Source organism: Anabaena sp. CA = ATCC 33047 (assembly GCF_963870205.1).
Classification (GTDB): Bacteria; Cyanobacteriota; Cyanobacteriia; order Cyanobacteriales; family Nostocaceae; genus Trichormus.
Genome location: NZ_CAWMSA010000001.1, coordinates 1 through 57671, shown reverse-complemented (window position 1 = coordinate 57671; position 57671 = coordinate 1). Strand labels below are relative to the sequence as shown.

Annotated in this window: 41 protein-coding genes, 1 tRNA gene and 1 pseudogene; 18 read left to right on the top strand and 25 right to left on the bottom strand. The window is 40.4% G+C overall.

Going from position 1 to position 57671, the window contains the following annotated elements; translation table 11 throughout:
- The first annotated feature begins 330 nt into the window (after window positions 1–330).
- Window positions 331–1302: a class I SAM-dependent methyltransferase gene (locus AACS98_RS00215; protein ID WP_066374820.1), complete on the top strand. Its 972-nt coding sequence runs from the start codon at window positions 331–333 to the stop codon at window positions 1300–1302.
- Here the strand turns inward: AACS98_RS00215 and AACS98_RS00210 are convergent.
- Window positions 1283–1540, bottom strand: coding sequence for a hypothetical protein (locus tag AACS98_RS00210; RefSeq protein ID WP_156481653.1), 258 nt, complete (start codon window positions 1538–1540; stop codon window positions 1283–1285). The genes AACS98_RS00215 and AACS98_RS00210 overlap by 20 nt on opposite strands.
- A gap of 217 nt (window positions 1541–1757) precedes the next feature.
- Here AACS98_RS00210 and AACS98_RS00205 point away from each other — a divergent pair, with 217 nt between their 5' ends.
- Window positions 1758–11009 (top strand): phytase, encoded by a 9252-nt coding sequence (locus tag AACS98_RS00205; RefSeq protein ID WP_084386860.1) that lies wholly within the window; start codon window positions 1758–1760, stop codon window positions 11007–11009.
- Window positions 11010–11076: 67 nt separating this feature from the next.
- On the opposite strand, the gene AACS98_RS00200 is transcribed toward AACS98_RS00205, so the two are convergent.
- Both AACS98_RS00200 and AACS98_RS00195 read right to left on the bottom strand, forming a co-directional pair.
- Entirely contained in the window at window positions 11077–11208 is a 132-nt protein-coding gene (locus AACS98_RS00200; RefSeq protein ID WP_255362680.1) for a hypothetical protein, read from the bottom strand.
- Window positions 11209–11696: 488 nt separating this feature from the next.
- Complete coding sequence (locus AACS98_RS00195) at window positions 11697–12551, bottom strand: HIT family protein (protein ID WP_066374818.1); 855 nt, start codon at window positions 12549–12551, stop codon at window positions 11697–11699.
- A 351-nt stretch (window positions 12552–12902) separates the two neighbouring features.
- Between AACS98_RS00195 and AACS98_RS00190 the strand changes: the two genes are divergently transcribed.
- Window positions 12903–16118, top strand: coding sequence for a glycoside hydrolase family 15 protein (locus tag AACS98_RS00190; RefSeq protein WP_066374878.1), 3216 nt, complete (start codon window positions 12903–12905; stop codon window positions 16116–16118).
- A gap of 106 nt (window positions 16119–16224) precedes the next feature.
- On the opposite strand, the gene AACS98_RS00185 is transcribed toward AACS98_RS00190, so the two are convergent.
- Entirely contained in the window at window positions 16225–16869 is a 645-nt protein-coding gene (locus AACS98_RS00185) for an acetoacetate decarboxylase family protein (protein ID WP_066374817.1), read from the bottom strand.
- A 343-nt stretch (window positions 16870–17212) separates the two neighbouring features.
- On the opposite strand from AACS98_RS00185, the gene AACS98_RS00180 reads away from it, so the two are divergent.
- The gene (locus tag AACS98_RS00180) at window positions 17213–17476 is read left to right on the top strand and encodes a hypothetical protein (protein WP_157087472.1); all 264 of its coding nucleotides are present in this window, start codon (window positions 17213–17215) and stop codon (window positions 17474–17476) included.
- A 7-nt stretch (window positions 17477–17483) separates the two neighbouring features.
- Here the strand turns inward: AACS98_RS00180 and AACS98_RS00175 are convergent, their stop codons facing one another.
- Both AACS98_RS00175 and AACS98_RS00170 read right to left on the bottom strand, forming a co-directional pair.
- Window positions 17484–18950: a pentapeptide repeat-containing protein gene (locus AACS98_RS00175; protein ID WP_066374815.1), complete on the bottom strand. Its 1467-nt coding sequence runs from the start codon at window positions 18948–18950 to the stop codon at window positions 17484–17486.
- 176 nt (window positions 18951–19126) lie between these two features.
- Window positions 19127–19840 (bottom strand): pentapeptide repeat-containing protein, encoded by a 714-nt coding sequence (locus AACS98_RS00170; protein ID WP_232317094.1) that lies wholly within the window; start codon window positions 19838–19840, stop codon window positions 19127–19129.
- 285 nt (window positions 19841–20125) lie between these two features.
- On the opposite strand from AACS98_RS00170, the gene AACS98_RS00165 reads away from it, so the two are divergent.
- Window positions 20126–21301 carry an FAD-dependent oxidoreductase gene (locus tag AACS98_RS00165; protein WP_066374808.1) on the top strand — a complete coding sequence of 392 codons (1176 nt, stop codon included), beginning with the start codon at window positions 20126–20128 and terminating at the stop codon, window positions 21299–21301.
- 253 nt (window positions 21302–21554) lie between these two features.
- Here the strand turns inward: AACS98_RS00165 and AACS98_RS00160 are convergent, their stop codons facing one another.
- The 4 genes from AACS98_RS00160 to AACS98_RS00145 all read right to left on the bottom strand — a co-directional run bounded on the left by AACS98_RS00160 (window position 21555) and on the right by AACS98_RS00145 (window position 26096).
- The gene (locus tag AACS98_RS00160; protein WP_066374803.1) at window positions 21555–22628 is read right to left on the bottom strand and encodes an AI-2E family transporter; all 1074 of its coding nucleotides are present in this window, start codon (window positions 22626–22628) and stop codon (window positions 21555–21557) included.
- 117 nt (window positions 22629–22745) lie between these two features.
- Window positions 22746–24179, bottom strand: coding sequence for a bifunctional orotidine-5'-phosphate decarboxylase/orotate phosphoribosyltransferase (locus tag AACS98_RS00155; RefSeq protein ID WP_066374801.1), 1434 nt, complete (start codon window positions 24177–24179; stop codon window positions 22746–22748).
- A gap of 333 nt (window positions 24180–24512) precedes the next feature.
- Window positions 24513–25235, bottom strand: a complete 723-nt coding sequence (locus AACS98_RS00150; protein ID WP_066374799.1) for a molybdopterin-dependent oxidoreductase — start codon at window positions 25233–25235, stop codon at window positions 24513–24515.
- Between the two features lie 261 nt (window positions 25236–25496).
- Complete coding sequence (locus tag AACS98_RS00145) at window positions 25497–26096, bottom strand: cytochrome b/b6 domain-containing protein (protein ID WP_066374788.1); 600 nt, start codon at window positions 26094–26096, stop codon at window positions 25497–25499.
- 134 nt (window positions 26097–26230) lie between these two features.
- On the opposite strand from AACS98_RS00145, the pseudogene AACS98_RS00140 reads away from it, so the two are divergent.
- The 4 genes and pseudogenes from AACS98_RS00140 to AACS98_RS00125 all read left to right on the top strand — a co-directional run.
- Window positions 26231–26332 (top strand): annotated as a pseudogene (locus AACS98_RS00140) (IS1/IS1595 family N-terminal zinc-binding domain-containing protein); the annotation flags it as partial.
- Between the two features lie 192 nt (window positions 26333–26524).
- Window positions 26525–27481, top strand: coding sequence for an NYN domain-containing protein (locus tag AACS98_RS00135; RefSeq protein ID WP_232317095.1), 957 nt, complete (start codon window positions 26525–26527; stop codon window positions 27479–27481).
- Window positions 27482–27709: 228 nt separating this feature from the next.
- On the top strand, window positions 27710–28753 hold the full coding sequence (gene hppD, locus AACS98_RS00130; RefSeq protein ID WP_066374783.1) for a 4-hydroxyphenylpyruvate dioxygenase: 1044 nt from the start codon (window positions 27710–27712) through the stop codon (window positions 28751–28753).
- A 38-nt stretch (window positions 28754–28791) separates the two neighbouring features.
- The gene (locus tag AACS98_RS00125) at window positions 28792–29499 is read left to right on the top strand and encodes an HAD family hydrolase (RefSeq protein WP_066374781.1); all 708 of its coding nucleotides are present in this window, start codon (window positions 28792–28794) and stop codon (window positions 29497–29499) included.
- A 126-nt stretch (window positions 29500–29625) separates the two neighbouring features.
- Here AACS98_RS00125 and AACS98_RS00120 read toward each other — a convergent pair whose 3' ends face one another.
- Window positions 29626–30252 carry a CPP1-like family protein gene (locus tag AACS98_RS00120; protein WP_066374778.1) on the bottom strand — a complete coding sequence of 209 codons (627 nt, stop codon included), beginning with the start codon at window positions 30250–30252 and terminating at the stop codon, window positions 29626–29628.
- A 409-nt stretch (window positions 30253–30661) separates the two neighbouring features.
- Entirely contained in the window at window positions 30662–30796 is a 135-nt protein-coding gene (locus AACS98_RS00115) for a hypothetical protein (protein ID WP_255362679.1), read from the bottom strand.
- 137 nt (window positions 30797–30933) lie between these two features.
- On the opposite strand from AACS98_RS00115, the gene AACS98_RS00110 reads away from it, so the two are divergent.
- The gene (locus AACS98_RS00110) at window positions 30934–31650 is read left to right on the top strand and encodes a response regulator transcription factor (protein WP_066374877.1); all 717 of its coding nucleotides are present in this window, start codon (window positions 30934–30936) and stop codon (window positions 31648–31650) included.
- A 1060-nt stretch (window positions 31651–32710) separates the two neighbouring features.
- On the opposite strand, the gene AACS98_RS00105 is transcribed toward AACS98_RS00110, so the two are convergent.
- The 4 genes from AACS98_RS00105 to AACS98_RS00090 form a co-directional block, all read right to left on the bottom strand.
- Window positions 32711–32884, bottom strand: a complete 174-nt coding sequence (locus AACS98_RS00105) for a hypothetical protein (protein WP_156481652.1) — start codon at window positions 32882–32884, stop codon at window positions 32711–32713.
- 32 nt (window positions 32885–32916) lie between these two features.
- On the bottom strand, window positions 32917–33114 hold the full coding sequence (locus tag AACS98_RS00100) for a DUF2811 domain-containing protein (RefSeq protein WP_066374876.1): 198 nt from the start codon (window positions 33112–33114) through the stop codon (window positions 32917–32919).
- A 513-nt stretch (window positions 33115–33627) separates the two neighbouring features.
- Complete coding sequence (gene hisIE, locus AACS98_RS00095) at window positions 33628–34278, bottom strand: bifunctional phosphoribosyl-AMP cyclohydrolase/phosphoribosyl-ATP diphosphatase HisIE (protein WP_066374777.1); 651 nt, start codon at window positions 34276–34278, stop codon at window positions 33628–33630.
- Between the two features lie 94 nt (window positions 34279–34372).
- Window positions 34373–34567, bottom strand: a complete 195-nt coding sequence (locus AACS98_RS00090; RefSeq protein WP_066374875.1) for a ChaB family protein — start codon at window positions 34565–34567, stop codon at window positions 34373–34375.
- Window positions 34568–34674: 107 nt separating this feature from the next.
- On the opposite strand from AACS98_RS00090, the gene hemL reads away from it, so the two are divergent.
- A complete protein-coding gene (gene hemL, locus AACS98_RS00085; protein WP_066374775.1) occupies window positions 34675–35973 on the top strand; it encodes a glutamate-1-semialdehyde 2,1-aminomutase in 1299 nt (432 codons plus the stop codon).
- A gap of 68 nt (window positions 35974–36041) precedes the next feature.
- On the opposite strand, the gene AACS98_RS00080 is transcribed toward hemL, so the two are convergent.
- Entirely contained in the window at window positions 36042–36185 is a 144-nt protein-coding gene (locus AACS98_RS00080; RefSeq protein ID WP_445206778.1) for a metallothionein, read from the bottom strand.
- A 534-nt stretch (window positions 36186–36719) separates the two neighbouring features.
- Here AACS98_RS00080 and AACS98_RS00075 point away from each other — a divergent pair.
- Complete coding sequence (locus AACS98_RS00075; RefSeq protein ID WP_066374773.1) at window positions 36720–38339, top strand: serine/threonine-protein kinase; 1620 nt, start codon at window positions 36720–36722, stop codon at window positions 38337–38339.
- A 737-nt stretch (window positions 38340–39076) separates the two neighbouring features.
- Window positions 39077–39805, top strand: a complete 729-nt coding sequence (locus tag AACS98_RS00070; protein WP_066374771.1) for an FHA domain-containing protein — start codon at window positions 39077–39079, stop codon at window positions 39803–39805.
- 101 nt (window positions 39806–39906) lie between these two features.
- Here the strand turns inward: AACS98_RS00070 and dndC are convergent, their stop codons facing one another.
- Entirely contained in the window at window positions 39907–41514 is a 1608-nt protein-coding gene (dndC, locus tag AACS98_RS00065) for a DNA phosphorothioation system sulfurtransferase DndC (RefSeq protein ID WP_066374768.1), read from the bottom strand.
- 184 nt (window positions 41515–41698) lie between these two features.
- Here dndC and AACS98_RS00060 point away from each other — a divergent pair, with 184 nt between their 5' ends.
- Both AACS98_RS00060 and AACS98_RS00055 read left to right on the top strand, forming a co-directional pair.
- A complete protein-coding gene (locus tag AACS98_RS00060) occupies window positions 41699–43297 on the top strand; it encodes a DGQHR domain-containing protein (RefSeq protein WP_066374765.1) in 1599 nt (532 codons plus the stop codon).
- A gap of 105 nt (window positions 43298–43402) precedes the next feature.
- A complete protein-coding gene (locus tag AACS98_RS00055) occupies window positions 43403–44593 on the top strand; it encodes a DNA sulfur modification protein DndB (protein ID WP_084386859.1) in 1191 nt (396 codons plus the stop codon).
- Between the two features lie 37 nt (window positions 44594–44630).
- On the opposite strand, the gene AACS98_RS00050 is transcribed toward AACS98_RS00055, so the two are convergent.
- Window positions 44631–45104: a DNA phosphorothioation-associated protein 4 gene (locus AACS98_RS00050; protein ID WP_066374762.1), complete on the bottom strand. Its 474-nt coding sequence runs from the start codon at window positions 45102–45104 to the stop codon at window positions 44631–44633.
- 584 nt (window positions 45105–45688) lie between these two features.
- Between AACS98_RS00050 and AACS98_RS00045 the strand changes: the two genes are divergently transcribed.
- A complete protein-coding gene (locus tag AACS98_RS00045; RefSeq protein WP_082803766.1) occupies window positions 45689–45838 on the top strand; it encodes a PsaJ protein in 150 nt (49 codons plus the stop codon).
- Between the two features lie 260 nt (window positions 45839–46098).
- Here the strand turns inward: AACS98_RS00045 and AACS98_RS00040 are convergent, their stop codons facing one another.
- The 6 genes from AACS98_RS00040 to argF all read right to left on the bottom strand — a co-directional run bounded on the left by AACS98_RS00040 (window position 46099) and on the right by argF (window position 55795).
- A complete protein-coding gene (locus AACS98_RS00040; RefSeq protein ID WP_066374760.1) occupies window positions 46099–48171 on the bottom strand; it encodes an AAA family ATPase in 2073 nt (690 codons plus the stop codon).
- Window positions 48168–48341, bottom strand: a complete 174-nt coding sequence (locus AACS98_RS00035; protein WP_197480173.1) for a hypothetical protein — start codon at window positions 48339–48341, stop codon at window positions 48168–48170. Before AACS98_RS00035 ends, AACS98_RS00040 begins: the two co-directional genes overlap by 4 nt.
- Window positions 48342–48692: 351 nt before the next feature.
- On the bottom strand, window positions 48693–51992 hold the full coding sequence (locus AACS98_RS00030; protein ID WP_066374759.1) for a PAS domain S-box protein: 3300 nt from the start codon (window positions 51990–51992) through the stop codon (window positions 48693–48695).
- Window positions 51993–52492: 500 nt separating this feature from the next.
- Window positions 52493–53971 carry a DNA phosphorothioation system restriction enzyme gene (locus tag AACS98_RS00025; RefSeq protein ID WP_066374757.1) on the bottom strand — a complete coding sequence of 493 codons (1479 nt, stop codon included), beginning with the start codon at window positions 53969–53971 and terminating at the stop codon, window positions 52493–52495.
- A 152-nt stretch (window positions 53972–54123) separates the two neighbouring features.
- Window positions 54124–54729 (bottom strand): transcriptional repressor LexA, encoded by a 606-nt coding sequence (gene lexA / locus AACS98_RS00020; RefSeq protein ID WP_066374756.1) that lies wholly within the window; start codon window positions 54727–54729, stop codon window positions 54124–54126.
- 145 nt (window positions 54730–54874) lie between these two features.
- Window positions 54875–55795, bottom strand: coding sequence for an ornithine carbamoyltransferase (argF, locus tag AACS98_RS00015; RefSeq protein ID WP_066374755.1), 921 nt, complete (start codon window positions 55793–55795; stop codon window positions 54875–54877).
- 331 nt (window positions 55796–56126) lie between these two features.
- Here argF and AACS98_RS00010 point away from each other — a divergent pair.
- Window positions 56127–56198: transfer RNA gene (locus tag AACS98_RS00010), tRNA-Thr, on the top strand.
- A 616-nt stretch (window positions 56199–56814) separates the two neighbouring features.
- A partial coding sequence (locus tag AACS98_RS00005) for a hypothetical protein (RefSeq protein ID WP_197480170.1) occupies window positions 56815–57671 on the top strand: 857 nt, incomplete at its 3' end.

Here is a 57671-nt window from a genome sequence, read left to right as displayed (position 1 = left end):
GAATAGTTTCTTGGTATAGCTAGGGTTACTCGTACTGACACACCCTACATTTTGGATGTTTTTTTATCTGTAATTCTCTTAGTCTCTACTTATGCACACATGCCAGCTAACAAAAATTTTTCCTGACTTTTATTATATTTTCTGCGTTTAATAATAAAAAATTAATTTTTCATATCTGAGAAGATTTTAAATTAAATTAGCCAAAAAAATGTATGTGTTCTTACAATTGGCCAAAAATCATAATTTGTATATGAATTTTAATTTATATTTCTTAATTTAGCATTTTTTCATTTAACCTATACTAGAGAAAATTTTAGTTCTGCAAATTAAATGATTAAAAATCTGATTGGTGATTATTCCAATCTTTCTCTGCTAAATCCACGTAATGACTCTTCATTAGATACAAACAACAATCAGCAGAAACGAATTAAATGCTCAATTTGTGATTATTGTGTAGATGAAACAGATGAGTCAGCATTTACAACTTTTTTCTGCAATGTTAGAGCTTTTCACCATGAAAAATTCCCAGTTTGGCGGTGTCCGCAGTGTCAGTCTATTCATTGTTTAGATGTAGTCGAGCTTAGTCATTACTATGCAAAATATCCTTTTACTCAAGCCGTAATGACATGGACTTTAAAAATTTTATATAAAAACCTACGCCAACAGCTATCTCAGCATGGTTTTTCTCAACACCATTCATTTCTTGATTATGGCTGTGGTACTGGTTTGTTTGTCAGGTATCTACAACAACAGAATTTTACCAATTGTTATGGTTACGATCCTTATGCGCCAAAGGAAAATTTTGGCGATGCTAAAATTCTGGAAAAAGGCCCATTTGATTACATATTGCTTCAAGACGTTATTGAACACGTTGAAGAACCAAGTGCTTTATTATCTGAATTAGATTCCTTACTCGCGCCTGGTGGTTATATTTTGATTGGCACACCAAATGCAGCTAATATAGACCTTTCTCAGCCTCACATATCTGATTTTTATAACTCAGTTCATGTTCCTTATCACCTGCATATTTATACTCGCAGTGTACTAGAATCTCTGGGAATGAATCAGGGATGGAAACCTGTAGATTTTTTTGACCGAGCTTTTCATGATACACCTTGGTTTGGGTTAAATACTCGTGCTTGGAATGAGTATCAACGCCTTTTGGATGGTACTATCAATGTAGTGTTTCAACCAATCCAATTAAAAAAAGCTTTGTCCTCCCGTAAATTTATTTACTACGCTATTTTTGGCTATTGGTTAAGTTTGCACACAGAGATGGCAATTATGTTCCGCAAAACTTAATTTTTAGACTGGGTAAAAAGTAGTAAGTTTGATTAATTTCATAGCTCTTTAGAGATGTTGCAGGCGCAATATCTCTAAAGGCTTGATTAATATCCATAAGCGGGACGCTACGCCAATGAAATGTACAGCCTTTCATTCGCGTTAGCAGGAAAGTCAGCGTCCCGTAGGTCAGGATAAGAGAAGCGTTGACTTGTCTGACGCGACGTTGCGCGAACAGGTATGCTCTCGCATCTGGCATACTTAAGTATTCTTATACTAACAAAATAACCTTACGTAGACTCTTTGACTTTTTAGACATCCTCTTAAAGTAACCGTTAAAAAATGATTAATCAATGTTCAACATTAGACAATAAAATCTTAACTTTTGACTGATATTTTGAGGCCATTATCTACCAATTCCCATCACCGGGTTATCTTTAGCCAAGCAAAATCTGCATTTACCCTGGTAAGAAAAAATGGCAACAAACACAATTCGTTTTGCCCAATTCAATGCTTCCCTTAACCGGAACGCAGCCGGGCAATTAGTATCTGATTTAACTAACTTTGATAATCCTAATAATGATGCAGCAACACAGGCTAGAGTCAACCAAGCTAAAACAGTTGCAGAAATTATACAGCGCAATAATCCAGATGTATTGCTGATTAATGAGTTTGACTATTCTCCCGAAGCTGTCAATCTTTGGAGAGAAAATTTCCTACAAGTTAGTCAGAATGGTGCAACACCTGTCACTTACCCCTACTTTTATATAGCTCCCTCTAACACAGGTATAGCTTCTGGGTTTGACTTAAACAATAACGGTGCAACGGTGACAACACCCGGTACAACCGGATACGGTGATGATGCTTTTGGCTTCGGTAATTTCCCCGGACAATTTGGGATGTTGCTACTGTCAAAATATCCCATTGATACTGCTAAGGTTCGCACCTTCCAAAACTTTTTGTGGCAGGATATGCCAGGAAACCTGTTGACTAATGACCCAACAGTAGATGATCCTAATACTGCGGTGAATGAAAATCTCAATGGCTTTTATTCACCTGAAGAAATTAATATTCTGCGTCTTTCTTCTAAGAGTCATTGGGATGTCCCCATTCTCGTCAACGGTGAGACAGTTCATGTTTTAGTTAGTCATCCCACACCACCTGTATTTGATGGTGCAGAAGACCGCAATGGTAAGCGCAACCATGACGAAATTCGTTTTTGGGCTGATTATGTGACTCCCGGTCAAGGTGATTATATATATGATGATGGGGGTCAAACTGGCGGGTTAGCGGCTGGCTCTAGCTTTGTAATTATGGGGGATCAAAATGCAGACCCCAATGATGGTGATAGTTACAATCAAGCTATTCTGCAACTTTTGCAAAATCCCAACATTAATACTAACGTAATTCCTAGCAGTCCCGGTGCTGTTCAACAGGCAACTTTACAGGGTGGTGCAAATAATAATCATCAGAGTAATCCGGCTTTTGACACCGCAGACTTTGCTGATACAAGCCCAGGAAATTTGCGGGCTGATTATGTGTTACCTTCATCGGACTTACAAATTAGTAATTCTGGAGTCTTTTGGCCTAGCAATACTGTTCCCACATTTCCCTTAGTGGGTACTTTTACCTCTAGTCTCCCCGGTGGTTTTCCCAGTTCAGATCATCGCTTGGTGTATGCAGATGTGCAAGTGGGTGCAACTGAAGCCGGAAAAACAGTTGTTAGTGCAGAATTTAACGAGCAAACTATATTTAACACAGGATTTATTCCTACTGGGGATGCTCAATCAATCAATGGTGTTGATTTAGCTGTAGGTGGGTTGTCTGGTGTTACTTATGATGCGGCTAATAATCAATATTATGCCATTGCTGACGATCGCTCATCTAATGCCCGGTTTTATACTTTCACTCTCGACCCTGTTACCAATGCAGTCACCTTTACCAAGGTTATACAACTCAAGGATAGCAATGGTAATCCTTTTGCAACTAATAGCCTTGATCCAGAAGGGATTGCCTTCACAAATAATGGTACAGTATTGATTTCTTCAGAAGGAGAAATCAGTGCTAGTCGGATTGTTGAACCCTTCATTAAAGAATTTAACCTGACAACAGGGGAAGAAATTAGATCATTTGCTGTTCCTGCTAAATTTCAACTACTATCTAATGACCTGAACCAAGATGGTGTTTTAGGTGGTGGTGAAACCCAAACTTCAGGAGTAAGGAACAATTTAGCTTTTGAAAGTTTAACAATTTCACCTGATCAAAACACCTTATATACAGCGACAGAAAACGCCTTAATTCAAGATGGCGATCGCACTACCTTAAATGCTGGGAGTAATTCTCGGATTATCCAATACAACTTAGTCACAGGACAACCAGAAAAAGAATATCTTTACATAGTTGATCCTATTCCCAAAGCACCTAACCCTAGTAATGGTTTTTCTGATAATGGTTTAGTAGATTTATTAGCCATAGATAACCGGGGTAGTTTATTAGCTTTAGAACGCTCTTTTGCTGTTGGACAAGGTAACACCATCAAAATCTACGAAATCAGCTTACAAGGTGCTACTGATATCAGCACCATTGACTCTCTCAATAGTTTAAGCACGGAAGAATTAGCAGCTATTCAACCTGCTCAAAAACGCCTCGTATTAAATCTAGACTCCCTCAACTTGCCGAATAGTGACGGCAATCATCCTACAGGTGTAGATAATATTGAAGGTTTGGCTTTTGGGCCGAAATTGGCAGATGGTAGACAGTCTATTGTCTTAGTGAGTGACAATAACTTTAATGCAACTCAATTTACCCAAATTTTGGCTTTGAGTGCAGATGTAGTACCAACAGTGACACCCATAGTAGAAACTCGTCCTGACTTGTTGGATGATCCTAATTTACCTTTTAGTCAGAGGGCGGATGCTGATGACCCGGCCATTTATGTTCATCCCACCGACACTAACCAAAGTTTAGTATTAACTGCGGTCAAAAATGGCGGTTTACGGGTTTATGATTTGTCTGGTAATTTGTTACAAACCATTAATCCTGATAACACTCGCTACAACAACATTGATTTGCAATATGGGTTTACATTAGGTGGTGCAGAAATTGACATTGCAGTAGCGAGCGATCGCAATAATGATCAACTAGCAATCTTCCAAATAAACCCCAATGCCACTAACGGCAATTATTTAGAAAATATCACCGACAACAACATCGGCACAATTTTCCAAAATACCCCTTTCCTACCACCTTATTCTCCATCTAGCCGCAGTGCTTACGGACTCACAATATATCGCAGTCCCTTCACCAATGATTATTATGTCTTCACTGGACGCAGACAAACAGGAGACATCGCCCAGTTTAAATTAATCGACATGGGCAACGGTAGAATTGGTGCAGAACGAGTCAGACAATTTACCGTACCTACAATTAATGATATCGACCCTCAAACCGAGGGCATGGTTGCAGACCAAGAAACCGGTTTTCTCTACATCGGTCAAGAAAATGTCGGTATTTGGAAATTTGATGCAGAACCCAACGGTAGTAATATCGGTAAACTAATTGATACAGTCAAAGATTTGGGTGGTCAAAATCTTGTCGATGACGTAGAAGGTTTAACTATTTACTACGGTGCAAACGGTACAGGTTATCTACTCGCATCTAGTCAAGGAGACAACACCTTTGCAGTTTACACCCGTGAAGGTAACAACGAATTTTTAGGACGTTTTGCTGTTGGTAACAATGGGTCAATTGACAGCGTACAAGAATCAGATGGTGCAGATGTCATTAACGTTCCCCTTGGTGCTAATTTCCCATTCGGTTTATTTGTCACCCAAGATGGTAATAACGACCCAGCTACATTAGTCGAAGATGATGGCGAACTAGAAAACATCAATAGCAACTTTAAGTTTGTACCTTGGGAAAATATCGCTAATGCTTTTCCCAAAACATTAAACATTGACACTAGCAGTTACGACCCCCGCAACCCTGTAATGCAACCCAGATTAACTAATTACGAATTTACCAACTTACCCAAATTAGGCACAACCAGCACAGGTCAAGATATCTTTTTAGGTGGCTTCTCTGGCTTGTATTTTCAAGGTACTGCACCTAATGGTAATTTACAATTTGTCACCCACACAGACCGGGGGCCAAATGGAGAACCCACAGGTCAAAATCGACCATTTTTATTACCCAACTTTCAACCAGAAATAGTCAGTTTTGAACTCAACCGCCAAACAGGTGAGATTACTATCACCAAGCACACAAAATTATTCCGTGAAGATGGCACAACACCATTAACAGGACTACCAAATTTGCAAGCTGTAGCAGGTGGTTTAGCTTATACTGATGAAGTTGGTGTTGATTTGAATGGTAATGTTTTAACTAATGACACATTAGGGGCTGATTTAGAGGGAATTGTCATTGCACCAAACGGTGATTATTGGATGGTTGACGAATATCGACCAGCAATTTATCACTTTGACAGTAACGGTAAATTAATTAATCGTTATATTCCCCAAGGAACAGCCACAGCACTCAACCCAGACGCAGCAGCAGGTACTTTCGGCACAGAAGTATTACCAGCAGTTTACGCCCAAAGACGCAATAACAGAGGTTTTGAAGCAGTAGCACTGGAAGGTAACAAGCTTTATGCTTTTATTCAGAGTGCCATTGATAACCCAGATGTTGATAATGATGCAACTTCTCGAAATTCCCGTAATTTGAGAATTTTGGAATTTGACATTATTTCCAAACAAGTTACTGGGGAATATCTCTACCTACTTGATGATATTTCTGGTAGTGGTAATGCTAGAACCGACAAAATTGGTGATGCTGTTGCATTAGGTAATGGTAAATTTGCCGTTGTCGAAAGAGATGATAGAAGTGATAACACTTCCAATAAACTCATCTACCAAATTAATTTAGCAGGGGCAACTAATATTAATAATCCTGCTAACTTTACCTTGCCAAATGGTAAAACTATTGAACAATTAACCACAGCAGAATTAGCGGCTGTTAATATTCAAACAGTTAGCAAAAGTTTGATTGCTAATGCTGCCCAATTAGGTTACACAGGAGTTGAAAAATTAGAAGGTTTAGCATTAGTTTCAGACAACACTCTGGCGTTAATTAATGATAACGATTTTAACGTTAGTGGTAATACGCCTGTTGAAAAATTGGGGATTTTAGAACTACCGAACAGCATAGCTAGTGTTGATTTAGAGTTGAGTCAAAATGTAGATGTTACTAACCCAGTGATAGGGGGAGAAGTAACCTTCACTTTGAGCCTCTTTAATAACAGCCCACTTGTTGCTAACGGTATTAAAGTTACAGACTTATTACCACAGCAATTTACTTTCATCTCTGCAACACCAGAACAGGGAACTTACAACAATCAAACTGGTGTTTGGGATGTGGGAGAAATTGCAGGTAATACCACCCGCACCCTCACAATAACCGCCAAGGTTAACCAAAGTGGCGCATTGACTAATCGAGCAGAAATTACTGCTCAAAATCAACCTGACTTGGATTCTCAGGCAGGTAATAACAATCCACTAGAAGACGACCAAACTTCAACGACTGTAAATATAGCTTCTCCTATGGTGACACTCAAAGGTTTTGCATCTCTTCCTGCTGACACTTTCGCTGCTGGCCCTGTATCCGGTGCAGCTGTAAATAACCCAACAAATGGCCGTCCTACACCCTTCCCTGGTCAACCAGTGCAAGGTTTTAGCGGTGTACAGTTTGCGCCTAATGGTGGTGGTGATGTATTTTGGTTTTTAGCAGATAACGGTTTTGGAGCTAAAAACAACAGTGCTGATTTTCTGTTGCGGATTTACCAAGTTAACCCCAATTTTGCGGGTTCAGAAAATGGTAATGGCACTGTTGCGGTTGAAAGCTTTATTCAACTGTCTGACCCCAACAACTTAATCCCCTTTGATATTGTCAATCATGACACCGCAACACGGCAACTGACTGGGGCTGACTTTGATATAGAGTCCTTTGTCATTGATGCCAATGGGGATATCTGGATAGGTGATGAGTTTGGGCCATACTTACTACATTTCAATAGTGAAGGTGTTTTATTAGAAGCACCCATCCCCACACCTAACCCGGTTCAACTCAACACTCTCAACGGTGAAGCACCGATTGTTATCGGACATCGTGGTGCTAGTGGAGAACTGCCAGAACATACCATAGAAGCCTACCGACTGGCAATTTTGCGCGGTGCAGATTTCATCGAACCCGATTTAGTATCTACTCAAGATGGGGTATTAATTGCCCGTCACGAACCCAACCTGATTAATACTACTGATGTCGCCAGTCGTCCCGAATTTGCCGACCGTAGAAAGACGATGATGGTAGATGGGGTAGAAGAAGAAGGTTTCTTTGCTTCTGATTTTACCTTGGCAGAAATTAAAACCCTGCGTGCTGTCATGCCCCAAGGTTATCGCGATCAGGTGTTTAATGGTGTGCTGGAAATTCCCACCCTGGGCGAAATCATTGATTTACTCAAAGAGGTGGAAGCACAAACGGGTAAGAAAATCGGTATTTATCCCGAAACTAAACACCCCACCTATCACGACAATTTGGGCTTGTCTCTGGAAGAAAAACTGATTGACACCCTCAAAGACAAAGAATTTACTGACCCCACCCGCGTATTTATTCAATCCTTTGAAGTTAGCAACCTCAAGGATTTGAATAACAACATCATGCCCGCCGAAGGTGTAGATATTCCCTTGGTGCAGTTGTTGGACGCTTACGATGTGGCAAATGATGGCACACTTTTATACGAAAGTGTGAATGCTCGACCCTATGATTTCACAGTGGCAGGTGATACCCGCACTTATGCAGATTTGCAAACTCCTGAAGGGTTACAGGAAATTGCTACCTATGCTGACGGGATTGGCCCTTGGAAACGGATGATTGTCTCAGTTAGGACTGTAGACAATAATAATGATGGTCAGCCTGACGACCTAAATAATGATGGTGTAATTAACGATGCGGATAAAGTTACCCTACCACCTAGCAGCTTAGTTAGTGATGCTCATGAGGAAGGGTTGCTGGTTCATCCTTACACCTTCCGCAATGAAGGACGCTTCTTAGCTTCAAACTACAATAACAATCCTGAATTAGAGTATCGTCAATTCATTAGCTTGGGTGTAGATGGTTACTTTACCGATTTCCCCGGTACAGGTGATTTGGTGCGTGATCAAATTACGGCTGATGAAGTGCGATCGCCCCAAAATCCCACTGTTTTATCTCAACCCGAATTTGATACCCTCAATGGTCAAGCTCCGATAGTGATCGGACATCGTGGCTCAAGTGGTGAACGTCCAGAACATACCCTAGAAGCATACAAGTTAGCCATCATTCAAGGTGCAGATTTCATTGAACCTGATTTAGCCGTCACCCAAGATGGTGTATTAATTGCTCGTCATGAGCCGATGTTAGCAGTCGCGGTTCTCAATACCGATGGCACAATTCAACGTGATGCTAACGGCAACCCTGTTATTAATACCACCAACACCAGCACCGATGTTTATCTCCGTGCAGAATTTGCCGATCGCCTGACAATCAAAAATTTAGATGGTCGCAATGTGGCTGGTTGGTTTGCGGAAGACTTCACCCTGGCAGAAGTTAAACAACTGAATGCGATTGAACGTCTCCCGGCTTTACGTAGCACTGCTTTTGATGATGACGGGTTAAAAGTTCCTACCCTGAAAGAAGTCATTGATTTGGTGAAAGAAGTCGAATTAGAAACCGGTCGTCAAATCGGTATCTATCCCGAAACCAAACACCCCACCTACTTCCAACAGCAAGGTTTCAACACCAGCCAAATCTTAATAGATACTCTCAAAGCTGAGAACTTTACCGATCCTACTCGCATCTTCATTCAGTCCTTTGAAGTCAGCAACCTCAAAGAACTCAATAACACCATCATGCCCGCCGCCGGGGTTGATATTCCTCTGGTGCAATTGTTCGGTGGTTCAGGTAGACCTTATGATTTTGTAGTCAGTGGTGATACTCGTACCTATACTGACCTCTCCACACCCGCAGGGTTGGCGGAAATTGCTACCTATGCGGAAGGTATTGGGCCTAACAAACAGCGCATCGTTCCCCAGTTGACGGTGGATAACAACAACGATGGTCAGCCTGATGATTTGAATGGGGATGGTGTAATTAGTGATGGCGATCGCGTTTTAGGCACACCTACAACTTTAATCCAAGATGCCCATGCAGCAGGTTTGCTCGTCCATCTCTACACCTTAAGAAATGACGAGTTCTTCCTTCCTGATACTTACAACAACGACCCTGGTGCAGAGTTCCGTAAGTTCATTGATTTGGGTGTAGATGGTTTCTTTACCGACTTCCCCAAAACAGGACGGCAGGTATTAGTAAATGATTACCTCGCTGGTACTGGTTACACTAACCCTAGCAATGACCCCAACAACCCCTACTATGGCGAACTGGTAACGGCAAACTTGAGCAGTTCACGGGGCTTTGAAGGTATGGCATTTAGCCCTGATCGCCAAACTCTCTATCCCATGCTGGAAGGTACTGTTGTCGGTGATCCTGCTGGTTCTGTCAGAATTTACAAATTCGATGTCGCCAGCAAAACCTACCAAGGTCTATTAGGATACTATCAATTAGCAAATCCCAGTCATGCGATCGGTGATTTTACTCCTATCAATAACAACGAGTTCTTAGTTATTGAACGGGATGGTGGACAAGGTAGTGCTGCCGCCTTCAAGAAGATATTCAAGGTAGACTTCAGTCAGATTGATGCTAACGGGTTTGTCTCGAAACAGGAAGTAGCAAACCTGCTCAACATCCAAGACCCCAATGATCTCAATGGTGATGGCAACAATACTTATGATATGCCTTTCGTGACCATTGAAGATGTATTAGTGATTGACAACAAAACCATTCTAGTCGCCAACGATAACAACTATCCCTTCTCTATCGGTCGTCCCCCAGCGATAGACAACAATGAGATGGTGGTGTTGGAACTGGAACAACCCCTAGCCCTTGATTCCCGCTTGGGTGTGACTGCTGCTATTGCTGAAGCACCGAGTGTCAAATCGGGAACTGCGGGTAATGATACAGCGATCGCTAACGACCCCACCAGCAATGTCAAAATTGATGGCATCAACGATACGATTTTCACCGGTGCAGGTCAAGATGAAATTGATACTGTATTTGGTGTAATTTCACCTTTTGGCGGTAACAACCGGGTGAATGCTGGTAGCGGTGATGATATTATCACTGTCAACAAAGGCGATCGCGTTTTTGGTAGCGATGGTGATGACATCTTTGAAGCTACTGATGGTAAAGGTAGCAACCGGATGTCTGGTGGTGCTGGTAATGATATCTTCTACCTGGGTAGCAATGACCGCGCTTTAGGTGGTGATGGTAACGACCAATTCTGGGTACAATCTGGTGGTGGTAACTTGCTGTCTGGTGGTGCTGGTGCTGATCAATTCTGGATTGTTAATACAGAACTACCCACAGCAGCCAATACTATTCTTGACTTCCAAGTAGGTACTGATGTGATTGGTATTCTTGGTGCTGTCAGCTTAGGAATTACAACCTCAACACTCCAGTTAAATCAAGTTGGTGCTGATACTCAAATTAGCTTTAACAATCAAACTCTCGCTGTTCTGACTGGTATTCAAGCCAGTGGTTTGAATGTGACTAACTCCAACCAGTTTGTCTTAATTTAACTTGATTTTTCCCCCTTCCCTACTAGGGAAGGGGGTTAATCAACAGACTCTTGCGATGCGTTCAAGTTCACACAGCCCGCTTGAGTGAACCATCGGCGTATAGTTCTAGAGGTACTAACTCAATTTTGCCGTTTACTTTCACTTGAGAATAAACTACTTTTACTAAAGGAGCATGATTTTGGTTGTAACGCAAAGACATAATGTCTCTCCTTTTATCTGTTGTGTAGACTAAAAGGCCGCCATCTCTAAATTTACCTAATTAGTTGGTAGTGCTTGTTTAGTCTTGGGGATGATTGTTAAATCATTCTTTAGTTTTAACACCATTCTATGAAAATTGGTTATAAAAGGTTAAGGGTATTTATAAAGTTTTTGTCAAGTCTGATACTCAATTAGATTAAAAAAAAGAAGATTTTCATCAAAAATATTCCTCAACTCTAGTGGCTGTAGGGTTTTGCAATGCTCAAACCCTACTATCTGTGATTGCAACTTGGTATAATATCAAGCCCACTTAATTACTGATAATTAACTGAAGATGCAGACATTTCTCTGACTCTGTTGCCTGTTGCCTGTTGCCTGTTGCCTGTTGCCTGTTCCCTAGCCCTCACAAATATGATAACTATTCTAACGGACATGATATAAGTTCTTGCTTGTGCTTACTTATTGGCATTACAACATTCATAAATAAACCTATGTCTTTTTAGGGATGACGTTTCTGATACCACTTTTAGTCCCGATAGAGTCACCTTGATAACGCGGGATGATGTGAATACTGGCGTGCATCACATTCTGCCCGGCGGCACGATTAACGTTCATCCCCACATTAAAGCCATCAGGAGCAAATTCGGCGGTGAGCATTTCTTGGACTTTATTTACCATCAACCAACAAGCAGATTGCTCTTTGAAAGGTAGCTCAAAATAATTACTCAGATGACGTTTAGGAATTACTAAAACGTGTCCTTTGCTGAGAGGATAACCGTCAAACATAGCATAAGCCGTTGCCGATTCGGTTAATAATCTCAGATTTCTCCGAGGATTGCAAAATATACAATTATTAGATGAGTGACGCTGATAATTATAAGGAATATACTCATATAATTCTCGACTTTCATCTACATAAATTGACTGAAAAGGCAGTTTGACAATACATTGATAAGTCGGCTTTTTGTGGACGTAATGTTCTCGAAAGCCTTCTCTTTTGATATCCCTTCTTACCGCATAATAAGCTTTTCCACCGGGTTTTAATAGATGAGATATTGCCATCAACACCTGAGATTGTTCTTCAGGGAACAAAACATTTAAAACATAAAAGCAAATGATGGTGTCATATTTCTCAGCAGGATATTGGGGAAAATAATAAGGATCATAGCCTGTAATATCCCAGCCTTTTTGCTGTAATAATTTCACATCATTACCAAAGCCACAACCAAAATCTAGTATTTTACCTTGCAGCAGGTTTTGACTGAGTAAAAACTGTGCAGGAAATGACAGGTAATTTCTTTCAATAGCCGTAAGATGGCTGAATTGATTTTTTTGCTGTTTCATGGCAGTTAAATATTTGTATTCCACCTGTCTTAACACAGCTAACGGTGATTTTGGGGACTGGGTAAGCGTGAGCTTGGGTAGGATGCGTCAGTACGAATATTTTCTTGGGATTGCCTGCGTTTTCTCTGACTGACGCACCCTACATATTGGAGACTGTTTAATTTGGCAATCCCTGAACATTACGTAATTTTGAATTTTTTGGGATTCCTTCACAATTTTGTGACCAAATGCTCACGAACAAGAGATAATAGAAAATCCCCATCGACCTCAGCTTTAATCCCATCGTCCATTACAGAACTTGTTTTGGCTTGGCTGACGGGTCGAATTCAGCAAGCTGCACTCAATGAGATGATGAAAACAGCCACCGAACTACAAGCTAGACTAGAGTTTTACTATCAGCAAATCAAAACTGTGATTCTGACGCGTCAGAATCCTATTACTGGTTTGCTACCTGCAAGTACGGCGATAACTGCTCACGGTGATTATACCGATGCTTGGGTGAGAGACAATGTTTACAGCATTTTGGCAGTTTGGGGTTTAGCACTGGCATATCGCAAGGTGGATGACGACAAGGGACACACCTATGAGTTAGAACATAGTGTGATTAAGCTGATGCGTGGGTTGTTGTTTGCGATGATGCGACAATCTCCCAAAGTAGAGCTATTTAAGCATACTCAGTCACTTTTAGATGGGTTACACGCTAAATACAACACGGCTACGGGGGACATTGTTGTAGGTGATGATGAATGGGGACATTTACAATTAGATGCGACATCGATATTTTTATTGATGTTGGCAGAAATGACAACTTCAGGGTTGCAAATCATTTATACAATTGATGAGGTAAATTTTGTCCAAAACTTGGTTTATTACATTGGACGAGCTTACCGCACTCCTGATTATGGCATTTGGGAACGGGGAAATAAAATCAATCATGGGAATGCGGAGTTAAACGCCAGTTCTGTAGGAATGGCGAAAGCTGCTTTAGAAGCGATGAATGGACTGGATTTGTTTGGGGTAAAGGGAAGCCAAGCTTCAGTCATTCATGTGTTACCAGATGAAATTGCTCGCGCTCGCACTACTTTAGAATCTTTATTACCGAGGGAATCTGCTTCTAAAGAAATTGATGCAGCTTTGTTGAGTATTATCGGCTATCCGGCTTTTGCTGTGGAAGATGTGCAACTCAGAGAACGCACTCTGAATGATATTATTAATAAACTCCAAGGTAAATACGGCTGTAAACGCTTTTTGCGTGATGGACATCAAACGGTTTTAGAAGACACTAACCGTTTACATTATGAACCTTGGGAACTTAAACAATTTGAGCATATTGAGTGTGAATGGCCGTTATTTTTTACCTATTTAGCTTTAGATGGGTTATTTCGTGGAGACAAAAAGCAAGTTAAATATTACCAAGAACGTTTAGAAGATTTACTGGTTGAACGTGATGGTTTGCGTTTATTACCAGAGTTATATTATGTTGCCGCCGAAAATGTGGAAGCGGAAAAGTTAGCTCCTCAAAGTCAGCCACGTTTACCGAATGAAAATATCCCGTTGGTGTGGGCGCAAAGTTTATATTTTCTCGGTAATATGTTGAGTGAGGGGTTGTTGGCGTTGGGTGATGTTGACCCTTTGGGTAGACATTTGTGTGTGGGGAAAAAGCGGGAAGCTGTAGTCCAAATTGCGTTGTTAGCAGAAGATGAGGATTTACAAGCGGAACTAGAAGTATATGGGATTGAAACGCAAACACCCAAGCAAGTAGAACCAATTCAAGTGAGAAAAGCGAAGGAACTTTCTCATATTTACACCCAAATTGGTCGTAATGATAAACTGGGTTTGACTGGGCGGCCTGTGCGCCGTTTGCGGAGTTTGACTACATCAAGAATTTTCCGCATTCAGGGGGAGACGGTGGTATTTTTACCATCATTTTTAGATTCGCAACAGTTTTATTTAACTCTGGATTACCATTTTTTGGTAGATCAACTCAGAAGTGAATTGGCTTATATTCAAAAATATTGGAGTGATTTAGGTCGTCCTACTCTAACTTTAATGTTGACGCACACGATTCTGGAAACTGGTTCTCAGGCGTTACTAGAACTGATGCAGGAGTTAAAAGCGGGTGTATGTAATGGGGTGCAAGTTAAATTAGGGCGGCTAAATCAATTGATGCTGACGGCGGGAATTCAAAGAATTGATTTTATACCGGCTGGGGAGTTGGCTCAGTCAGCAATGCAAAATGCTGCGCCGCATTGTTATTATTTGGCTTATCATCCTGGTAAAAGTCGGCGTTTAGGAAATACTCAAGAATTCCAGATGGAATGTGAAACTAACTTGAGTTTTTTATTGTCATCTCTGCGTTCTTCTGAAAATCTCTACGAGCAAATTGAGTTATTGCAGACTTTGACTCGTTTGCAAGGATGGGAATTTGATACTGGGTTTGGGGGGCCGGATCATCCGGTGATGGTAGCTGATTTACTGCATGAAGTCTACACGAAAGCGGGGGATTCTGGTCACTGGGCGGTAGTGCGACGGGCGGCTGGTTTGCTTCAGATGGTGGATATTGGTTTGTCGGATGCGGTGACGAGTATTTTGGTACGGGGTAAACAAATTGCTGTAGGTAGGGCTTACAGTGAAGCGTCTTTGATTACTGTGCCGATGCCGCATAATGAAATTTACGAGAAGATTAATAATTTCTGTCGTGAGGATATCCGCGATCGCGTGTTAACCCAAGAAATTCTGATTTATCTGGCTACCTTAATTAAATCAGAACCGGACTTATTTAAAGGGTTACTGACTCTCAGAGTCGGCTATCTCATCTTATTAATTACTAGCGAACTGGCACGAGAGTTACAGGTAACTCAGGATGAAGCCTACGAGCGTTTAATGGAGCTTGCACCTTTTGAAGTTAACACCCGTTTAAATAAAGTCTTGACTGCCTATACAGGCATGAGTCAACTACTGCGACAACAGGAATCTCTGCACGTTAAGCAAAAAGAAAGCGACATTGATTGGGTGGTATCACCGACAATTGCAGAAGTAGAGGCAGAAGTTACCCCTGGTGGTTGGCGACGTTTTCGCCAAGCGGAGGGAGCTTTAAACCGTGTACCGAAAAATTTCTTTCAGCAGGTGTGGTTATTAATGCAACACTGCAAGGGGTTAGTGATTGGGGATAAGTTAGAGCGTCGCAATCGCTTAGATAGTGGTGTGATATCGGAGATGACAGCCGGGGAGAAGAATTTTGCTCTGTTGGTTGAGCATCTGTTAAATAAAATTGAAGCTCCAGAGTATCGCCAAGTGAATATTGAAGCACTGATGGAGTTAGGGGCGATCGCATCTAAAAACCCCAGTCTACAAATTGAAGAATATATTGTTTTAGATGTGTTAATTGGTCATGCGGTGCGGTTAACTTGGTTAGATCAACACCCAGAAGGAGGCGATCGCTATGATGAAGATAAAGCTTTAGCATGGCCACATTTTTACAACACTTCCCCTAGAGAATGCGCTAGTTATATTCTCAAGGCGTTTAGATTCCTAACAGAGTTTGAGCAAGAAGTCAATAGTTATTAGTCATTAGTCATTAGTCATTAGTCAATGGGTATTGGGCATGAGATTTTTCTCCTCTGCTCCCCCTGCTCCCCCTGCTCCCCCTGCTCCCCCTGCTTCTTCCTATCCCTCAAGGAGAGGTAGTTTTATTACTGCTGACAAACTTTGGTGCTGCAACTTGTAAATTCATTTGCTGATAATTTAAAGTTAAAAAAGGTTGACCTAAGCCTATCTGAGCAAATGCACTGTCAGCAGGGACTTCTAGATGAGAAGCAACCATACCCAACAAAGATTCACATTCAGCCGGAAATATTACTAAATCTTTCCCCAAGGTGCTGAAAGTAGAGATGCTTAACTTCTGCCGCCAGGCAAAACCGGGTAGTTTATAGTGGAGAGTAGACAGTGTTTGGTTTGCCTGACGCACGGTGATATATCCAGCCTGTTCCCGATGAAATTCGGCTAATTTCTTTGGTAGTCCCCAAATTTCTCGACCACCAGCCATAGAATCAGAATTATCTACATAAATGTGGGAAATCCAAGCACCGATTTTACCCCCATAAGCGACTACAGCCGGAACCACAATCAACTCATTATACTCCAGCACTGAGCCAGAACAGTAGGAGGCGAAATATACACTAGCAATTGTTTTGCTAGGCCATAGGGAGATAATGTTTAACTCTGGAGGAATCAAGGAACGTACTCGCTCAATATTGATTATATGCAGAGTTTGAATAGCATAGCCTGTCAGTGTCCAAGGTGCTAGCGGATAGGGCATATAACAATTTGTGATTGGTGGTAGTTCTTTCTGAGCAAAGCATTAAATCACAAGCCTCCTGCCTCCAGCATAGCTGCTTTCTTTAATCCAAAATTCCACCGGATTCCTATATTGTGGGTAATTTACCGGATAAAATATCAAGTTTTAGCATAATTTTCCGGAAAAATTAGCTTTTTTTTGATAGAAAAAATAAAAATACTCAACAGTGAAAATACTAAACTCTATCTATTGAGAAAGCAAGTTTGAGAGTTTATACTGTTTAATTGTTTTGATTCAGTAAATATAATTGTTTTTTAACTGGTTTTATGACTGTGAACTACTACTGTAAAAATTTGAAAAATCTATGAGCGATCGCCTACATAATCGCAAAGCTAAAATGAATCCAGAACTCGTTAACAAATTAGTAATATATAGTAGCAGTACCGCAGTTTTATTTACTGTGAGTTTGGTGATAGTGAAAGCTCTATTCTTCTACTTTAGTTCTCTTGATAAAGCACCCTTTCCTGCGTCAATTCCCTGGATACAGAATCAATTTGAATGTGAAAAAACTGGGAGAAATTGGAATAATAACCAGTGTTGGGATGAGGAACATAGTCCTTGGTTTTGAGAATAACTCAACTGGATTGTTCCCAATGTATTGGCACTTCCATATTATCAGGTAGTCGAGTGGTGCGATCGCCTACTGCCAGACAAATTTGTTGAGATTCTAAATTTTTCGCTCCGGTGAGAATTGCTCCTTCTAGTTTCACATCACAGAAATTAGTATCAGACAAGTTAGCCCCGACTAAATTAGCCTGAGTCAAATTAGCTTCATAGAGAGTGACTCGTTGTAAATTTGCACCCATGAGGTTGGCTTGATATAAGTTTGCTTCTGTTAAACTTGCCCCAGTCAAATCAGCAAATAATATTTCTGTTTGTTGCAGTTTAGCTGCATTCAGGTTAGCCCCAAACAAATTAGCACCATTCAGGTTTGCTCGTTGTAAATCGGCTCCAATTAAACCACAAAGATACAAGTTAGCTTTGCCCAACTTTGCCCCTTGCAAGTTCGCCAAAAATAACTTTGCACCTGAAAGATTAGCTAATTTCAAACTCGCTTGTTGTAAGTTGGCTTTATATAAATTTGCTCCTTGTAAATTAGCTGCGCGCAAGCTGGCACCCACCAAGGTAGCACCCCGGAGATTTGCACCCGACATCTCAGCACGATTCAAGTTTGTACCATTGAGATTTGCGCCTTGTAGATTAGCTTTCAACAAGTTAGCTTCATAAAGAATCGAACCTGTCAGTTTAGCACTCTCAAGATTAGCACCTCCCAGATTACAGTCACGTAAATTAGCCAAGCGCAAGTCAGCACCGCGCAAATCTGCTTGTTGTAAATTGGCTCCTAACAAGTCTACTCGTCTTAAATCGGTATATCTTAAATCTAGTTTTTTACTTGCCTCATCTTGCTGAAAATTGCGTCTACCAATCACAGTTAAAGCCGCTTGAATATCCCGGCGAATTCTGATTGATTCTTCATGAAGATTTATGCCTAAATGTTGTCCTCGACGCTCCCCATTTTTATACTTACTAAAGTAAGGTGAAAAGTCTTCTTCTCTGGCTTCTGCTGCTTCAGTGATAATCGCATTTTCTCGGACAAAAGCTGTGAGGATTTCCATAATTGTCCAATGTTCTTGAGGACAATCCTGTGCCAGTCTTTCTAATATATAAATTGCACTTGTCCGAGTTTCAATTTTATCATGTCCCAGTTGAGAAATTGCAGCCATCAACCGTTCTGATACGAATCTATCTTGAGAGAGTTTGGCATTTTGAAGATTAATTTCTAGGTTTTTTTCCGCAACCACTGCACTTTTATATGTTGCATCTACACTTTTAGCTGCATAATAAGCGTTAATTATCACTCCCATACCTAAAAAAACAATGGCAGTGGTGGTTAATGCTTGATTTTTGTACTGCAATTGTTGCTGAATTGATAATTTATCAAGATGTGGTGAGGTAAATACAATCAGAGTAATAAAACAAGAGAAAATAACTGTTATGGCGATTAACCAGTACCACAACCTGTCTGTTTTATTAGCAGACATAAACGCATTATTACCTAGGGGTTTGTGAGCAATAATATAGCATTTACTTGTAAAATAGAATATCTTACTACAAAAATTTAGGTGTGTCTTTTCCAGCTTCCAGAAAAAACACAGCGAAATTATAAATATTGAATGATTTTGAGGGTAAAGAAGATATTTACTGAATTTTGCAGCTTTTATTTCCCAGCCATCTCAGAATCTCGCAGATTTGCGCCATCAAGTCTAGTATTATCCAGAATTGCCCCATGTAGATGAGCTAAATAAAGGTTGGCTCTACTTAAATCAGCACCAGCCAGATTTGCTTGGCTCAAATTGGCTGCACTGAGAATTGCACCTGAAAGGTTTGCACCTGAAAGGTTTGCACCTGAAAGGTTGGCGGCTGTGAGGATGGCTCCTGATAAATTTGCTTGGCTCAGATTCGCTCCTGCCAGATTAACATGATAGAGGTTTGCTCTTTCTAGGTTTGCGCCTGGGAGATTTGCGCCTCTGATGTCTGTGTAACTTAAATCTAGTTGTTGATTTTCTAAGGATTTTTGCCGGGATATTTTGGCAATTATCGTGCAAACAGTTGGAATTTCTGGGCGAAGTGCTAAGGTTGAGCTATTTTCAGCTTTGGCTGAGGAATTGTAGGGTGCGTTATGACGTACAAACTCACTCAGAAACTCAATGATGATTCCTTGAGATTGGGGATAATCTTCAGCTAATTTACCTAACTGATGAATTGTTTCTCGCCATTGTGCGATTTGTTGATTGTGCCAATATTTTTTGGCTAATGTTACTTGCTGCTTGACTAGATGATGCGAAAAATTGTTTAACCGGAGATATGAAAAATATTTCTGCGGGAATATATCTAAAAAAGGTTTTTGATTATTTTGAAGGTTTTTTGTCAATGATTTAGAATAATTAATAGTTTGGCTCAACATATAAAAATAGATTATTAAAATTGGTTTTGCGTCGTTTTTGCGGATGTTTAGAGTTGATACTCGTTAAATCAATTACTACTACACTACATGATTACTATGAGTAATTACTGATGATTCAAGAAAAATTTATGTTAACTTCAACTTGATCGGAGGAATCATATAAGTTGATATTAGCGTCACACTTACGTATACTCTGCTTTCTTCCAACTGATTAAGAGGAAACCTAGCCTCAGTATGTGCCTAAGTTTACAGATGCAGCCGCCTTTACAGTTGAGCGGACAAAATTTAGTATTAGTTGGTGGTGGTCACAGTCATGCTATTGTACTGAGAATGTTTGGCATGAAGCCTCTACCTGGAGTGCGTTTAACTTTAATTACTCCGGCTATAGATACACCCTATTCGGGAATGCTACCAGGACATATTGCTGGTGTTTACAGTCGTGAGGAATGCCATATCGATTTGCAAAAATTAGCTAATTTTGCTCAAGCGCAATTATATATTGACAAGGTAGTTGGCCTGGATTTAAAAAACCATCAAGTGATTTGTGCTAACTGTCCTGCTGTGGATTTTGACTTACTATCTATTGATATTGGCAGCACTCCCGCCACAATATCTGTATCAGGTGCAGCAAAATATGCGATCGCAGCTAAACCAGTAGAGCAATTGTTAGAGCATTGGTATGAACTCGTAGCCACTGTAGCACAAAATCCCCAAAATCCCATCACAATCAGCATTGTCGGTGGTGGTGCTGGTGGTGTGGAATTGGCTTTATCAATGCAATCTCATCTCCACCGCATCTTACAACAAGCGCAACAACCATTACAAAATTTGCAAATTCATTTATTTCAGCGTCATAGTCAACTGATGGCTAATCATCATCCATCGGTACAGCATCTTGTGCAACAGGTGTTAATTCAGCGTGGCGTGAAGTTACATCTGGGTGAAACTGTGACTGAGATTGCACCATCTGCCGGCAGAGAATTATTGCAGGTAAAATGTGAATCTGGGTTAACCATAGATTCCCATAGAGTTTTTTGGGTAACGCAAGCCTCAGCACCCCAATGGTTAAAAACTACAGGATTAGCTACAGATGAGCAAGGCTTTATTTTAGTCAAAGATACATTGCAATCTCTCAGCCACCCAGAAGTATTTGCGGCTGGTGACATTGCGACAATGGAAAACCATCCCCTACCAAAAGCGGGTGTATTTGCTGTGCGTCAAGGAAAACCTTTATTTACTAACCTGCGGCGAATGTTATGGGGTAAATCACTCCTACCCTACAAACCACAGCCACAGTATTTAAGTTTAATTGGTACAGGAGAACAACGGGCGATCGCTAATAAAGGCTGTTTCACTTTACCACCTCACCCACTCCTCTGGCAGTGGAAAGACTGGATTGATCGCCGCTTCATGGCACAATTTCCCTAGATTATCCAGATTTTTCTCCTAATAAAAAGCCCCCAGCTATAACCACCGGGGTACTTATTTATGTATGCCATCAACTCTATTCCTACCAATAGAGGATGCCATTTATTGGACTTGAGCGCATCCGAGAAAATGCAAAAATTGCATAAAAGATATGCGATTTTTACAACATGGTAGAATTGCGTAAGTAGAGAAATGCTGATAAACAACAGTTAAGAAGCGATCGCCTAATTTTTTCCCCAGACAAAAAATTAACTCATGGTGAGGAAGTAGATTCTGGCGTTAACTGTTCCGGTGTGGCTGCCGACTCCCAGCCATCGACTATATCTTTAATTAAACCCGCCACAGGTACGGCGATAATCAATCCTATCAACCCACCGATATAAGTACCTAGTAGCAAAGAAATCAACACCCATACGGGCCTAACTCCTGTGAGAGTACCAAACAGTCGGGGTGCGATCGCTTGGTCAATCAACTGGTCTATAATCACAGCTACAGCTAAAATTTTCACCGCTAACCAAAAATCATGGGAAGCGATGATTAAACTGATCACAATTAAACTCACCACATCCCCAAACGGAATTAAACTAAAAATTCCAATTCCCAAACCAAACAGCAACCCAAACTCAACTCGAAACCCCAAAAACATCAAAGTTTGGGAAGTTCCCACCAAAAAAGCTAAACTTACTTGACCAATCAAATATTTTTGAAAATTATCCTGAATAGACTGGCTTAACTTTTGAGCAAAAGACCAAGGTAACTTCTTAAATAGACCTTCCCAAATTCTCTGACCATCTAATAAGAAATAAAAAGTCAAAACTATAGTTACCAATGCTTCCGAAAGACTATCAATTGTATCGATAGCTATACTTAACAATTTATCAGATATTTGCTCTAATTCATCTGGTATCTTATCAATTAACCTGGTAATTATTTGACTGACATTCACCTGAAACCTTTCTCCCCATACCAAATCAATATAATTTTGAATTCTCGCCTGACTAGCATCAATCCACTGGGGTAGGAGTTTGGCAATTTCATGAAATTGTTCTATTGCTACTGGCACTAATATAATCGCCACAATGATTAATACTAACAAAGCCACAAAAAATACTAAAGCTATCGCATAATTACGCTCAATTCCTCTTTCTTGCAACAGCGAAACCGGATAATTTAAAATAAAAGCTAGCAAAGTTGCTAAGATAAAAATTGCCACTAGCGGCTGGAAATATTCAAAAAAACGCAAAACTAACCAACCATTGATAAACACTAGCGGAAATAACAAAGTAGCAATTAACAATTTAAGTAATTCTTCGAGAGATATATTCATAATATTGAGTCAAGAATATGTCTGGAAAAACTTACATCATACATCTACCAATAGTAAGAGCTATGCCAATTTACTTTGCATAGCTCTTAATTCTCAGTATGACAGAAATTTGAAGCTTTAACTTTCACTTAACGCCAAAAATTGCTCATCGTTAATTCTTCCTGATTGATGCAGCACCTTTGTAATTTCAGAAATAGTTAAAACTGCATGAGCGCGATAGCCATTTTGTTGTAGTCTATCTTTTACCCCTTGTTCGTGATCAATAAACACTACAATATCACGGACATTTAAACCCGCAGATTTTAACTTTTCTGCACCTTCCATTACACTTTTACCACTAATCAGAATATCATCAACGACCGCTACCGTTTCCCCAGGATGAAAATTACCTTCAATTAATTTTCTAGTTCCGTGTGCTTTTACCTCCTTACGCGGAAAAACCATCGGGCAATGCAACCGTAAAGACAAACCTGTAGCCGTAGGTAAAGAACCATAAGGAATACCTGCTAACCTATCAAAAGAGAGATTTTTTAAAATCTCCTCATAGCCAGCGATAACTTGACTAAAAATTTGGGGATTAGAAATGATTTTGCGTAAGTCAATATAATAAGGAAAAATTGCCCCTGATGCTTGGACAAAATTACCAAACATAATGCAACCAATATCATAAAGCTGCAAAATCAAATCATGTAAAGGATGCTGATTTGCAGAAACTACATCTGGTAGCCAAACCGCACAGGTTTCACCATTCTCAATCACCTGATTTCTTACCTGATTAATTTCTCTATTTAAAAACTGGATTTCTTCAGATAAATTTCGTTTTGCCAACATATCTTGAGGCACAGGAATCAATAAACCATCCCCATTAGCATCCAAACCAGCTTCTAGAATTTGCTTCAAATTACCGCCTTCAGCCCAAATACTCCGCGCCATAATTATCCGTTCCGGTGCAATTGTCCGAATTTGAGATAAAACATCAGGCTTATTAGTTCCGACTTCTAAAGCTAATTGTTCGGGAGTACCCCAATTTTTTGACTCTTTTACTACCTGTAAATAAAGCGGTGATGCGTTGCTGGGATATTGTTGTAAAGCTTCTGCACCTGGGTTAGAAGTGCAACATAAAATAAACACCGTTTTATCAGGATAAACCAAAAACGGCACTACATGATCTTGTCCTGTGTAGGGGCTGAGAGTGATAGCATCCACCAGCCATTCTGTAAACACAGTGCGAGCAAATATAGTGCTAGTATTTAAATCACTATGTTTAGCATCTAAAATAATCGGGATATGATTGGGGATAGCTGCTAAAGTTTTTTGTAATAGTTCCAAACCTGGAATACCCAAAGCTTCATAAAAACCTAATGTGGGCTTATAAGCACAGACAAAATCAGCCGTTTCCGCAATGATAAATTGCATCCAATCCCACAAACCAGAAATCATATTTTGAGATTCATACTCAGACGGCATCATCTCTGGATTTGGATCAAGTCCCACAAATAGTAAACTGTTATTTTGGGAAATGCTGCCATGTAATTTATCAAAAAAATTCATGTTTTTTTCAGAAATAAGTACAAAAATTTAATAAATAGGACTTACGCAAGTGTCATCATTAAAATCTCGTTTAGGGTGCATCAGGAACGATAGTTGGGTAAAAATCACAGATTTTCAACATCTGACGCACCCTACTAATATGCTTGCGTGGCGTAGCCATAGATGGACTTTATTCTGCACTGTAGAGACGTTGTATGCAACGTCTCTACATCATTTATTTTGTGAAACTTCATAGAGAATTGGTATCACTACGAAAAAAACAGATTTCACATTTAATTATCTCTAGCAAATAGTTAAAGGGCAAGATAAAAGTATCCCTTGAACCTCCTTGATTTAGATGCCGGCAAACCATTCATAACCCTGATCTTCCCAATAACCCTTAAAAGGTGTTAAATAACTGGTGAGGGTAATTTGAGTAACCCACTTACTTTGTTTATAACCCAATTTAATCGGAGAAGCTAAACGTAAAGGCGCACCATTTTCTACTGGCAAAGCTGCGCCATTTTTTTGATAAGCTAACAGGGTTTGTGGGTGTAAAGCTGAAGCAATATCCCAACTTTCATAGTAGCCATCAGCAGATTTAAAATAAGCATAGCGGACATTGTTTTTAGGTTGCGCCAGCGCAATAATTTCTTGCAGACGCACACCACCCCATTGGACAATCGCCGCCCAACCTTCGACACAAACATGGCGTATAATCATGGAAGTTAGCGGTAAACTCTGAATTTCTGCCATGCTGAGACTCAAAGGATTATTTACCTCGCCATCAATGACTAAACGATATTTTTCTAAGTCAATAATTGGCGTATACCGAAAGCTATTCACTATCAAAGCTTCTGGTTGAATTTCACTCGGCGAAAATTCTGGTACTAACTTGTGTTGATTAAATATTAGTTTCTCAACTTTTTGATTCAGTGGCGCAGAAAGTGTACCAACCAAATCTTCAAATATTGGAGTACCACAACCACCAAGCAATAAACCTATGCTAGAAACACCGGAAATTTTCAAGAATTCACGGCGTGTTAATTGGGGACGACGTAAGCGAATTAAATTCATATTTAATTATGCAGTATGCTTGTATTTGATATAGGAACCATATTTGATTTCTGAAAAAAAACTCAGTAAACCCCTGTTCCTACCTATTCCCTGTTCCTACCTATTCCCTATTCCCTATTCCCTATTCCCTATTCCCTATTCCCTATTCCCTGTTCCTACCTGTTCCCTGTTCCCTATTCCCTGTTCCCTGTTCCCTGTTCCCTATTCCCTGTTCCCTAACTACACAAGTAATTCCAATAATCAAATCGAATTCCTATAGTTTCACCAAAACATTGACTCTGTAAGTTTTTCACCTCCAGCTTGACGACCTAAAGCTGCATGAATAATTGTAAATATTACCACCATTGGCACTGAAGCGAAATGCACAATTCTCAATCCTTGCCAACTACCAAACATATCGACAATCCAAGGAAATTGAGCAGGTTTATACATACCTATACCTGTGAGTAATGCCAACAGCAAAATTGGAATTATCGATGTGTAAACAATGCGATGCCAAGCATATACTAAACGCTGGGAATTTTTAGTTTTTTGTAATGCTTTCAAGTCATTCGCACCGACAAATCTATGCCGCCAACGTCGAGTGATGACAATATAAATTCCATACCAGAAAAGATTTAAGGAAAATAACCACATCGCCGCAAAGTGCCAATGTCTACCACCTGCTAACCAACCTCCTAATGTAAATATCGGCGGAATATGTAAACCTGAACGCCCGCCAAACACTGGGTTAGCGTTGTAAATTTGCAATCCACTTGTCATCATCAGGAATAAGCTAATGATGTTGATAGTATGAAAAATTTTCGCCCCTATCGCCTGAGTCGGTAACTTGCGCGGTTGTTTCGGATTGGTTGTAGTCATATTTACGGATAAAATTTTGTTTTTAGAGGTTTTTATTAAACATTATTTAACAGTTATCTTAAAAAATGTAAAGTATACTTTTCAAATAGCATATTTAAAGGTAATCATCAGCACAAGACAAGCTCAACACAAAAATGAAATGTCCTCACTGTGCATCAACTTCATACCGTAAAAATGGTCATCGGAATGGTAAGCAGAATTACCTTTGTAAAAATTGCGGTAAACAATTCCTAGAATCTGCTTTACCCTATGCCCAAAAAGATGAATTGATTGCGGATATTAACGGACATAAGCAAATATCGGTAACTCCCGCTACAAAACTGACTTTAGAAAGCAACTCTGTACAGACAAACGCTACTGATAGTTTAGAATCCTTGACACAAATCCTGCAAACCATCCTCGCTACTGGTTGGTTAGAGTCGCCTGTTGTGGGTAAAATTATCAAGATAATTCACCAACAATTAGAGATTCAAAATAATTCGGTAGAGTTAGGCAGTTCTCTATTGCTTTTAGATGTAGAAAATTTAAAAATTTCTCTGGAAGTAGAGGTATTTTTGGCTAGTATCTGTCAATATCCTCTGACTACTAAAATCGGGTTTGCTAATTGGAAAAATCCTAGTGTGAGTAAGCATGATGTGGAATTATATGAACGTGGTTATCAACTGATTCATGTTCCTGATGGTAAAGATGGTGCTGATGCCAAAATGATTGCGATTGGTGCTAGTATTTTACGTTCTTATCCCAGTGTTAAAGAAGTTTTAGTCTGTTCTGGCGATGGAATTTTAACTCACCTGTGTAATCAATTGCAAAATCAAGGGTTGACAGTATATTGGGTGCGGCGACAAGGGCAAATTTTGCATATAGAAAACCGTCAGACAGGAAAAGATATTTTTTATCATCTGTCGTTAGCAATGGCAGTTCCTTCTTTAGAGGATGTGGTGCAGAAAATTGAGAGTTTAATTAAAGCTGAACAAGAATCTATTGAGGCAAAGCTGAATAATTTAGTAGAGATAGCCACTCTTTTTCAAGAGCGATGTCATCTGGAATTTAATGAGAAAAATTCAGTAAAATCAGAAAAAAATTTATCATCTTCCTCGCCGGATGAGTTGACACAATTAAATTCTACTGTCAAAGCAATTAATTCTCAAGCTGAATTAGAAAATCTGCTTATAGATATTATTAATAATACCTATATTGCATCGCCTACAACTAAGTTAACTGTGTCCAAGCTAGGCTCAGAATTACGTAAAACCTGTGGTAAATCTCCGAATGCAATTATCAAGGAATTAAAACTAGGTTCTAGTTTTACCAAGTTTTTACAGTCATCCCCTAAATTTAGTTTAAAACTGAGTGGCAAGGAATACGAAATAACTCGGTGTCAGTAAATTTTATGCTTTCATTTGGTATAATATAAATATATTAAATAAATGTAAATATTACTGGTAATTTTAAAAATCTTGTGGTAGGCGGTGCTATAGTGTAGGCTTTGTCTACGGAAGCACTACCTCAACGAAGTGTGTTTAAATAATTATTGCCTAGGAAAGACTCGGAAATATAACTATAAAGAGAGAATTTAGAGTTATATAAGCTGTAGTGCTAGATTTTGAGAGTTTATGAAAATTGATCATGTTCACTTTTATGTAGAAGATGCTCAAGTCTGGCGGGATTGGTTTGTCAATTATTTGGGTTTTACGCCCATAGCCAGTGGTATCCGTTCCTTCCACACGCGCACAGAGGCGGTTAAAAGTGGTGTTGTTAAGTTTTTGCTGTCTGCGCCGTTATTACCAACTAGCCCAGTGGCGGAATTTTTGCGACAACATCCCCCTGGTGTGGCGGATATTGCTTTTGTGGTGGAAGATGTGGAAGCGGCGATCGCCCACGCTCAAGCTAACGGTGCTACAGTTTTACAATCGATTGCGGAACGCCAAATCGGTAATCTTACCCGCAAGTGCAGCAAAATCACCGCTTGGGGTGGGTTGACGCATACATTACTCGAAACACTACCGATACCAGATGAAGATTCTCAAATAACTGCATCAACTCACTTTGTCACCGCTATTGATCATGTAGTGTTGAATGTAGCAGCAGGTGATTTAGAGGCGGCGGTGAATTGGTATCACAAAGTGTTAGATTTTCAACCGCGACAAAGTTTTAAAATTCAAACTGCTCGCTCTGCCTTGTATAGTCAAGTGATGGTTTCCCGCAATGGTAGCGTACAATTACCGATTAATCAGCCAGCTTCCAGAAATTCCCAAATACAGGAATTTTTAGATGTAAATCGTGGTGCGGGAATTCAACATATTGCTTTGCAAACACCGAATTTAGTGGATGCGATCGCCCAATTTCGTCAGCGTGGTTTATCCTTACTTTCCGTTCCCCAAACCTACTACTCACAACTGCAAAAACGCCCCAAACTGCCTTTATCACCTGTGGAATTAGAAGCGATCGCCCAACAGCAAATTTTAGTCGATTGGCAACCAGATGTTCATCCCGGCGTATTGTTACAAATTTTTACTCAGCCCATCTTTGGACAACCAACCTTTTTCTTTGAATTTATTGAACGTCGTCGTCAAGCGCAAGGCTTTGGTGAAGGAAATTTCCGCGCCTTGTTTGAAGCCATTGAAACTGAACAAATTAAACGCGGCACTCTCCAATAATGGGATAATTTCATAAAAATTAACATTAACTTGCGCCAATGCTGAGACTAATTACCGACTTCGACGGCCCGATTATGGATGTTTCCCAGAGATACTACCGTGTTTATCAATTTTGTTTACAGGAAATTCGCTCTCCTGATCAACCAGTGCGACAGCTGTCGAAAGCGGAATTTTGGCAGATGAAGCGTGAACGTGTTCCTGAAAAGCAAATTGCCTTAAACTCTGGTTTAGATGAGCAGCAAGCCCAAGAATTCGCCCAATTACGACGCAAAACAGTACACACACAACCTTATTTTGAGTATGACAGCCTCATCCCCGGTGCTGTCGAAGCATTATTAAAAATTCAACAGGCGGGGATTGATTTAGCGGTAATGACAATGCGCCGAGTCCGAGAATTAGACTATGCCTGCCAAAAACACGATTTAACCAAATTTTTTCCAGAAAATCGCTGTTATTGCCTGAGTAATGACTATGTAAAAACCCGTGATATTGAAGATAAACCCTTATTAATGACAAAGGCATTGGCAGAATTACCACCGGCAGCTGATACGTGGATGGTGGGGGATACAGAAGCCGACATTGCCGCCGCCAAAAAGCATGATATCAAAGTCATAGCCGTCGAGTCTGGGATTCGCGATCGCACCCAATTAGAACTTTATCAACCTGACTTGATTGTGCCGAATTTAAGCACTGCCGTAGACGTGATTTTAAAATCCGCAGTCGCCACTGTCGCCGTAAAAAGTTAAATTAATAACCCCTTCCTGAATAGGGAGGGGGTAGTAGCTGTATTTCTTCTTGACAGTAATTAGGTTGGTTGGGGTATGGCTGGGTGAATCGGTTTTCTGAAGGCTGAGTTAGAATGTTCGATTGATTTAACGCAAAAAACTGCTAACTAACCACAACAATATAAACGTCAGCACAGTCGAAAACTGATTAGCTGTGAGATTGAGAAACGTTATTTGTGGCAAGAGCCAGCCAGCAATTAGTCCCCCTGCAATTAAGCCGATAATTAGCCCAATCAGAGTAAACAAAACTGCTCGGCCAAATCTACCTTCCTTGCGGTTAAGAAAGTAAACACTCACTCCTACCCCAACCACTAACGCCAGCTGTAAAACCTGATCGCCTGTAGCTGGGTAAAAAATACTAATCGTACTCAAACCCACATACCAAGCACCAGGTAACAGCACATCTGCCGTTGTCGGCTGATCTAGGAGATTTTGCAGCCACGCAGGTGACTTTTCACGAGGGGTTGGGCTTTCTTTAGGAGGCGATTGTACTCTCAGTTCTGGGAAGCGGATACGCTCAGGTACCTTGATTTTTCCTTCCTGGCGCATCCGTAAGCGATCCATTAAAATCGCATCGTAAGCCGCCTCAACGATTTCTAAACTCTTGGCATCGCCACTATATTGCTCCATCAGACGATTGCGAGCATCTTGAATCTCATCGAAGCTAGCATCTTCTGATACCCCAAGTTTTTCGTAGGGATTTTGATCGCTCATGGGAGTTTATACTTCAGCCTTAGTCTGCGGCAGTTTTGTGTTGAAGAATAACAATTTTAGATTTTAATTTGATCGAAAACAAAAGTATCGACCGAATTTTATGCTCTACCAGGATAGTAGCACGCGTTAGCCAGATTGACCGATAATTTTAACTACAGCCACTTTAACATATTGTCACAACTCCGTGCATACCCTCATGTCGTTGACCAGTTCTGGTTATAACCTAGAATTGCAACTGGAAATACCGCAAAAATCCTTGATTTTCGCAAAAATCTTTTCTGTTGCTGATGAGAGCAATTCACCGTAATTTGAGGAAATTACCATGATTGAGTCCCAAATTCAGTAGTGGTATCAATCCACATAAAGTTATAAAATTAAACAGTTTTCCATGCCCATTCTCATGAGATTCCTAAAATCTCCCGGCTAAATCAGCATTTGTGGCTCCTAAGCTGACATTGGGTAGCTGGACATGAAGTTGAACATAATACCTGATTTTAATCGTCAAAATAGCTACTATAGCTTTCCCAGTGTCGTTGTTCAGCATCTTGATTACACTAGGATCTGGATAACTGAGAAAATTTATTTTTGAGCTTTGTAGTCTCTAAAATAATCCCAAGTGGAAACTGCGTATTTACGCAAAACTACTGTTAATATTAATAAATTTTGTGAAAAGTGATGGTCATGGCTCCTGCCAAGATTCTTGTAGTAGATGACGACTCGGCGGTTCGGAATTTAATCCAACGCTTTTTGTTGAAGCAAAACTATCAGGTAGAGGCGGCTGAAGATGGTAAGACAGCCTTGTCTTTATTTGAGCAATTTAACCCCGACTTGGTAATTCTCGATGTGAATTTACCAGATGTGATTGGGTTTAACCTCTGCCAAGAGATGCAAAGTCGTAATGGTGTTTTTGTTCTCATGCTGACTAGCCGTGCAGATGAGGCTGACAAGATTCGCGGCTTTTCTAAAGGTGCTGATGACTATCTCACTAAACCGTTTGGCTTAGGAGAACTAGAAGTCAGAGTAGCAGCGATTTTGAGAAGACAGCGAGTTGTCACCACCGCCGAACAAAAACGCCTAGTATTTGAAAAATTGATGATCGATCCGGTGCGGCGCGAGGTAACACTCAACAACGAACCCGTACCCTTAACAGCTTTAGAATTTGACCTACTGCATTTTTTAGCTAGCCATCCTGGTAGAGTGTGGCGGCGTGCAGAACTGATTCAAGAAGTCTGGGATTATGAATATGTTGGTGATCAGCGCGTTGTAGACGTGCATATTGGTCAAATTCGTAAGAAAATTGAAGTTGATGTCACCCAACCGGCACTAATTCAGACTGTACGTGGAGTTGGGTATAAATTTGAATGTTCTACTAACTCCCAGTTAGAAACAAATTCCTGAATATTAGTTTTTGTTCAGAGTTGTTGCACTATCAAAACATAGTGGGAGTGTGAGAACCCCTACTCTTTAGAGAGGGGATGTAGCTTGTTTCCCCGTAGGGAATTAAACAGTGCTGAAAAACTTGCTCAAACTTACTCAAAATCCACTATGATTAGGGATAAGCGAAAACCAAGCTAAAAAAATTTTAGGCTTGAGAACCTGTACAAAACTTTTGAGAGTAGCCAGCCTGTAGCAAGGTAATTGAGAAAATCCAGAAATTTTAAATGGCTGAAAATCAGGGAGTAAAGTAGCAAAGCCTCTCAATGTAAAAACTCCAAAATAGGGTGAGTTACGCCCGATTTTAAGCCTGTGGACTGGATAATGCCGACATTACCAGAATGAAACAGGAAGCTAACGTCTTAAGTCTTTGAACAGATTTAAGCAAGTTTAGTTTAACGGGTAACACGGACTCAACAGGTTTTAACCTGTTGTTTTAAGACGAGACTTATGGTAAATTTTTCCTGATGATGTTGGTGAAAAACCCATAACAAAAAGCATCATAAGTTGACCAAAAGTAGCCGTACAGCCAAGCAATTGGTCGCGGCAGGTAGGACTGTTTGAGCCAGTCAAAACCCCTTTGGGGCAGAACAAACATTGCGTAGTCTGCTTATAGCAGGCATAGCAATAAGTAGGTGGTTGCAATTAAATATAAAATGTGGGATGGGCTTCTAGCCCGTCAACAGGCTAGAAGCCTGTTCCACTATCTAACAATTAATTAAGCCTACTTACTTATCAGTTCAGAATCCTGGTTTTTCAAAGCCAGGAGAGTTCAACAAACCTCGACGCTTAATTGATCAAACTAACTCATCAAACTTAAAATTGAGCATAGGGCATGGAGAATTCATCTTTCCTTGCCCATAATTTTATCAGGTTCAGTTAAGCGCGTATCTACGCATCTAAGCAAGGAAATTTCTCCACTGATCATCCTGATATCTAATGTATTGCTCAATCATTCCTGTTGATTTGGGAAAAACTCGGAAGTAGCAAAAGCCAGGTTTGTACCATTGACACAATCCCCGCCCTAGAAGGTTGGAGATTCTGGGTTAAAACAGCGATAGCAGGCGAAAGCCCGTCTGATATCGCCTCGCCCAACAGACAATGCCCTGCCTGTTTCTGCTATTCTATCAGAAAGCCGTCCTAGAAGGACGGGGAACCTCAAACCCATTTCTGTGGTAATTAAGGGTGTCTGGTACATTCGCTGTTTCTGGTGCAGCGCAGCTTTGATAATTAGCAGTGATGAAACAAAGTTTCTAGGTAAACACGGGCAGCACGGCGATCGCTATCTCCATTTTGCAGCAAAAATAGTGACAGGGCTGCTGTCAAGACTCGATTTTGATCCCAATCTGGATGGGTTTCTAAATAGTTTTTGAGGGAATCATGAAGAGTTTCGGGAATTTCAGTAAAAATACTAACTGTTGCGTTCATAGTTTTCCTTCTCCAAGGTGAGTCAAGAGCGGTGATTGCTTGCAGTGAGGCAGTTTCAGACAACATCCCCACTGATATCTCAGGTCGATTTTGATGTGAGCGGTCGAACCAACTATAAAACCCGGCCGCATCATTGTGCGACAAGAGGGGGTAGGTTTGTCAATGCTGCGAAATGTTAAAAACGTTGGTATAAAAAATAAATGTCAACGTCATCATTAGGGTTTGAGCCAATTTTTTGTAACATTACTTCATAAAAACTCAGTTGGTTGAGCTTCTACATACCCTGAGTGAAAAATCCCCAATAAAGTGGCAAGAGCCTATTCATTCGTAGAGCAGCTGTGGAAAACTGTCAGAACACCTGTGGAAACTCTGTGGAATCGGTGAGGAAATTTTCAGCTAATGATAAGAATTACAAAAATCTTGGTATTGATGCACAGGGCATTGGGCATTGGAATTTTCTCCGCCGCTCCCTCTGCTCCCTCTGCTCCCCTACTCCCCTACTCCCCTGCCTCTCTACCGTCGGCGTTCTTGTAGTTTCCGATAAACTGCTTTTAAATCGACTTGATGGTGAGCCAAAGCCACCATTGTATGGTATAGCAAGTCTGCCACCTCACCGGCGATCGCCTCTTGGTCATCATCCTTAAAAGCCATCACCACTTCCGCCGTTTCTTCACCAATCTTCTTCAAAATCTTGTTATCACCCCCTGCAAATAACTTACAGGTATAGGAACTTTCTGTAGGGTGATCCCGGCGATCGCATATCACTTGGAACAACTGCGACAAAGTATCCCCTGGTGGTGCAGTAATTTTCCCATCTACTTGATGAAAACAACTGCGCTCACCCGTATGACAGGCAATATCTCCTATCTGCTCCACCCCTATCAGCAGAGCATCACTATCACAGTCATAACGAATACTTCGCACCTTTTGGATATGTCCAGAAGTCGCCCCCTTATGCCATAATTCCTGACGGGAACGACTCCAAAACCAAGTTTCTGCTGTTTCTAAAGTCTTTTGTAATGACTCTTGATTCATCCACGCCATCATTAAGACCGTACCATCCAAATAGTCTTGAACTATTGCTGGCACTAAACCCCGTTCATCGTAGCGGATTTTTTCCACGGGGATGGCCTTGTGTAATGAATCTGAATCGGTAGAAAACATACCAGCTAATTTGCTCTCATAAAAATGATCCCTGGTTTCACGATATCATTAAAGAATAGGGCAACTGGCATGATTTTTTCCTACAGTAAGATTTTCACTTCTGTAAAACCGCATCCTTTGCCATAGCCGACTGGATTCTGACAGCACTGAGTGCAACCTGGTGAGCTTTTTCTACTTCACCGTACCAATGAATAGCCGAGTTATAAGCAGCGCGGTAAAGGTCTTGGTATGCCTCAGATAGTTGGTTACGGATCTCTAAAGGCAAGTCTTGATTCGACTTGTATAACATATTGTTATTTTTTGGTTCGTTTAATTCTATACGATAGAAATTCTGAGGGATTTTTAACCCTATCCTAAGATAGAGCTTTTTTTGAATGCCCACGTTAGGAGAGAACCTTGGTAAATACAACGATTAAAACCACCAAATCACAAGAAATTTTCGCGTCTGCCCAAAACCTCATGCCAGGAGGCGTTAGTTCCCCAGTCCGTGCCTTTAAATCTGTAGGGGGACAACCCATAGTTTTTGATCGGGTGAAGGGTGCTTATATCTGGGACGTAGACGGCAACCAATACATCGACTATGTAGGGACTTGGGGGCCGGCTATTTGTGGTCATGCCCATCCAGAAGTAATTAGCGCACTCCATGATGCTTTGGAAAAAGGTACTAGCTTCGGTGCGCCCTCATATCTAGAAAATGTCCTGGCAGAAATGGTGATTGATGCTGTTCCTAGCATCGAAATGGTGAGATTTGTCAACTCCGGTACAGAAGCTTGTATGGCTGTATTGCGGTTGATGCGAGCTTACACCAACCGCGAGAAAATCATCAAGTTTGAAGGCTGCTACCACGGACACGCTGATATGTTCCTGGTGAAAGCTGGTTCTGGTGTAGCCACCCTCGGTTTACCTGATTCCCCAGGTGTGCCTAAATCAGCCACTAGCAACACTCTGACCGCCCCTTTCAATGATTTAGAAGCCGTCAAAGCTTTATTTGCAGAAAACCCTGATCAGATTGCCGGTGTGATTCTAGAGCCGGTGGTGGGTAATGCTGGCTTTATTACTCCCGATGCTGGCTTTTTAGAAGGTTTGCGGGAACTAACTCACGAGTACGGCGCGTTACTCGTGTTTGATGAAGTGATGACAGGCTTCCGCATTGCCTATGGTGGCGCACAAGAAAAATTTGGCATCACACCGGATTTAACAACTTTGGGTAAAGTGATTGGTGGCGGGTTGCCAGTGGGAGCTTATGGCGGTCGTCGCGATATTATGTCGATGATTGCCCCGGCTGGCCCTGTGTATCAAGCAGGAACTCTGTCAGGTAATCCTTTGGCAATGACGGCGGGGATTAAAACCCTGGAATTACTACAAAAGCCAGGTACTTATGAGTATCTAGAACGGATTACTAAACGGTTAGCAGACGGTTTGTTGCAAGTTGCTCAAGAAACTGGTCATGCAGCTTGTGGTGGTCACATCAGTGCCATGTTTGGTTTATTCTTCACCTCTGGCCCTGTGCATAACTACGAAGATGCCAAAAAGTCAGATACAGCTAAATTTGGCCGCTTCCATCGCGGGATGTTAGAACGCGGTGTTTATTTAGCACCTTCTCAGTTTGAGGCTGGTTTTACCTCTTTGGCTCACACTGAGGAAGATATCGACAAGACTATTGCGATCGCCCGCGAGGTGTTATCTAGTCTGTAGATTGCCACTGCTGCTGTTCATAATTATTCACAACCCTGTCCAGTTTTGGCCAGGGTTGTTGATTTTGTTTAACAGCCACAGCCACCGTGACCGCAGCCTTTGATAGTTTTATGTCCTTCAGCACAACCTTCCGAGCAATAGTATTTGCCCTCTTTGCTGATGGCTTTGTCTAAAGAAACGATACATAAGCAATCCGGACAGGCGCACTTCATTTGGGTAACGGTTGTCATAGTTGGACTCCATTTGTTCTAGCTATTACACTATAACATCTGAACATATATTCATGTATTATTTACATAACTTAAGATACCTAGGGAACAGGGAACGGAGAGGAGGGAAGCGTTTCCCGTTGCTGTGAACTATTTCCCCCAGATAAATGGAAGCCGTTCCCCGTTAAGGTGTTGGTATAGCCGCTCGGTCAGCAAAAATTATTTCAGCAAATATACGTAGACGCAATTCCAGAGGCTGAATTGAAGAAAGTCGATCATGTCGGTTACTTAAGTAAATAAATCAGGCGATCGCGGTTGTAGATGGCAGGCGAAAATATATACTCGACACGACTGGTTAACATCAGTATAATAAGTTATTTGATTGGGAGCATCGTTTTCAGTAATTTAGATTCAACTTTAGGAACTCTTCAAAGGATTTCCCGCAAAACTTACCTAGTAAGAACAGAGTTGAAATATCAATAATGGAAACAGAGTATAACGCTCCCCGTGAATATTCGTGCAGCGAGTTGACAGTGCATGAGCTATTGCATAAATCCCACCTGTCCCAATCCAGAGAATGTAGCATATAGCCAAAGGTGTCAATCTTGTGGCTCGCAACTACTGTTGCGCGATCGCTATCGGGTGTTGAAGCCATTGGGTCAGGGTGGCTTCGGAGCGACCTTTTTAGCCCGTGATGAAATGTTACCAGGAGAACCAAGTTGTGTAATTAAGCAACTACGTCCTTTAGGAACAGCACCACAGGTTTTACAGATGGCGCGAGAACTGTTTGAGCGAGAAGCCAAAACCCTAGGCACCATTGGTAATCATCCCCAATTACCCAGACTGTTGGACTATTTTGAAGCACAAGAACAATTCTATTTAGTTCAGGAATATATTAGTGGTTCCACCCTGCAACAAGAGGTGAAACTGAATGGCACTTTTAGTGAAGCTGGTGTCAAGCAATTCTTAAGCGAAACTCTACCATTACTACAATACATTCATGATCACAAAGTGATTCATCGTGATATCAAGCCAGCTAACTTAATTCGCCGTACTCAAGATGCCAGAATGGTACTGATTGACTTTGGCGCAGTCAAAAACCAAGTTAACCAAGCAGCCACAAATCAATCAGGACATACAGCTTTAACTGCTTATGCCATTGGTACTCCTGGTTTTGCACCTCCAGAGCAAATGGCCATGCGTCCAGTCTATGCTAGTGATATCTACGCCCTCGGTGTTACCTGCGTATATCTCATGACGGGTAAAACACCTAAAGATTTAGATTACAATCCCACCACGGGTGAAGTGATGTGGGAACATTTAGTACAAGCCAGTGACCACCTGATCAATGTCCTGCGGAAAATGTTAGAAGTCTCCGTCCGCAATCGCTACAAGTCAGCCAAAGAAGTTCTCAGAGCCTTGGAGATCGAGCCGTATTTAGACAGTTTAGCTAGTGGATTGCTAGTTCAAACAGAGGCTAACAATAAAAGCCACACACACCATCGTCCAGAAAATTCTGCGGTTTTATGTAGCAACCCTTCGGCTGCGGCTACTGGTCTAGGAGTATCACAGGTAGCCGCAGCAATTCGGGCTAGGCGAGCCAAAATTGCAGATAACACGCGATTAGACGCAGGCGGTATGCGACCAGGGATTTCCGGAGGTAAATCTACATCTGTCGGGAACAGTCACAGCAATGGTTCACATAGTCAAAAATCTAAAGTTGCACGCCGACTGGATACCCAAACTTTACTCACAGCCTATTTAAAAGGTAGACGAGATTTTGCTCTACACAATTTAAACTTGCTCAACCTCCAAGGTGCTGATTTATCAGGAACCAATTTTCATTCTTCTCAATTACAACATACGAATCTGCAAGGAGCTAATCTCCACAATACTGATTTTGGTAGAGCTAGTCTGACTCGTGCCAATTTAAGGGACGCTAATTTAAACAAAGCTTACTTCAATCATGCCGATTTAGAAGGAGCAGACCTCAGAGGCGCAGACCTGAGCAATGCTTATTTGACTCATGCTAATTTGCGGGGAGCAAATCTCTGTGGTGCTAATCTGACTGGGGCAAAAATTTCTGATGAACAATTGGCATTAGCCAAAACTAATTGGATGACAATACGTCCCAATGGTAAGCGAGGCTTGTTGTAATTTGAAAATTGCCAGTGAGTTTTTTAAATTAAGTATATTTTCAGTTGTCATTGAGAAATTATTATTATAACTAGCTGGTTTTGGTAAGTATCATTAGCGATTATTTTGGACTAAAATTTGATGATTTCAGGATTTATACTAATTCTATGTCAGGTTGCGTCTCATATATTCCGTAGAGACGTTACATCATAATGTCTCTACAGTCGCCACGCCAGCTAATTAAAAACGGTATAAGTTTGATATTTGATCGGGAGTATGGACAAAAGTTGTTGGCATTTCTGTTTGGCTGACATATTTAAGTATTTATGCAGTATTCTATTAATTTTGGGATACACGAAATAGAGGGAATTTGCAGCCAACCAAACTTCCGAGAAACATAAAAAAGTTTTGTGGCATTAATCTGTTGGAATTATGAGAAAAATTAATAGTTTATTCAGTTAAAATTTACTTTTCTTAAGAAAAAATATCTGTTAAAATTAGATTATCTACCTTTAAAATGTAGAGAAAATAATCACAATTTTTGTTAAAAAATGCTTTTTGATATTTCTAGCTGTACAGACTATTGGAGAAAAACTTAGTCTCAAGTTGGACAAATTGACAAATCCTTGATAACTGCTAAAATTCCGTGGTTGTCAACAGATCAAATAGTTTTTCCTGATGCTGGTTTGTAGTGCAATATTCTTGACCAACATCAGCAACTAATATGTCTCGATTTCACCATATAAGAGATATAAGTTATGATGACGAAATTACATAATCAAGAACTAGAAAGACGATTAAGTTTGTATCAGGTATTTCTGTCTTTGTATGAACGACATGGCAATCTTTTAGATGAAATTCTTCAGCTAGAAAATTTGTCTCAGTCATCTGTGAATGGTGTCAAGCCACTGTATGTGCAGGGTGTAGTCGATGATTCATCTGTTTATGTGATTACTAACCTGTGTGAGCATCAGACACAAACTTTACAACAGGCGCAGCATCTTTGGACAATAGGGCGCGATCGCAGCAATGGTATTTGTACTCAAGAGCCGCATTTATCCCGTTGTCACGCTGCCATTCAGTATGTAGAAAATCAAGGCTTTTATTTAGTTGATTTTAACAGTACAAATGGTTCATTTGTCAATGGTGAACCTGTATATCAGCCAGTTAAACTTAAAGATGGCGATCGCATTCGTTTAGCTAGCTTAACCTTTGACTTTTTTTTAAATCAAAAACGCCGCGTTTTACCAGAATTATCCACCAACTTACTCACACAAATATTACCCCCAGTAGCCAATCAGCCAACAACTGCATTAAATCATATTTCTGTTTCCCAGGAATGTAAATGTGAAAAGACTGAAGACACTGTACAAATTGAGCTAGATTATATTAGCGTGGGCAGGGGGGAATCTGGAAAACATAACGTTATTCAACAAAAAAAGTCAGAAATTTTAGAGAGATTTTTCTCATCAACCAATAACGGCTAAGAAGATGTTTGAAAATCCTGATTGCTGACAGTTCGTAGTAAGTGATTCTAGCCCTTTTATTAGGACTAAAGTCCTTACTACAAACCCTTCATTATTTACGCCTATTTTTTGAATTTTAGACTTGCCCAAGTTACCGGCTGTTCACTTTCCGCTTCGCCTTCATCCACAGCATCCCCCAAACTCAACTGCTTAACTTTTTCCCTAATTTTGGCAATATCACCTTGACTAGCTGCTTCTCTTAAATCCCGTTTTAAACGAGCATTTTTAATAGCTTCTTCAGGAGAACGGGAACTGGTATCAAAACATTTTTCTAGGCTATCGTAAATACCTATACGCTTTGATTTCTTGCGAAATTGGTATTCTGTGCTTAACAATTTTGCCATCAGTTCCAAGTGCATAGCATCACCTGCACAGATTTCTTCTAATACAGCCCACTCATCCCTACCTAAGAGATTTTGGTCAGCACCAGGGCGTGGATCTTGGAATTTTTCACCAGTCACTTCTTGATAAATTCTGGGTAAGCTATCGTCAAATTCGTGTTTTTCTTCTAGCCATATCCGGCGAATTTCACTCATTTCTTCGATAGAAATCAGGGTGATATCGCGCATATTTTCTGGTGCTGTACTGCGAATTTGTTTTTCTGCTTCTAACAAGCGTCTCAGCCAATATTCGCGCCAGTATTTTGTATAGGGGCCGGGTATTGGTTCAACAGAAATATTGCCATCTTTATTACGCTCAAAAAGTTGAACTTCTCCCCAAATTCTTCTAAAATCTCTTCTTTCCCGATCATCCCTAATATCTAACTCATTACGGATATCTAATAGAGGCTGCATCCATTCTTTTTCTTCATCATTTTGGATCATAGCCTGCATAGATTTATCCTGACTCACCATTGTACAAACCCAGCAACCAAACCGGGAATCACCACAACTAGGCGTAGAAGTATCAACCACTAAGGGACATTCATTATCTGCTGTTGCACCTCGATATAGACTGAATAATTCTTTATTGCTGCTTCCCCAAGGATTGTCCCACTGATTAAGATATATCCAGACATCGTTATTACTCCAATCCTCAATAGGAGTATAGATTAGGGAATTAGGTAGACTAGCATTAGGACTGAGCCGTTCTCGTACTCTGCCCGCCTGATGCTTCTTCATGGTGGCGGCACGTTTGGCACTTTCGGCTTTGCGAGTACCTAATACCAGAATTGTTTCACCGTTAGCTCTAACGATTTCACGGATAAATTGATTTGCAGGGTTAATTTTCAACCGAGGTGTACACCAACGAAATTGGTTACGAGGTGCTGGATACCCTTTGCCAATCAGATTTACCCAAAATGTATCTGCAACTACTGGTTTGAGTAAATGTGGTTCAATCGGCATCTTTTGTTGTTGTGCAGCCGATTTCAGTTCCTTTATGGATTGACGAACCCAGCCGGCAACCACAGGATTCTCTACCTGAGTGTCTGTCGTGATGACATAGATTGTTTTAGTACGTTTTTCTAGAGGCAGAGCAGCGATCGCATTCCACACCAGTTGCAACACTGTACTGGAGTCTTTGCCCCAAGATACACCTATGATCCAAGGTATCGCATCTAAACAATACAATTCTTGAATTTCAGTGGTCAAAGCTTGGATATCTTCCACTAACTCTGCTACAGTACGTTTCTGCTGACCTTTTTTTTCTGGCTGCTGTGCTGTACTCATTTCTCCCTACCTCTGGACACATCGGCGTTACTTAATTTTTGATCTTCCACTCAAAATCATTAGCGGCTAAACCTAGGCAATTCAACTGTCCTGGTGGCTAATAGGTTTTTAAAAATTGCTTTATTAGTATCTAATTTTTTGGATAATCTAACTACACTACCTTACATTGTTTTTAAAAATTAACATGAACGACAGTGCATCTCATCCCACGGCCGAAATTACCAGCGAGTATCTAGAACGAGAAAACAAGGAAAAACAAGTCTTATCATTACTTTTAAGCAACTTTTTAGCCAAAAACGACCATATTTTGGTTCAAAAGACCGAAATGGGCGGAACAGAGGCTTATGTGGGTTCTGTGACTTTAGAATGGTTTGCGGGTAGGGTTCACTTCGCTTCTGGTTTACCCTTACTGCAAAAAAAATACAATCCAGATACGGATAATATTGAAATTGACGCGGATAGTATCGATGAAATTCAACAGCGTCCCCTAGACTGGTCGCGTCAAGCACCCCTAGTTCAGTATTTGGCTGCCAGAAAAAATCATAAATTTCCCCCAGTCTTAGTAGTAATTAATCAGCCTTGGGTGGATGACCTGAAAGCGACTGAGTGGGATGGAGAGGGACGCGCCAGAAAGTCTACAACTGATTTCACACCATTAGATAAAGATGGTCAGGTCGGATTACTCAATGTTTCTCAGGAGAATGTCACCATTTACGCGCTAGATGGTCAACACCGACTCATGGGAGTACAGGGGTTGATGGAGTTAATCAAAACTGGCAAACTCCAACGATATAAAAAAGATAAAACAGCTGATGATAATTTTATCACAGTATCAGATTTGATAGACAAATATCAAGTAGACCCTGCTTACTTACAAAGTTTACCCAAGGAAAAAATTGGAATTGAATTTATTTGTGCGGTGAATTCTGGAGAGACTCGCAGCGAAGCCAGACGCAGAGTCAGATCAGTTTTTGTTCATGTTAACTTAATGGCTGCACCCTTAACTAAAGGTCAGTTAGCACAGTTAAATGAAGATGATGGTTTTGCAATTGTAGCGCGAAAAATTGCGGTAACTCATCCACTCTTGGAACAACGACCAAATCGTAAACCTCGCGTGAATTGGAATAGTGCCACAGTGGCAACGAATGCGACTGTTTTGACGACGCTACAAGCTTTGCAAGATATGTCAGAAAGATATTTGGTTCACAAGTTTCCCCATTGGAAACCTTTTGAGAAAGGCTTAATTCCCATGCGTCCAGAGAATGAGGAAATTGAGCAGGGAATTGCAGAATTCAGCAAACTTTTTGATAATTTGGCTAACTTACCTAGTTATAAAATTTTGGAACATGAAGATACACCTGTTTTAAGAAGATTTAGCTTTGAAAAAGGTGGCGGTGAAGCTAATATACTTTTCCGTCCTGTGGCACAAGTTGCTTTAGCGCAAGCTTTAGGATTTTTAGTATTTAGAAAGGGGTTGACTCTGAGCAGCATTTTTAAGAAGTTGCGGAAATTTGACCAACAAGGGGGCTTTAGTGGTATGGAGTATCCCCAGTCTCTTTGGTATGGTGTATTATATGACCCGAATAAAAAACGAGTGCAGGTTTCAGGTAAAGAGTTAGCTGCAAAGTTATTAATTTATATTCTGGGTGGAATAGATGATGCAATGGAACGGGCTGAACTTCGTAAAGCTTTGGCTAATGGTAGGACTGTAGAAGATAAAACAATTAATTTTTTTGGTGAGTTTGTAGAACCCAAAGAAGTAGGACTTCCACCGCTTTTATAAGTTAAAAAATGAATAAGTAAATTTTGTAGTGTTTTCACTGATTACAAGCAAGTTAACAACAGCATAGAATGTTAACTGCTTGACTGAAATTAGACAATTATTTCTATGCTTGAAATTAACCAGGATAGTGCTGATAACATTTCGCCAGAAGTTAAAGCTGAGTTTAGAGCTTTTATTGAACCGTTTTTTTTTCAATATCATCGTGAGCGATGCTATCCTGGGCTAATTTTTAGGCAGGGTAAGCGTACTATGCTACAAATCAATGTACCTGCCAGTGATTTTTCTGGACTTCTGCAAGCAAAACCATCTGATAATAATGACCCCGATTCTGGAAAAAATCGCCCAGAGGTAAAAGGTCATGCAGAAGAAATTAAAAACTATATTGTGGAACGAGCCAGAAAGGGAAAACCTTGGATTGTTGGAACGCTGACTGCAAATGTAGATCCAAAAGATATCACAATTCTTGAATTAGGTAGAGGTATTTGTTTAGTTGTTATCCGTCGTGGAGTTAAATTAGATATCACTGACGGACAACATCGTAAACGCGCCATTCATGACTTAATTGAAAGTGCTGATAGTCACTTAATTAGTGATGATGATTTTCCCATTACACTGGTGTTAGAAGGAGATTTTCGCCAATGTCAGACAGATTTTAGGGACATGGCACAAACTAGACAATTAGATAAATCATTGTTATTATCATTTGGTGAATTTTCTGGACGAGTTGGCATTAGTAAAGAATTAATCCAAAGAGTGCCAATGTTTCACGGGAAAACAGAAAAAATTAAATCTACACCCTCTACTAAACAAAGATTAATTTATACTATTAACTATATAGCTAGGTTTGTTAGTTGTGTCTTTGCAAATGATCCAAATCACCAACTACAAGATTATGATGTCTATCAAGCCTCTGATGCTTTAGTGATTTGTTTGAATAAATTTTTTGTACAATGCGGCAATACAGAGTATATTTTTGATACAAATGTTGAAGAATTAACGGAAGATGACGTTGCTGCATTTAAAGAAGATTGTCTTTTAGGTGTCAGCGTTGGTTTGGAAGTTTTAGGACGTTTATTACATGACGCTTATTCGCAAGCAGATAACGATTTTAATGAAGCAAAAGTCTTGCAACTCTCACAACTAGATTGGTCAAGAGAAAACCCTGTTTGGAAAGATAATATAGTTAGGATAGACAAAAACCCCAAAAATCCAGAGAAGCCTTACAAAATATCTGCTTCTGCAAATGCTGTAATTGATGCAGTCAAAACTATAAAAATTAAGCTGGGATGGATGTAAGCAATTAATTATGAATTTTCCCCACCATTTAATTTAATTACAAGAGGAATTTACTCAAATCAAATTCCTCTGCTGGTTCATCTTTTTGAGTGCGTTCATAACTGAGAAATAAGAGAATTCTTTCTGAATAATCAACGGCTCCGCGCAACTCAGTTTGAAGAATTTCTAATCCACCGTTAGCATATTCTTCAAAAATGTGATGACGTTGAGTTTCATTTGCTGCATCATAAGTGGATAAGATGTTGATATCCTGAGTTTCAACCATTCCCAGTAATATAATCACTACATCATTGCCCACAGAAGCGAAGTGTTCTATCCTGATGGGTGATGGTTCTCGTTTAGAAATTTCGCCTAAAGGTACGCGCTTTTGATGCTTTGCACCCAACGCCGCAGCAAACACAATCACATCAGCAAAAGTTTGAAAAGGGCCTGTACCACCATCTGAAGAGGTTAAAGCTTTAACTAAATCTGCTTTATCCTTAGCAACCCTGATTCTACCCGTTTCTACCATGATACTGAAGTCTATAATAATCGCCAATATTTAGCTTAACATTTTATACTAAGTGAAAAAGCTTTAGCATCGCTTACCGTAGGTATCGCCTACATGAGTAAATCCTGTAAGTGCATAAGTCCTCATCCATATTGAAGATTAAAAGTTAGTTGAAATCCTACCTGTGGTTAGAAGCTGAATCAAGTCATAGGAATTAATTTGTTAAGTACAGTTAACTTTGACCTTGGATGCTTGGTTTGAGCAAGTGCAGACACAAAGGGACTTCCAGATGAAAAATGTCCAAAATGTAGGGTGCGTCAGTATGAGAAACCCTAGCGATACCAAGACAATATTCATCCTGACGCACCCTACTAACAGTCGATTTGGATAGTTTACATCTTGCACCAGTTGCTTTATTGCAATTAAAGTCAGGCGATGCACTGCTGAAAATACTACGGTTATTGAGAATGGTGCAAGATATCAGATAGTTTATTTTTTGGTGTTCCCAAATATTCTGCCATCAAATTGCATAGACCATTTAGACAACTCTCCCTGGCTTCACTTTGGTTTAAATTAACTTATTCACTTGTTTGAGAGAGTGTTATATGCAAAAACAAAGCAGTCAAAAAGATTATTTTCGGAAATATCTTTCCCTTGCGCCAGTTCTAGCGGTGATTACCATCTCAATTGCATTTTCTATCTGGGCAATTTTTAATTTTATTTTCCCTGATCTTCTGTTCCATCCTATGCCCTAAAATATGAAAATTTAATTTAGCTAGTTGTGACTGGATGAGGCAAAACCGGCGGAGAATTCAAAATTACAAACTCAATCAGCTTCAGGTGGGCATTGCTGGCAACTTCAAAATAAGTGTCTGAGCTACTATTAAGCAATGCCCACCCTACAAACTCAATCAGCTTCAGGTGGGCATTGCTGGCAACTTTAAAATAAGTGTCTGAGCTACTATTAAGCAATGCCCACCCTACAAACTGCGTGTTTGCGCGAAATTAATTACTTTTACCAATCCCTTTCCACTGCCACAATTTCTGTGTATTCAAACTCATTCGGACTTTGTTTTACCAAAGGATATCTTTTCCCTGCTAACTCAATATAATCTTGTTCACAATCAGGTTTAGAAGAATAATAAGTCAATACATATTCCCTGCCAATTCTGTCTAACATTTCTGCCTCAACTTCACCGCGCCACTGAGTTTTAGTTACTAACACAATTAACTGATTCGCTAATTTAGGTAAAGTTTGAGCGATGCGCCGACGATGAGTTTCATCTAAACTGCCAAAGGGTGAATCCATGACAATGGGAAAGGTACTACTATCGGGAACGGTTAAAATTTTCCGCCTTTCACTCCACTCGCGCACTTTATCAATGATGCTGGCGATAAATGATAAACTGAGAATTTGATTTTCTCCGGTAGATGCTGCAACTGGTGCTTCTAATCCTGATGTATTTTCAACTAACGTTAATTCATACTTATCGCTAATTTTGGGTTGATAAGGTGTGAACGAAATTGCTGTAAAAATCTCTTGTAATCGCTTTTCTAGTTGCAACCGAAATTGCTTTTCTTGACGGTTTCTGACTTCGGTTAATCTTTCAATTGCATCTTGTGTGGCATTCATCCGCCGTTGTGCTAATAATTGCTTTTCTTCGTTAAGTTTCTGTTTGGCGATTTGTTTGATTAAAGCATCAATTTCTGTTTGCAGATGGGAGAGTTGCTGTTGATTTGCTCCTTGCTCGCGGTTTAATTCGTCAATTTTATTTTCTATTTCATCTAACCGTTTTTGTAAACTGCTAATTTCTTCATTGGCATCTTTTCGTAAACGTTCTTGAATATTATGTAATTCGAGTTCAATTTGGGAAATGTTTTGGCGTAAATCATTAATTCTTGCTTGTTCTCTGTCTACTTCTTCCCAAAAAGCTGTGGCTTGTTTGTCGATTTCGTCTACTTGCGCGCTCATGCGAATTGCTGTTTCTTCTACTGATGAAGAACCAGCTTTTTCTAACCACTTGCTGACATTGATATGAGCATGACTACCATTATGTAATTCTGCACCACAGATACAGCGTTGAGAATTGAGTAATTCATGGACAAATTCCCGCGAAATTCCTGATGTTAGTTCACCTCGCTGTTTTAATTCGTGGATAATTGTCCGGAATTTGGCTGTGGTGTCTGGGAGTAAAACGGTGTAACCTCTGGCGGAAATAATTTTTTTGAGTGCTTCTCTTGTTTGTCTGAGGTTGTCTTGGTGTGATTTTTTCTGTGTTTCTAATTCTTGTCGTCTTTCTTGCAGTTCTTTAGCTGCACTCAGTTCATGTAAACGATTACCTGTTTCTTTTTTTAAGGTTTGTTGATGTTCTAATTCTTGGATAATTTCTGTTTGTCGGCTGTTGATGCGTTCAATTTCTTGTTGAATTTTTTCTTGTTCACGCAATAATTGTTTAATTTCTGAGTCGCCAATGGCTTTTAGTTCGTTATCTAAACTTTTTTTGGCTTCTCCCAGGTGTCTGATAGAACGGTTAATGACTTCTACGCCTAAGAAAATCTTGATGGCTTCTGCAATTTCGGCTTTTTTATCAGAACGGACTATTTCTTCGATGCGCTCACCGTCAAAGAAGAAATATTGATGTAAACTGACTGGTAAAATCTGTCCGATAATTTCTTCTGGTTGCTGATTGGGGTATAACCATCTGCCATCATCCCCAGCTATTTGCATGAGTAATTCTGTTTTGGTGACGGCAAAATCAGTTTTGTTTTTATACACCCGACATTGGCGTTTGACGTTGTAGCGTTTACCTTCGTGTTCCCAGTTGATTTCTACCCAACATTCTACTGATTGACTGGGTTTGGCTTCGGCGATCGCTCGTTTATTAACTAACTGTTCTGTGGATGCAAAGGCTGCACTAAACTTCTCATATAATACCCACGTAAACGCATTTAGTAAACTGGTTTTACCTGCGCCATTATTGCCGTAAATTACTGTGGTGTTGAGAACATCTCCCCCAGAAATGATGATTTCTGGTGTCTTGCCATAAAAAGAGCGAAAGTTACACAGCTTTATTGAAGTTAGCTTCATTGCACCGCTTCCTTCACAATCTTCAAAATATCTTCATTGATGGGGCTATTACTTTTTCTATCTAGTCGGCTTTTTTCTAAGTGCCATACTCGCTCAATAATTTGCCGCACCTCCGGCGGAGCATTCACAATTGGCTCTTGCACATCGTCAATATTTTGCTCTGGCAACATCTTGTGGGTTTTTAATAGCGTTTATTTTTATTTTAACTGCCTTAACCTCTGCTGTTAAATCCGTGAATTCACGATGCCGCTATTTGCTAACTCCCTCAAATGTGCGTCAAATTTTTCAGTTTTTTTTGCAAAAATCTGGTTTATTTTGGTTCTGATTTCTGATATGATAAAAATTCCAGAGTGATTCTATTATAATCGAATGTAAGCAAAATTTTTAACGCAAGTTACACCCCATTATAATAAAGACATTCTTATCTTCTCACACAACGCACCATCAACCACAACTACTTTAAAAAACTTTACAAAAATTGTTCCACAGTTGTTGAGTTCCCAGTCCCTAGTCCCCACTCCCTAGTCCTCACTCCCAATCACATCCGATAAAGTATGCAGTAAATCTTGAGCGGTGTAGGGTTTAGAGAGAAAAGTGGCAGCACCTGCCGCAATTGCTTTCTGCTCGTTAGTGGGTAAACCACTGGTGGCGATAATCTTGACGTTGGGGTTGATAGTTCGCAGGGTGCGGATAGTGGTTAAGCCATCCATGTTGGGCATGAGCATATCGAGCAAGACAGCACTAATTTCTGGCTGATATTCCACATAGAGAGCGATCGCCTCAATACCATCTTCAGCTAGAATAGTTTGATAGTTATAATCTGCAAGGGTTTCCTGTGTGGTTTGTTTAACTATCTCTTCATCATCAACAATCAAAATTAACTCACCGTTACCTCTTGGCAAAGCTGTATTTATGGTTGACTCGGTTGCTGTTCCTGTGGCTATGGGGAGAAATATCTCAAATGTAGTCCCTTCGCCTACTTGACTGGATACCTCCACAAAACCGCCATGATTTTTCACGATACCTAAAACCGTTGACAAACCTAACCCTGTACCTTTGCCAACTTCTTTTGTGGTAAAAAACGGATCAAATATGCGCTCTAAAAATTCTGGAGCAATTCCCGTTCCGGTATCGGCAATGGTAACAACAATGTAACTGCCTGGTTGCGCTTCTAGGCGCATTCGGGCATAAGTTTGGTCAATGACGCGATTTTCGGCAGTAATTCTGAGTATACCACCATTGGGCATCGCATCACGGGCATTAACTGCCAAATTCATCAACACTTGTTCTAATTGAGTGGGATCAGCTTCTACCATCCATAGTGTACTGGTAGGAATATCAGTCATAATTTCAATCGATTTAGGAAAAGTCTGCTGGATAACTTTGACTAATTCTTTGAGCAAATGTCCAGGTTGCAAAAGGATGCGTTTACCTTCTGTACCACGGGCAAAGGTGAGAATTTGTTTAACTAAGTTTGCTCCTCGTTTAGAACTATTTTCTAATGTTTTAAACAGTTCTTGAGTCCGCGCATCCACATTTTTACATCTTAAAGGCAACAATTGAGCAATCATGGTAATGGGAGCAAAGACATTGTTAAGGTCGTGAGCAATCCCACTAGCTAGAGTTCCTATACTCTCTAGGCGTTGAGCGCGGTAAAATTGTTGTTCTAGTTGTTTTTTTTCGGTGATGTCGGTGTTGACTACGAGGATAGATTGAGGTTTTCCAGATGTATCACGTACTAATGTCCAGCGACTAGCAACGATAATTTCTCTACCAGTTTTGGTGATTTGCTCTAACTCCCCTTGCCAAGAACCCTGTGCGATGGTGGCTTTTAAACCTGCTTGCAGTTGAAACGAGGATTCTTTGTCAAACAGTTGATCAGCTTTTTTACCCAAGCTTTCTTCTACTGTCCAACCATATAATGTTTCTGCCCCTCGATTCCAGAATAAGATATGATTGTCTAAATCGCGGACAAAAATGGCATCAGTAGCCACATCAATTAAAGCTGCTTGTTGTTGAATTCTTTGTTGTGCTTGTTTGCGTTCAGTAATGTCTGTAGATATGCCACAGACAGCGTAAGGGTTTCCGGCTACATCCAACAGGGGAAACTTCACGGTTAAATAAGTATGTAACCCATCATCAAGTTCAATCACTTCCTCAAACTGCAAAGGTGTTCTAGAAGTCAGGACATTTTGATCATTTCTGGTTAAGGCTTGAGCAATGTCAGGAGGGAATACTTCAAAGTTAGTTTTATGTTTGACTTGCTCTCTGGTTACGTACAGGGTGTTTTCAAATGCAGAGTTTACCAGAAGGTGCCGCCCGTGGATATCTTTAACATAGATGACAGCCGGAGAATTATCTATAATTGCCTGTAGCCGTTGTTCGCTGGCTGTCAGTGCTGCTTCTGTTTGTTTGCGAGTGGTGATGTCAATATCTACCCCCATCATTCGCAGGGGTTGACCAATATTATTATATAAGACTTTACCATTGGCTCCCGCCCAGCGAATTGTACCATCAGGTTTGACTACTCGAAACTCAACTCTATATTCAGGTACTTGTGCATTAATCGCTTGCTGAATCGCATTTTCGACTAATTCACGGTCTTCTGGATGGACGAAATGAAAAAATGATTCCAACTTGCCGTCAAATGTACCACTATTTATACCAAATAAAGCAAACAAACTTTCAGACCAAATAATCTCATTTGTTTGCAGATTCCAGTCCCAAGTACCGGCGTTACCAGCCCACAGCGCGAGTTGTAGCCATTGTTCGCTTTCGCGACAAGATGTTTCTGCTTGTTTGCGCTCCTCGATTTCCTGTTGCAAACTGAGATTTAGTTGCATGAGTTCGGCTGTACGCTCCGCCACCCTTAATTCTAGCTTTCGTTGAGTTTGGCGTAGTAATTTTTCTACCTGACGGCGTTGTGTAATTTCCTGTTCTAGTTGAATGGTTTGCTGTGAAACTTTGGCTTGTAAGGCTTGGATAACGCTGACGATTTCTACAGGATCAAGCACTTGTAGAAGGTTGGTTTGTGTTAGCACTCCTTGCAATTCACCTTGTTCTCCGACTACGGCTAACCGCCTGATTTTTCGTGCTTGCATCAACTGGTGAACAGTCCATAATGATGCGGTGGGAGAGATAGTTAAGACAGGGGTACTCATCACCGCTTGCGCTGGAGTTTGGGCTATATCTAGTCCCTGTAACTGTACTTTGAGAATATCTTTCTCAGTTATCATCCCCACTGGCATCAGTTTTGTTTCCTGTGGGGTGACAATCACAATACAACTGATGCGGCGATCGCTCATCTCATGCGATAATTCCAATACAGATGTCGTTGGTAGCGCATGAACCACTGCTGTCTCCATCACCTCTGTCACACATCGCAGTTTCAGCAGGTGCGCTGGTTGGAGAACTTGACGAATTCTGTCTTGGCAAATCAAGCCGAGCAATTGTCCTTGTTCATCTACTATCGGTACATGACGAATGCGATGCTGACGCATGAAAGATAAAGCTTGCAGGGCGTTTTCTGCTTCAGCCAAAGTCAGGCTAATAACTGGCTGTGCCATCACTTCAGCAATTCTTACCCTGGATAAATCAACCCCTGCCGCCGTTAGCCTGACTACATCCCTTAAAGTAAATATACCTAAGACTTGCTTTTGCTCAACTACTAAAACACAACCACTGCAATCAGATGCACTGCTGTTTACCTGATTCATCAGAGCGATCGCATCAATCAGTAGTGTATCTGGTAAGACAGTTAAAGGATTACATTCCAGTACCTGTTCTAATGTAGGCAAATCCACAGAATAAAGTGATTGCATTAGTTAAACTGTTCAGTTAAAGCAATAAATAAATGATTTCAAAAGTTCAGCACAAAACCCAGTTAAAAATCTTGAATCCTCCAGCCAGATGGCAAAATTTAGCTTTTTAGTTAAATCAAACTTTTGTTTAAATTTGTGTTGATGTACTTTTAGCGAGTTTATCTGAGTATGAACCAAATGAAATTTGTTTAAACTTTATCTAACGTTTTTACATGTAAATTTAAAGCATCTTCATGAAGCAACCATCTGAGATGAATTTTTGATTAAATTATTCACTTGTTTTTAACTAACAGAACTTCTGCAACTGACACATTGGTAGGCTGTGTCAGATGTCAAACCTAAGTTTATTTGCAGCATTTATGTAGGCTGGCGCACCCTGCATATAGATATTTAGGGTGACACTTGCGTAAATCCTCACTAAATGCCCTACATCGATTATACAAATATTTCTTATGCTAACAATTAACTCGCTGGTAACTGATAAATATGGCAGCTACTAATTAAATGTCAAGTAAACCATAGCGTTTTTGCAAATTCAGCAACTTAATGCGGGCTTCCCCAGCATTATCAGCCAAATCAGCAAATTCGACAAACCGACGTAACTCTTTTCTTAACAGATTGCGTTCTACTTCTAGAGTTTCCCGGTCTAAATCTGGTGGTAAAACAATCATATCAAAAATAGTCGCCCTGTCTTTATTGGGGTGAGGACGCAAAACTCTGCCGCGTCGCTGAATAAATTGGCGAGGGTTTCCAGAACTTGACAAAATTACCGCCGTTTGAATTGCGGGAATATCCACTCCTTCATCTAAACAACGAATAGCGACTAAACCCTGTAATTCGCCATTTTCAAATTGATGACGTAAGGTTTCTCTTTCTTGTAAGGGAGTGTGGGCGGTGTATGTACTCACCTTGTAACCTAATTCTACACCTAATATTTTGGCAACGGCTTTGAGTTGACGGAGAGATGAACGTTGTCCTGTATCTGGCGAACCATCACTACAATAAAAAAGTGTATGGGTGGTATGGCGACGAGTTTGCATTAATTGACGCAAAGCTGTTAATTTATTAGCTGCTGCGCCAATTAATCGCGCCCTTTGCATTAATAATGGCTTTAAATCTTCGTTATCTTCTAAATTAGAGAAATTGCCGTTTTCTCGTTCGCGATATAAGAGCGATCGCCCGATTTTTTTAGTTAACTTTAAATAAGCTATACTTTCCGCTTCCGTCAAATCCACAAGTATAGGATAATACAAATAATGCACCAGAGCATTTTGAGCGATCGCATCCTGTAAAGTAAATTCTGGTTGTAAAACCGGGCCAAAATAATCAAATAAAGATTGTGTTCCTAAATCATCAAAATATCTTTCGGGTGTGGCAGATAAAGCCAGTCTCAACCCCACACTGCGAGGTAAACTTTCCTCTAGCTTAGGCGCACCTAAATTATGAGCTTCATCCCCAATAATTAAAGTTTTAGCCGGAAAATACTTGATTTGTGATTGCAACCCCTCCCCAATTAAGGTAGAATTAGTAGTGATAACTGTGACAAAACTTTGAGAACCAGAACGCAGATTGTAAAGTTGTGTAGACAGTTGACTTTGCCAATTGCGGACAGTTTCAAAAGCTAAAATTGGTTGTAAATTAAACTTTTCACATTCTCGCGCCCATTGGGTGACAAGATGACGATAGGGACACACTACCAACAAAACTTGTAAGTTAATTTGTTGGTAGAGTTCACAAGCTATAGCCAGTGCAGTGATAGTTTTACCGCTACCAGTCGCCATTTTCAGGGTACCTCTGCCGTTATTAGCAAACCAGTTAGTCACGGCTTGTTGCTGATAGGGGCGTAATTGCAGAGATGCCGGCATTCTAGGGCATCCTGGTAGGGGCTGAGTGTGATAACTACCCTGACTCTCTCCGACAACAGGTAACTTTAATCGGAAAGAGGAAACTGGCTGCACTGGTTTTAGCTTCAGGTACATAGCAATTCAAAATTCAAAATTCAAAATTCAAAATGAAAGAAATACTGGGGAATGGGGATGGGGTATGGGGCATCGATGCACTGGGAAATATTCTCCCTTGTCTACCTTGTCTACCTTCCAGTCCCCAGTCCCTTCCAGCCCCCAGTCCCTATTTACACATAACCACGCCAAACGCCTACGAGTGAACCTTGTACTTCTACCTGCATGGCAGACACTTCGATGGGGTTGTATTTGGGGTTGGCGGGTTTGAGGGTGACGCGATCGCCACTGCGATAAAAACGTTTTAAAGTAGTACCGTAGCCGTCAACTCTCGCCGCGACAATGGTGCCATTTTTTAAATTATCAGGTTCGGGAACTGGACGCAGAAACACCAAATCACCGTCACTAATTAAATCTTCAATCATGCTGTCGCCTGTTACCCGCAACGCATAGGTTTTGGCAGGTAAATCAAAATTATTAAAGTCGATATGGTCTATAGCATCGGTAAATGGTTCGATTAAACCACCAGCCGCGATTGTACCCAAAACTGGCACACCTTGCTTCATCGGGTGCAGAATCCGAATAGTTCGCGCCTTGCCTTCCGTCCATTCAATATAGCCTTTGGTGCGTAAATGTTCCAAACGACTTTGAATTGGTGCCGGCGATTTTAAATTCATCGCTTGCATCATTTGCCGAATTGAAGGAGAATGCTGGTTAATGCGGATATATTCTACCAGCCATTCATAAAGTTCTTGTTGCGCTTGTGTTAGCCTTTCCATAAAATCAAAGGGAAGTAAATATAAATGTCCCTAGAACATTGGTACTATAAAAACTTGAGAATAACAAGATAATAATCAAAAAATCAAAGGCAAAAGAAACAGAACTTATCTTTCTTTTGCCTTGATTTTTATGACCATTGATTGATTACTCTGCGCCTAAAATACTAGCTAGCAAAGCTTTTTGAGCGTGTAATCGATTTTCTGCCTGATCCCAAACTCGTGATTGAGAACCTTCAATTACTTCTTCGGTAATTTCTTCACCACGATGGGCAGGTAAACAATGTAAAACAATGGCATCATCAGCAGCAAGACTGAGCAACTGTTGAGAAATTTGATAAGGTTGAAAAATCGGAGTGCGATCGTCTGCTTCCGCTTCCTGCCCCATACTTGCCCAGACATCGGTGTATAGTACAGATGCACCTTTAGCGGCTAATTCTGCATCATGAGTTAGTAAAACTTCCGTTTTGTCAGATGCGATCGCCCGTGCTTGTTCTACAATATTGGCATTTGGCTCATATCCTTTAGGAGTGGCAATTCTCACATTCATCCCTGCCAAAGCACAACCTAACATTAAAGAATTAGCAACATTATTACCATCGCCAACGTAAGTCAAAGTCAGCCCCGAAATTGTGCCGAAACATTCCTGTACAGTCAACAAATCGGCTAATATCTGACAGGGATGCTCTAAATCTGTCAGCGCATTAATCACAGGAATCTTGGCATAATCTGCAAAAGTTTCCAACTCCTGTTGTGCAAAAGTGCGAATGGCCAGAATATCTAAATAACGATCTAAAACTCGTGCTGTATCCTGTACTGGTTCACCCCGACTCACCTGTGTCACATTAGGGTTAAGATCAATGACTTGTCCACCCAGTTGATACATCGCCACAGTAAAACTAACTCTTGTCCGAGTCGAGGCTTTAGAAAACAATAAACCCAGTACCTTATTACACCGTAACTGCAACTGTTGTGATTTCAATTGAGTCGCTAATTGTAGGAGTTCTTGAAGTTCTGTAGGATTCAAGTCCGCCAGACTTAACAAATCGCGTCCAAACAATGTTGCCATGCTTTTGAATCTGTAAAGAACAATTCTATACTGCTAGTCAAAAAAAAATACAGTTTGGCAACTGTACTCAATGTTTTTTCTTCAAGTCTAGGCTCTAGCTGATTTTGCTATGCCTATTAATTTATCAAGTTTGTGAGGTTTTGCCATCACTGATTTTTGAGAATTTCTACATCTTGGCAACGCTGGGGAGTGGGGGAAGTGGGGGAAGTGGAGGGAGAAGAAACTCCAGTCAACCATCAACCCTAGAGAAAAATCAAATCAGGACTAGACAAATAATTTTGTTGTGCTATAATTAGAAATCGGTGAATGATTCAAACGCATCACCTAATTTGCCAGCATAGCACAGTGGTAGTGCATCCGACTTGTAATCGGAAGGTCGTCGGTTCAAATCCGACTGCTGGCTTTTCAATCATCCTTTTGTCGATTTTTGACTCTGATAATTATCGGTTTGTGCCGTCTGTGCTTCCTCAATTTGCGAATGGAAGAGAAACTAATGTTTTGGAGTCTGAATATTGGGACGGTATAATACTAACCACAGAAATGTCAATATCTTGAAAGTCCTGAATTTGGAAAATTTAATTAAAAATTAAGTATATTCACTGTTTTTACAGAAAATTTATCAAAATTTTATTCATATAACTTGTTAAATATGTGTATTCTTATATCACTAGGTATACATAGAATACTTATTTTTACTTATGTGCTTATAAATACAAGAAAATAAAAGGAAGCAGAATTGTGAAATTCCAGAACTTTTGACAGCGATCGCGCTTCGACAGCCCAACCCCAGTATTTTGAGTGCAGACTTGCTGAAATATACCGGTATTGTCCTCGGCGACTGGGAATTAGCTAGACACTGAACCGCTTCAGTTTGCCAGTACGGTAGCTAAATAATTGCAATATCAAATTCCAGTTTGATGTTGAAAAATAGCTATTTGCCAATAGCCTCAGTGCGGTGTGTCTGCACCTAACTATGACCTAATTAACACCCCATTTGCACCAAAAAAAGCAGCAACCTTATGACATTTACCTTAGATAATCCTTTAACTGGTGATGACGTAACTTTTGAGCCAACGCTATTACTAGCATTAGAACAGGTGGAACTTTATCTGAGGAATTTTGCCATCAGTCCAAAGTTCCTAGAAAATATGCGCTTGGCATTTGGAGATACCTTTGCACAGGAAGCGGCTTTAGCTTTAGTGCCAGCTTGGCAGAATGGAGATTGGTTGCCAACAATTGAACTCCTGAATTCATCCCAGTTAAATGGGGCAAATGGGGCTTTTGCTGCGTCTACCAACCAAATTTATATATCTAGGGATTATCTCAGCCAGGTAGTCAAACAAGGGGAAATAGAGTCTTTAGTTGGCTTGCTGTTAGAAGAAATCGGACACAAGATTGATAGCTTACTCAACGCACAAGATAGTGCTGGAGATGAGGGAGCGATTTTTGCTGATTTGGTGCGTGGGGAAAGTTTAACAGATGAGAGGTTAGCACAGTTAAAAGCAGAAAATGATACAGGGGTAATCGTAGTTAATGAAGAGGTTATTCAGGTAGAGTACCAAGCAACAAGAACCTGGAAAACAGCAGTTGATGGATTTTGGGATGTCAGTAGTAATTGGACAGACAATCAACCTCCACAAACAGGTGATGATGTAAATATCAGCTTTGCCAGCCACAATATTACTACCACTCATCGCACAGGTAATACTTCCCTGAATGATGTAATTTCAGATGAAGCCTTGGTTGTTTCTGGTGGGGCATTAACAGTTAACAATCTGGCTGTTAACAATACCCTCACCCTCAGTGGTGGTACTCTAGCATTCAATGGCACAACTGCCAGCGAAGTCAATAATTTGACTATCAGTGCTGGTACTTT

Bases quoted from the DNA above. Each gene is read 5' to 3' on its own strand.
- AACS98_RS00115 (WP_255362679.1), bottom strand. From the start codon at position 30,796: ATGCTGAACAACGACACTGGGAAAGCTATAGTAGCTATTTTGACGATT.
- AACS98_RS00105 (WP_156481652.1), bottom strand. From the start codon at position 32,884: ATGTACCAGACACCCTTAATTACCACAGAAATGGGTTTGAGGTTCCCC.
- AACS98_RS00125 (WP_066374781.1), top strand. From the start codon at position 28,792: ATGCTGAGACTAATTACCGACTTCGACGGCCCGATTATGGATGTTTCC.
- AACS98_RS00190 (WP_066374878.1), top strand. From the start codon at position 12,903: ATGAAAACAGCCACCGAACTACAAGCTAGACTAGAGTTTTACTATCAG.
- AACS98_RS00055 (WP_084386859.1), top strand. From the start codon at position 43,403: ATGCTTGAAATTAACCAGGATAGTGCTGATAACATTTCGCCAGAAGTT.
- AACS98_RS00195 (WP_066374818.1), bottom strand. From the start codon at position 12,551: ATGAAACAGCAAAAAAATCAATTCAGCCATCTTACGGCTATTGAAAGA.
- AACS98_RS00035 (WP_197480173.1), bottom strand. From the start codon at position 48,341: ATGTTGCCAGAGCAAAATATTGACGATGTGCAAGAGCCAATTGTGAAT.
- AACS98_RS00070 (WP_066374771.1), top strand. From the start codon at position 39,077: ATGATGACGAAATTACATAATCAAGAACTAGAAAGACGATTAAGTTTG.
- lexA (WP_066374756.1), bottom strand. From the start codon at position 54,729: ATGGAAAGGCTAACACAAGCGCAACAAGAACTTTATGAATGGCTGGTA.
- AACS98_RS00040 (WP_066374760.1), bottom strand. From the start codon at position 48,171: ATGAAGCTAACTTCAATAAAGCTGTGTAACTTTCGCTCTTTTTATGGC.
- argF (WP_066374755.1), bottom strand. From the start codon at position 55,795: ATGGCAACATTGTTTGGACGCGATTTGTTAAGTCTGGCGGACTTGAAT.
- AACS98_RS00090 (WP_066374875.1), bottom strand. From the start codon at position 34,567: ATGTTATACAAGTCGAATCAAGACTTGCCTTTAGAGATCCGTAACCAA.
- AACS98_RS00145 (WP_066374788.1), bottom strand. From the start codon at position 26,096: ATGACTACAACCAATCCGAAACAACCGCGCAAGTTACCGACTCAGGCG.
- AACS98_RS00120 (WP_066374778.1), bottom strand. From the start codon at position 30,252: ATGAGCGATCAAAATCCCTACGAAAAACTTGGGGTATCAGAAGATGCT.
- AACS98_RS00160 (WP_066374803.1), bottom strand. From the start codon at position 22,628: ATGAATATATCTCTCGAAGAATTACTTAAATTGTTAATTGCTACTTTG.
- AACS98_RS00060 (WP_066374765.1), top strand. From the start codon at position 41,699: ATGAACGACAGTGCATCTCATCCCACGGCCGAAATTACCAGCGAGTAT.
- AACS98_RS00075 (WP_066374773.1), top strand. From the start codon at position 36,720: ATGAGCTATTGCATAAATCCCACCTGTCCCAATCCAGAGAATGTAGCA.
- AACS98_RS00180 (WP_157087472.1), top strand. From the start codon at position 17,213: ATGAGCGATCGCCTACATAATCGCAAAGCTAAAATGAATCCAGAACTC.
- AACS98_RS00110 (WP_066374877.1), top strand. From the start codon at position 30,934: ATGGCTCCTGCCAAGATTCTTGTAGTAGATGACGACTCGGCGGTTCGG.
- AACS98_RS00200 (WP_255362680.1), bottom strand. From the start codon at position 11,208: ATGTCTTTGCGTTACAACCAAAATCATGCTCCTTTAGTAAAAGTAGTT.
- AACS98_RS00150 (WP_066374799.1), bottom strand. From the start codon at position 25,235: ATGAATTTAATTCGCTTACGTCGTCCCCAATTAACACGCCGTGAATTC.
- AACS98_RS00080 (WP_445206778.1), bottom strand. From the start codon at position 36,185: ATGAAGTGCGCCTGTCCGGATTGCTTATGTATCGTTTCTTTAGACAAA.
- AACS98_RS00030 (WP_066374759.1), bottom strand. From the start codon at position 51,992: ATGCAATCACTTTATTCTGTGGATTTGCCTACATTAGAACAGGTACTG.
- AACS98_RS00205 (WP_084386860.1), top strand. From the start codon at position 1,758: ATGGCAACAAACACAATTCGTTTTGCCCAATTCAATGCTTCCCTTAAC.
- AACS98_RS00215 (WP_066374820.1), top strand. From the start codon at position 331: ATGATTAAAAATCTGATTGGTGATTATTCCAATCTTTCTCTGCTAAAT.
- AACS98_RS00100 (WP_066374876.1), bottom strand. From the start codon at position 33,114: ATGAACGCAACAGTTAGTATTTTTACTGAAATTCCCGAAACTCTTCAT.
- dndC (WP_066374768.1), bottom strand. From the start codon at position 41,514: ATGAGTACAGCACAGCAGCCAGAAAAAAAAGGTCAGCAGAAACGTACT.
- AACS98_RS00175 (WP_066374815.1), bottom strand. From the start codon at position 18,950: ATGTCTGCTAATAAAACAGACAGGTTGTGGTACTGGTTAATCGCCATA.
- AACS98_RS00045 (WP_082803766.1), top strand. From the start codon at position 45,689: ATGCAAAAACAAAGCAGTCAAAAAGATTATTTTCGGAAATATCTTTCC.
- AACS98_RS00050 (WP_066374762.1), bottom strand. From the start codon at position 45,104: ATGGTAGAAACGGGTAGAATCAGGGTTGCTAAGGATAAAGCAGATTTA.
- AACS98_RS00185 (WP_066374817.1), bottom strand. From the start codon at position 16,869: ATGCCCTATCCGCTAGCACCTTGGACACTGACAGGCTATGCTATTCAA.
- AACS98_RS00210 (WP_156481653.1), bottom strand. From the start codon at position 1,540: ATGCCAGATGCGAGAGCATACCTGTTCGCGCAACGTCGCGTCAGACAA.
- AACS98_RS00155 (WP_066374801.1), bottom strand. From the start codon at position 24,179: ATGAATTTTTTTGATAAATTACATGGCAGCATTTCCCAAAATAACAGT.
- hppD (WP_066374783.1), top strand. From the start codon at position 27,710: ATGAAAATTGATCATGTTCACTTTTATGTAGAAGATGCTCAAGTCTGG.
- hisIE (WP_066374777.1), bottom strand. From the start codon at position 34,278: ATGTTTTCTACCGATTCAGATTCATTACACAAGGCCATCCCCGTGGAA.
- AACS98_RS00165 (WP_066374808.1), top strand. From the start codon at position 20,126: ATGCAGCCGCCTTTACAGTTGAGCGGACAAAATTTAGTATTAGTTGGT.
- AACS98_RS00025 (WP_066374757.1), bottom strand. From the start codon at position 53,971: ATGTACCTGAAGCTAAAACCAGTGCAGCCAGTTTCCTCTTTCCGATTA.